At 54.1% G+C, this 53,833-nt stretch carries 66 protein-coding genes (2 of these 66 running past the window's edge); 43 read left to right on the plus strand and 23 right to left on the minus strand.

Going from position 1 to position 53,833, the window contains the following annotated elements; all coding sequences use genetic code 11:
* Positions 1-780 carry the 3' portion of an ammonium transporter gene (locus ACFQ1T_RS12275; RefSeq protein ID WP_379077169.1) on the plus strand. Its footprint begins 411 nt before the window's first position, so only the last 780 of its 1,191 coding nucleotides appear in the window; the start codon falls outside the window, past its left edge; it ends in the stop codon at positions 778-780.
* A 51-nt stretch (positions 781-831) separates the two neighbouring features.
* Here the strand turns inward: ACFQ1T_RS12275 and ACFQ1T_RS12280 are convergent, their stop codons facing one another.
* From ACFQ1T_RS12280 to ACFQ1T_RS12300, 5 genes are read right to left on the minus strand one after another with little or no spacing between them, the layout of a single operon-like run.
* Positions 832-1,233: an ArsC/Spx/MgsR family protein gene (locus ACFQ1T_RS12280; RefSeq protein ID WP_379077172.1), complete on the minus strand. Its 402-nt coding sequence runs from the start codon at positions 1,231-1,233 to the stop codon at positions 832-834.
* Positions 1,211-2,089, minus strand: coding sequence for an ADP-ribosyl-[dinitrogen reductase] hydrolase (gene draG, locus ACFQ1T_RS12285; RefSeq protein ID WP_379077175.1), 879 nt, complete (start codon positions 2,087-2,089; stop codon positions 1,211-1,213). Before draG ends, ACFQ1T_RS12280 begins: the two co-directional genes overlap by 23 nt.
* Before the next feature lie 4 nt (positions 2,090-2,093).
* Positions 2,094-2,906: an NAD(+)--dinitrogen-reductase ADP-D-ribosyltransferase gene (locus ACFQ1T_RS12290; RefSeq protein ID WP_379077178.1), complete on the minus strand. Its 813-nt coding sequence runs from the start codon at positions 2,904-2,906 to the stop codon at positions 2,094-2,096.
* Between the two features lie 17 nt (positions 2,907-2,923).
* A complete protein-coding gene (locus tag ACFQ1T_RS12295; protein WP_313983453.1) occupies positions 2,924-3,514 on the minus strand; it encodes a hypothetical protein in 591 nt (196 codons plus the stop codon).
* Between the two features lie 33 nt (positions 3,515-3,547).
* On the minus strand, positions 3,548-4,000 hold the full coding sequence (locus ACFQ1T_RS12300; protein WP_379077181.1) for a group II truncated hemoglobin: 453 nt from the start codon (positions 3,998-4,000) through the stop codon (positions 3,548-3,550).
* Positions 4,001-4,434: 434 nt separating this feature from the next.
* On the opposite strand from ACFQ1T_RS12300, the gene nifH reads away from it, so the two are divergent.
* The 21 genes from nifH to ACFQ1T_RS12405 all read left to right on the plus strand — a co-directional run bounded on the left by nifH (position 4,435) and on the right by ACFQ1T_RS12405 (position 22,056).
* Positions 4,435-5,310, plus strand: a complete 876-nt coding sequence (gene nifH / locus ACFQ1T_RS12305) for a nitrogenase iron protein (protein WP_228518672.1) — start codon at positions 4,435-4,437, stop codon at positions 5,308-5,310.
* Between the two features lie 144 nt (positions 5,311-5,454).
* Positions 5,455-6,912: a nitrogenase molybdenum-iron protein alpha chain gene (nifD, locus tag ACFQ1T_RS12310; protein ID WP_379077183.1), complete on the plus strand. Its 1,458-nt coding sequence runs from the start codon at positions 5,455-5,457 to the stop codon at positions 6,910-6,912.
* A gap of 14 nt (positions 6,913-6,926) precedes the next feature.
* Positions 6,927-8,486, plus strand: a complete 1,560-nt coding sequence (gene nifK / locus ACFQ1T_RS12315) for a nitrogenase molybdenum-iron protein subunit beta (RefSeq protein WP_379077186.1) — start codon at positions 6,927-6,929, stop codon at positions 8,484-8,486.
* Between the two features lie 352 nt (positions 8,487-8,838).
* Positions 8,839-9,987, plus strand: a complete 1,149-nt coding sequence (gene nifV / locus ACFQ1T_RS12320; protein WP_379077189.1) for a homocitrate synthase — start codon at positions 8,839-8,841, stop codon at positions 9,985-9,987.
* On the plus strand, positions 9,978-10,730 hold the full coding sequence (cysE, locus tag ACFQ1T_RS12325; RefSeq protein ID WP_313983466.1) for a serine O-acetyltransferase: 753 nt from the start codon (positions 9,978-9,980) through the stop codon (positions 10,728-10,730). Before nifV ends, cysE begins: the two co-directional genes overlap by 10 nt.
* A gap of 34 nt (positions 10,731-10,764) precedes the next feature.
* Positions 10,765-11,100 carry a nitrogenase-stabilizing/protective protein NifW gene (gene nifW / locus ACFQ1T_RS12330; protein ID WP_194747306.1) on the plus strand — a complete coding sequence of 112 codons (336 nt, stop codon included), beginning with the start codon at positions 10,765-10,767 and terminating at the stop codon, positions 11,098-11,100.
* Positions 11,101-11,272: 172 nt separating this feature from the next.
* Complete coding sequence (locus ACFQ1T_RS12335) at positions 11,273-12,118, plus strand: electron transfer flavoprotein subunit beta/FixA family protein (protein ID WP_379077192.1); 846 nt, start codon at positions 11,273-11,275, stop codon at positions 12,116-12,118.
* A gap of 34 nt (positions 12,119-12,152) precedes the next feature.
* Positions 12,153-13,244 carry an electron transfer flavoprotein subunit alpha/FixB family protein gene (locus ACFQ1T_RS12340; RefSeq protein ID WP_379077195.1) on the plus strand — a complete coding sequence of 364 codons (1,092 nt, stop codon included), beginning with the start codon at positions 12,153-12,155 and terminating at the stop codon, positions 13,242-13,244.
* 2 nt (positions 13,245-13,246) lie between these two features.
* On the plus strand, positions 13,247-14,545 hold the full coding sequence (locus ACFQ1T_RS12345; RefSeq protein ID WP_379077198.1) for an FAD-dependent oxidoreductase: 1,299 nt from the start codon (positions 13,247-13,249) through the stop codon (positions 14,543-14,545).
* Entirely contained in the window at positions 14,542-14,835 is a 294-nt protein-coding gene (locus tag ACFQ1T_RS12350; RefSeq protein WP_194747302.1) for a ferredoxin family protein, read from the plus strand. Before ACFQ1T_RS12345 ends, ACFQ1T_RS12350 begins: the two co-directional genes overlap by 4 nt.
* 36 nt (positions 14,836-14,871) lie before the next feature.
* Positions 14,872-15,195, plus strand: coding sequence for a (2Fe-2S) ferredoxin domain-containing protein (locus ACFQ1T_RS12355; RefSeq protein WP_194747301.1), 324 nt, complete (start codon positions 14,872-14,874; stop codon positions 15,193-15,195).
* 27 nt (positions 15,196-15,222) lie between these two features.
* A complete protein-coding gene (locus ACFQ1T_RS12360) occupies positions 15,223-15,735 on the plus strand; it encodes a hypothetical protein (protein ID WP_379077202.1) in 513 nt (170 codons plus the stop codon).
* The gene (locus ACFQ1T_RS12365) at positions 15,732-16,097 is read left to right on the plus strand and encodes a hypothetical protein (protein WP_379077205.1); all 366 of its coding nucleotides are present in this window, start codon (positions 15,732-15,734) and stop codon (positions 16,095-16,097) included. Before ACFQ1T_RS12360 ends, ACFQ1T_RS12365 begins: the two co-directional genes overlap by 4 nt.
* A gap of 2 nt (positions 16,098-16,099) precedes the next feature.
* The gene (locus ACFQ1T_RS12370) at positions 16,100-16,546 is read left to right on the plus strand and encodes a hypothetical protein (protein ID WP_379077208.1); all 447 of its coding nucleotides are present in this window, start codon (positions 16,100-16,102) and stop codon (positions 16,544-16,546) included.
* 123 nt (positions 16,547-16,669) lie between these two features.
* Positions 16,670-17,497, plus strand: coding sequence for a TOBE domain-containing protein (locus tag ACFQ1T_RS12375; protein ID WP_379077211.1), 828 nt, complete (start codon positions 16,670-16,672; stop codon positions 17,495-17,497).
* 195 nt (positions 17,498-17,692) lie between these two features.
* Positions 17,693-18,844, plus strand: coding sequence for a porin (locus tag ACFQ1T_RS12380; protein WP_379077214.1), 1,152 nt, complete (start codon positions 17,693-17,695; stop codon positions 18,842-18,844).
* Positions 18,813-19,094 (plus strand): porin, encoded by a 282-nt coding sequence (locus ACFQ1T_RS12385; RefSeq protein WP_379077217.1) that lies wholly within the window; start codon positions 18,813-18,815, stop codon positions 19,092-19,094. The genes ACFQ1T_RS12380 and ACFQ1T_RS12385 overlap by 32 nt, the downstream gene beginning before the upstream one ends.
* Before the next feature lie 24 nt (positions 19,095-19,118).
* Positions 19,119-19,877 (plus strand): molybdate ABC transporter substrate-binding protein, encoded by a 759-nt coding sequence (gene modA / locus ACFQ1T_RS12390; RefSeq protein WP_275357073.1) that lies wholly within the window; start codon positions 19,119-19,121, stop codon positions 19,875-19,877.
* Positions 19,878-19,897: 20 nt separating this feature from the next.
* Entirely contained in the window at positions 19,898-20,575 is a 678-nt protein-coding gene (gene modB / locus ACFQ1T_RS12395; RefSeq protein ID WP_228518670.1) for a molybdate ABC transporter permease subunit, read from the plus strand.
* Positions 20,541-21,653 (plus strand): molybdenum ABC transporter ATP-binding protein, encoded by a 1,113-nt coding sequence (modC, locus tag ACFQ1T_RS12400; protein ID WP_379077222.1) that lies wholly within the window; start codon positions 20,541-20,543, stop codon positions 21,651-21,653. Before modB ends, modC begins: the two co-directional genes overlap by 35 nt.
* A 61-nt stretch (positions 21,654-21,714) precedes the next feature.
* Positions 21,715-22,056, plus strand: a complete 342-nt coding sequence (locus tag ACFQ1T_RS12405; RefSeq protein ID WP_275357071.1) for a hypothetical protein — start codon at positions 21,715-21,717, stop codon at positions 22,054-22,056.
* Between the two features lie 10 nt (positions 22,057-22,066).
* Here ACFQ1T_RS12405 and ACFQ1T_RS12410 read toward each other — a convergent pair whose 3' ends face one another.
* From ACFQ1T_RS12410 to ACFQ1T_RS12480, 15 genes are all read right to left on the minus strand, one after another.
* Positions 22,067-22,528, minus strand: a complete 462-nt coding sequence (locus ACFQ1T_RS12410) for a TOBE domain-containing protein (protein ID WP_379077225.1) — start codon at positions 22,526-22,528, stop codon at positions 22,067-22,069.
* A gap of 68 nt (positions 22,529-22,596) precedes the next feature.
* Complete coding sequence (locus tag ACFQ1T_RS12415) at positions 22,597-22,941, minus strand: rhodanese-like domain-containing protein (protein ID WP_194747294.1); 345 nt, start codon at positions 22,939-22,941, stop codon at positions 22,597-22,599.
* A gap of 3 nt (positions 22,942-22,944) precedes the next feature.
* A complete protein-coding gene (locus tag ACFQ1T_RS12420; RefSeq protein ID WP_194747293.1) occupies positions 22,945-23,340 on the minus strand; it encodes a nitrogen fixation protein NifQ in 396 nt (131 codons plus the stop codon).
* An 11-nt stretch (positions 23,341-23,351) separates the two neighbouring features.
* Positions 23,352-23,648 (minus strand): ferredoxin III, nif-specific, encoded by a 297-nt coding sequence (gene fdxB, locus ACFQ1T_RS12425; protein WP_194747292.1) that lies wholly within the window; start codon positions 23,646-23,648, stop codon positions 23,352-23,354.
* Positions 23,649-23,657: 9 nt separating this feature from the next.
* Positions 23,658-23,870 (minus strand): CCE_0567 family metalloprotein, encoded by a 213-nt coding sequence (locus ACFQ1T_RS12430; RefSeq protein ID WP_379077229.1) that lies wholly within the window; start codon positions 23,868-23,870, stop codon positions 23,658-23,660.
* A 9-nt stretch (positions 23,871-23,879) separates the two neighbouring features.
* Positions 23,880-24,353, minus strand: coding sequence for a NifX-associated nitrogen fixation protein (locus ACFQ1T_RS12435; RefSeq protein ID WP_275357067.1), 474 nt, complete (start codon positions 24,351-24,353; stop codon positions 23,880-23,882).
* Positions 24,354-24,565: 212 nt separating this feature from the next.
* On the minus strand, positions 24,566-24,976 hold the full coding sequence (gene nifX / locus ACFQ1T_RS12440; protein WP_275357066.1) for a nitrogen fixation protein NifX: 411 nt from the start codon (positions 24,974-24,976) through the stop codon (positions 24,566-24,568).
* Between the two features lie 22 nt (positions 24,977-24,998).
* A complete protein-coding gene (gene nifN / locus ACFQ1T_RS12445; RefSeq protein ID WP_379077234.1) occupies positions 24,999-26,423 on the minus strand; it encodes a nitrogenase iron-molybdenum cofactor biosynthesis protein NifN in 1,425 nt (474 codons plus the stop codon).
* 13 nt (positions 26,424-26,436) lie between these two features.
* Positions 26,437-27,867 (minus strand): nitrogenase iron-molybdenum cofactor biosynthesis protein NifE, encoded by a 1,431-nt coding sequence (gene nifE, locus ACFQ1T_RS12450; RefSeq protein WP_379077237.1) that lies wholly within the window; start codon positions 27,865-27,867, stop codon positions 26,437-26,439.
* 884 nt (positions 27,868-28,751) lie between these two features.
* Positions 28,752-29,090 (minus strand): ISC system 2Fe-2S type ferredoxin, encoded by a 339-nt coding sequence (gene fdx / locus ACFQ1T_RS12455; RefSeq protein WP_379077240.1) that lies wholly within the window; start codon positions 29,088-29,090, stop codon positions 28,752-28,754.
* The gene (gene hscA / locus ACFQ1T_RS12460; RefSeq protein ID WP_379077243.1) at positions 29,087-30,961 is read right to left on the minus strand and encodes a Fe-S protein assembly chaperone HscA; all 1,875 of its coding nucleotides are present in this window, start codon (positions 30,959-30,961) and stop codon (positions 29,087-29,089) included. The genes fdx and hscA overlap by 4 nt, the downstream gene beginning before the upstream one ends.
* Before the next feature lie 46 nt (positions 30,962-31,007).
* Positions 31,008-31,331 (minus strand): iron-sulfur cluster assembly protein IscA, encoded by a 324-nt coding sequence (gene iscA, locus ACFQ1T_RS12465; protein ID WP_275357062.1) that lies wholly within the window; start codon positions 31,329-31,331, stop codon positions 31,008-31,010.
* A gap of 16 nt (positions 31,332-31,347) precedes the next feature.
* Complete coding sequence (erpA, locus tag ACFQ1T_RS12470; protein ID WP_194747283.1) at positions 31,348-31,710, minus strand: iron-sulfur cluster insertion protein ErpA; 363 nt, start codon at positions 31,708-31,710, stop codon at positions 31,348-31,350.
* Between the two features lie 9 nt (positions 31,711-31,719).
* Positions 31,720-32,139, minus strand: coding sequence for a Fe-S cluster assembly scaffold IscU (gene iscU, locus ACFQ1T_RS12475; protein ID WP_379077247.1), 420 nt, complete (start codon positions 32,137-32,139; stop codon positions 31,720-31,722).
* Between the two features lie 10 nt (positions 32,140-32,149).
* Positions 32,150-33,394: an IscS subfamily cysteine desulfurase gene (locus ACFQ1T_RS12480; RefSeq protein ID WP_379077250.1), complete on the minus strand. Its 1,245-nt coding sequence runs from the start codon at positions 33,392-33,394 to the stop codon at positions 32,150-32,152.
* 394 nt (positions 33,395-33,788) lie between these two features.
* On the opposite strand from ACFQ1T_RS12480, the gene nifA reads away from it, so the two are divergent.
* Complete coding sequence (nifA, locus tag ACFQ1T_RS12485) at positions 33,789-35,402, plus strand: nif-specific transcriptional activator NifA (protein WP_379077252.1); 1,614 nt, start codon at positions 33,789-33,791, stop codon at positions 35,400-35,402.
* Positions 35,403-35,427: 25 nt separating this feature from the next.
* Here the strand turns inward: nifA and ACFQ1T_RS12490 are convergent, their stop codons facing one another.
* Positions 35,428-36,375, minus strand: coding sequence for a hypothetical protein (locus ACFQ1T_RS12490; RefSeq protein WP_379077255.1), 948 nt, complete (start codon positions 36,373-36,375; stop codon positions 35,428-35,430).
* Between the two features lie 134 nt (positions 36,376-36,509).
* Positions 36,510-36,809, minus strand: a complete 300-nt coding sequence (locus ACFQ1T_RS12495; protein WP_379077258.1) for a HigA family addiction module antitoxin — start codon at positions 36,807-36,809, stop codon at positions 36,510-36,512.
* Between the two features lie 261 nt (positions 36,810-37,070).
* Here ACFQ1T_RS12495 and nifB point away from each other — a divergent pair, with 261 nt between their 5' ends.
* The 14 genes from nifB to ACFQ1T_RS12565 are packed head-to-tail and all read left to right on the plus strand — an operon-like array spanning position 37,071 to position 45,639.
* Positions 37,071-38,630, plus strand: coding sequence for a nitrogenase cofactor biosynthesis protein NifB (gene nifB / locus ACFQ1T_RS12500; protein WP_379077261.1), 1,560 nt, complete (start codon positions 37,071-37,073; stop codon positions 38,628-38,630).
* Positions 38,631-38,654: 24 nt separating this feature from the next.
* A complete protein-coding gene (locus ACFQ1T_RS12505; RefSeq protein WP_194747276.1) occupies positions 38,655-38,873 on the plus strand; it encodes a 4Fe-4S binding protein in 219 nt (72 codons plus the stop codon).
* 13 nt (positions 38,874-38,886) lie between these two features.
* Entirely contained in the window at positions 38,887-39,279 is a 393-nt protein-coding gene (locus ACFQ1T_RS12510) for a HesB/IscA family protein (RefSeq protein ID WP_379077265.1), read from the plus strand.
* Between the two features lie 26 nt (positions 39,280-39,305).
* Positions 39,306-39,827, plus strand: coding sequence for a hypothetical protein (locus tag ACFQ1T_RS12515; protein ID WP_194747274.1), 522 nt, complete (start codon positions 39,306-39,308; stop codon positions 39,825-39,827).
* Positions 39,820-40,680 carry a 4Fe4S-binding leucine-rich repeat protein gene (locus ACFQ1T_RS12520; RefSeq protein ID WP_379077268.1) on the plus strand — a complete coding sequence of 287 codons (861 nt, stop codon included), beginning with the start codon at positions 39,820-39,822 and terminating at the stop codon, positions 40,678-40,680. Before ACFQ1T_RS12515 ends, ACFQ1T_RS12520 begins: the two co-directional genes overlap by 8 nt.
* Positions 40,658-40,999 (plus strand): nitrogen fixation protein NifZ, encoded by a 342-nt coding sequence (locus ACFQ1T_RS12525; protein WP_194747273.1) that lies wholly within the window; start codon positions 40,658-40,660, stop codon positions 40,997-40,999. Before ACFQ1T_RS12520 ends, ACFQ1T_RS12525 begins: the two co-directional genes overlap by 23 nt.
* Positions 40,996-41,280: a nitrogen fixation protein NifZ gene (locus ACFQ1T_RS12530; protein ID WP_194747272.1), complete on the plus strand. Its 285-nt coding sequence runs from the start codon at positions 40,996-40,998 to the stop codon at positions 41,278-41,280. Before ACFQ1T_RS12525 ends, ACFQ1T_RS12530 begins: the two co-directional genes overlap by 4 nt.
* Before the next feature lie 17 nt (positions 41,281-41,297).
* A complete protein-coding gene (locus ACFQ1T_RS12535) occupies positions 41,298-41,639 on the plus strand; it encodes a DUF3024 domain-containing protein (RefSeq protein ID WP_194747271.1) in 342 nt (113 codons plus the stop codon).
* Entirely contained in the window at positions 41,636-42,802 is a 1,167-nt protein-coding gene (locus ACFQ1T_RS12540; RefSeq protein ID WP_379077272.1) for a cysteine desulfurase family protein, read from the plus strand. Before ACFQ1T_RS12535 ends, ACFQ1T_RS12540 begins: the two co-directional genes overlap by 4 nt.
* A gap of 21 nt (positions 42,803-42,823) precedes the next feature.
* Positions 42,824-43,030 carry a putative nitrogen fixation protein NifT gene (gene nifT, locus ACFQ1T_RS12545; protein ID WP_194747269.1) on the plus strand — a complete coding sequence of 69 codons (207 nt, stop codon included), beginning with the start codon at positions 42,824-42,826 and terminating at the stop codon, positions 43,028-43,030.
* An 11-nt stretch (positions 43,031-43,041) separates the two neighbouring features.
* Complete coding sequence (locus tag ACFQ1T_RS12550; protein ID WP_194747268.1) at positions 43,042-43,308, plus strand: hypothetical protein; 267 nt, start codon at positions 43,042-43,044, stop codon at positions 43,306-43,308.
* A gap of 1 nt (position 43,309) precedes the next feature.
* Positions 43,310-44,491, plus strand: coding sequence for a DegT/DnrJ/EryC1/StrS family aminotransferase (locus ACFQ1T_RS12555; RefSeq protein WP_379077276.1), 1,182 nt, complete (start codon positions 43,310-43,312; stop codon positions 44,489-44,491).
* Positions 44,492-44,525: 34 nt separating this feature from the next.
* Positions 44,526-45,398, plus strand: a complete 873-nt coding sequence (locus ACFQ1T_RS12560) for an SIR2 family protein (protein ID WP_379077279.1) — start codon at positions 44,526-44,528, stop codon at positions 45,396-45,398.
* A gap of 10 nt (positions 45,399-45,408) precedes the next feature.
* A complete protein-coding gene (locus ACFQ1T_RS12565) occupies positions 45,409-45,639 on the plus strand; it encodes a zinc ribbon domain-containing protein (protein WP_379077282.1) in 231 nt (76 codons plus the stop codon).
* Positions 45,640-45,746: 107 nt separating this feature from the next.
* On the opposite strand, the gene ACFQ1T_RS12570 is transcribed toward ACFQ1T_RS12565, so the two are convergent.
* The gene (locus tag ACFQ1T_RS12570; protein ID WP_379077285.1) at positions 45,747-47,810 is read right to left on the minus strand and encodes a putative bifunctional diguanylate cyclase/phosphodiesterase; all 2,064 of its coding nucleotides are present in this window, start codon (positions 47,808-47,810) and stop codon (positions 45,747-45,749) included.
* Positions 47,811-48,067: 257 nt separating this feature from the next.
* On the opposite strand from ACFQ1T_RS12570, the gene ACFQ1T_RS12575 reads away from it, so the two are divergent.
* From ACFQ1T_RS12575 to ACFQ1T_RS12600, 6 genes are all read left to right on the plus strand, one after another.
* The gene (locus ACFQ1T_RS12575; protein WP_379077288.1) at positions 48,068-49,045 is read left to right on the plus strand and encodes a methyl-accepting chemotaxis protein; all 978 of its coding nucleotides are present in this window, start codon (positions 48,068-48,070) and stop codon (positions 49,043-49,045) included.
* A 26-nt stretch (positions 49,046-49,071) separates the two neighbouring features.
* A complete protein-coding gene (locus tag ACFQ1T_RS12580; protein ID WP_194747259.1) occupies positions 49,072-49,440 on the plus strand; it encodes a response regulator in 369 nt (122 codons plus the stop codon).
* 49 nt (positions 49,441-49,489) lie between these two features.
* Positions 49,490-49,813 carry an STAS domain-containing protein gene (locus tag ACFQ1T_RS12585; RefSeq protein ID WP_379077291.1) on the plus strand — a complete coding sequence of 108 codons (324 nt, stop codon included), beginning with the start codon at positions 49,490-49,492 and terminating at the stop codon, positions 49,811-49,813.
* A 25-nt stretch (positions 49,814-49,838) separates the two neighbouring features.
* Complete coding sequence (locus ACFQ1T_RS12590; RefSeq protein WP_379077294.1) at positions 49,839-52,031, plus strand: chemotaxis protein CheA; 2,193 nt, start codon at positions 49,839-49,841, stop codon at positions 52,029-52,031.
* A 60-nt stretch (positions 52,032-52,091) separates the two neighbouring features.
* On the plus strand, positions 52,092-53,717 hold the full coding sequence (locus tag ACFQ1T_RS12595) for a methyl-accepting chemotaxis protein (protein ID WP_379077296.1): 1,626 nt from the start codon (positions 52,092-52,094) through the stop codon (positions 53,715-53,717).
* Between the two features lie 78 nt (positions 53,718-53,795).
* Positions 53,796-53,833 carry the beginning of a chemotaxis protein CheW gene (locus ACFQ1T_RS12600; RefSeq protein WP_379077299.1) on the plus strand. The gene runs 490 nt beyond the window's last position, so 38 of the gene's 528 nt are visible here — the first part of the coding sequence; the start codon lies at positions 53,796-53,798; the stop codon falls past the right edge of the window.

Genomic DNA, 53,833 nt, shown 5'->3' on the forward strand with positions numbered 1-53,833 from the left:
GCTCATTTTGGGTTTCAGGACTGGCTGAAGGTCAGTTATGGTGCAAACTTTCACGATTTTGCCGGTTCGGTGGTCGTGCATGCCATGGGCGGCTGGATTGCCTTGCCTGCGGTGATACTGCTGGGCGCACGTAATGGTCGCTATACCAAAGATGGCCGTTTGCATGCCTATCCACCTTCCAATATTCCATTCCTCGCCTTGGGTGCATGGATACTCACTGTAGGCTGGTTCGGTTTTAACGTCATGTCCGCCCAATCCATACAAGGCATTTCCGGCCTGGTAGCGGTCAATTCACTGATGGCGCTGGTGGGTGGCACGCTGGCCGCATTGCTGCTGGGTAAAAATGACCCGGGCTTTGTGCATAATGGCCCGTTGGCTGGTCTGGTGGCCGTCTGTGCCGGTTCTGATGTCATGCACCCACTGGGCGCACTGGTCACTGGCGCAGTCGCTGGCACCTTGTTTGTCTGGGCATTCACCCTCACGCAAACACGCTTCAAAATCGATGATGTGCTTGGTGTCTGGCCGTTGCACGGCTTGTGTGGTGCCTGGGGCGGTATCGCGGCAGGTATCTTCGGTGCGACCAGTCTTGGTGGCATGGGCGGCGTCAGCCTGATGAGCCAGCTGGCAGGTACTGCATTGGGTGTAGTGATCGCGCTAGTGGGCGGAACCATCGTTTACGGCGCATTAAAGAAAATCGTAGGTATCCGCCTGGATGCCGAGTCAGAGTTTGATGGCGCGGATTTGAGCATCCATAAAATCCCGTCGGTGTCTGGGGATTAAGGCCTATCACTTTAGAAATATGTTGATGCTGTTTTAGTGCAGTCATCAACGCTAAGAGGGATGGTGCCGCAGGCAACTCTGCGACGCAGTGTTGACCAAGATGGGCTGTCCCAACCAAACAGATAGGGTACTGGCGTCAAAGCCTGTCATGCGCTGACCGTCAACCTCGATGAGTGGCCGCCGGATCAGCAGTGGTTCGGCGCGCAGCATGGCCAATGCGGTGTCGGCATCCAGGGTGGCCGGATCTATCTCGCCATCCCTGATTTTGGGGGCGGCCGGATTAAACCAGGCGTGCACCGGCAATGAGCCAAAGAATTGCAGCAGGCGCTCACTTGCCCAAGGCTCGGTGAGCAGATTTTTGGCAATCACCGTGTGTCCGGCCGCAGCCAGTTGGGCTTTTTGCCGACTGTTGTTGCTGCAACCGGGTTTTTCATAAAAAAGTATGGTGCTCATCTAGACCTCCTTGCAAGAGTGCGGGGACTTGCTGTTCGATTTCCTGACGGATGGTGAGTGGCAGGGCATGCAACCAGCGTTCAGGAATGGCCTGACTGCCATAGCGGGCACCGGCCAGCATGCCAACAATAGCGCCGGTGGTGTCAGCATCTTCACCCTGGTTCACGGTGCCAATCAGGCAATCTTCAAAGTTGTCAGTGTTAAGAAAAAAATGCAGCACGGTTTGCATGGTGTCAACAATATAGCCGCTGGCCCGGCCCGGATAGGGGTCGAATTTGAATGCCGGGTACTGTTTGACCAGTGCTGCCGCCAGCAAGCGGCAGGCCGCACCACCCTGGCCATTGAACAGTGCATGCACCATGCTGCCCAGCGTCAGGCAGGCGGCATCGGACAATGGGTGGTGATGGGTGAGGTGCGCTTGTGCCAGCGTGATTTTTTCAAACTGGTCTGGTAGGTGATAGGTGGCAATGGCAATGGGTGCCATGCGCATGGCCGCACCATTGCCGCCATCAGCTTCGGAAGGCGGGCCTTGTACGCTGCCTTCCAGCAAATAGCGGCGGATGCCGCGGCGGCAGGTATTGCCCACATCAATCGGCTGGTTTTTCAACCAGTCAACAAACATGCGTGCGGCCGTTTCGGCATGCCAGCCATTGTGGCTTAGCCAGGCGCGGCCCAGACACAGTGACATTTCGGTGTCGTCGGTAATCTGACCGGGTTTGAGCTTGAGCCAGCCGCCGCCTGTCATGTCACGGTGTTCACCGCGGGCGGCGATCTCTCTGGCAGTCATAAACTCCACTGGCGCGCCCAGCGCATCGCCAACGGCCATGCCCAGATAAGCGCCCAGCGCACGTTGCATGAGGTCAGGCATAGCGGGCCATGACCTCGTATTCGCCACCCAGCGCGATGACTTCTTCCTCGCCGTCCAGTGGGCTGTGTTGCAACAAGCCGGGAAACAGTAACAGTTTGACCAGCGGCACTTCCACTTGCAATATCCAGTCACCAAACTCGTCGGCGCGCTCGCGGTTGCGGGTAAACGAGACCAGATTGTTAAGACGCAGCCTGCACAGCCCGGCACGCAGCCCCTGTTGCCCCAGGGTCGGTTCTTCGTTGAGGTTCACGCCGCGCCACAAGGTCAGGGTGGGGTGCGAGGTCGGCAAGCCAAAACGCGCAATCACAAACTGGCAATACTCGTATAACAAATCAAGCTGCATATGGATGCTGTAGTTATGAAAGCGGCTGCAAAACTTCTCTTCCAGATAGGTGACCCAGGCCGGGGAGGGGAAATGCCTCAGCGGTGCGCGGTGGAAGCTGGGCGTGAGGCCAAAACGACTTTCCACCCAGCCTTTGAGCACCGCCCCCTGCGGGCTGTTGGCATCAAAGCCCCAGCCCTCCAGCAATTTGAGGTAGCTGGGTCTGAAACGGCGCGGGCCTTGTGCTGTGGCTGGTCGCTGCAAATCAAAGGCGATGGCCATATAGTGGGCAAACCTGTCGGCGGCCTCTTCGGCGTTGTGGCTGGCGTGCAGCAAACGAAACAGCCCGCTGTGGGTCTCGCGTGTTCCGGCAATATGCAGGGGCTGCGGGTGACGGTTAAACGCGACCGAGCCCAGCAATCCGGCCGGAAGACCGACCAGGTTGGTGCTGTACCAGTCTTGCGGGCTTTCTTCCGCCTGCATGCCAGCGAGATGCAGCCTTAAACCGGACGGTTTTCATTCGGGTTGCGTACTGGCCCCATCAATTGCAGGCCTTCTTCATAGGTGATTTCCGGATAGTTGGCGCTAAAACTCATGGCCTTGGCAATCACCGCATCCAGTTTGCCCGCAGTATCCAGTTTTTTCAGATCATTCTTTTCCAGGTGCAACAGTTCCAGCAACTCGTTATAAACCGTGGCCTCATCAATTGGCAGGATGTAAAAAGTGCTGCCGTTCATCTTAACCGTGTATTTTTTCAAGAGGTCGATATTGTTGCAAAACAGGATGTATTTTCCTTCAGGCAGCAGGGCATCTTTCAATGCTTCAACCAGCATTTCCAGATAGCCGAAAGACAGCAGGTAGCCAGTAAAAAATGGCATGCCATTTTCGCCTTCCTGCGCGTAGGCCATGACCTGGTCACAGGTAATTTCAGGTGGACGCGCTTCATCAGCCACTTGCGGAGCAAATTTAATCGCCAGTTCGCCGCGAAACCCAAAGCGCCCTGGCACTTTGGTGGCATCTTTAAACACTGGGTTTTGCAAGCGGTGCTCTGAGTTGAGTTTGCCGAAAATGGTGCTTTCCATGGTGGTCATTACAATGTTCTCCTAAAGAAATGAAGCCAGGGGTTACGCTGGCTGGTTACGAATAAAGTCTGCGGTTTTTAAAAAAGCCTGATCCAGCTGTGCCCTTAACGTGGCATCTGCCACCACCTCCAGCAGGGCACGTCGCATGCATAACATCCAGGCATCTCTTTCTGCCTCGCCGATACCAAACATGGCATGTCGCTGGCGCAGGCGCGGGTGGCCGCGTTCACGGCTGTACTCCTTGGGGCCACCCAGCCATTCGATCAGAAACTGCACCAGCACCGTCTTGGTTTCAGACAGGTCTGCCGCATGCATGGCGCGGATTGCGGCAGCTTCCGGTACCGTGTTCATATGCACATAAAAGCGGTCGACCAGACGGGTAATGACCGCTTCTCCACCGATCTGAGCAAAGTGCGGATTGCCTAGAATTTGCGCGACCGGTTTGTGGCGGCTGGTATCCAGCGCCGGATTAATGGGGGGTAATGGCTGATGCATCCTGACCTCTCTGGGAACTGACAGATAGTCCTGATTCAGCAAGTGTTATACCAACAGCTATGCCAATTGATCTGCAGAAGGCAAGGATCAAGCCTGGATGCGGCTTGGCGGCCAGTTGATGCATGAAGCAACGCATTGAAAGGCGGCTGACCGTATGCAGAAAGGTTTGTTTCATACCGCACGCTGGGCACCGCTTTTGTCGTGTTTGCGACAGAAAGTATTTAAGGAAATGTCGTCTGCGTTTTTGTAAAAATATAAATATAAATCAAATACTTAACTTTTATTTTTTCTGTTGGCACGCTACTTGCCATAGACAGGCTACATGGCCGACACCCTCCATCGCCTGATAAGAAAAGTGATTAGGTTGCGATTCGGAATCGGAAGATGGCTGCGTATAGCGACGAATTTTTCATTTAAACCTAAGGAGCTTCATTATGGCTGCATTACGTCAAATTGCATTTTATGGCAAAGGTGGCATCGGCAAGTCCACCACTTCTCAAAACACGCTGGCTGCGTTGGCCGAAATGGGTCAGAAAATCCTCATCGTCGGTTGCGACCCTAAAGCCGACTCTACCCGCCTGATTCTGCACGCAAAAGCACAGGATACCGTGTTATCTCTGGCTGCCGAAGCCGGTTCTGTCGAGGATCTGGAAATCGAAGATGTGATGAAAATCGGTTACCGCGACATCCGTTGCGTGGAATCCGGTGGTCCAGAACCTGGCGTGGGTTGCGCAGGCCGTGGTGTGATTACTTCGATCAACTTCCTCGAAGAAAACGGTGCCTATGACGGCGTGGATTATGTGTCCTATGACGTATTGGGTGACGTGGTGTGTGGTGGTTTCGCCATGCCGATTCGTGAAAACAAGGCACAGGAAATCTACATCGTGATGTCCGGTGAAATGATGGCGATGTATGCCGCCAACAACATTTCCAAAGGCATCCTGAAATATGCCAACTCCGGTGGCGTGCGTCTGGGTGGCCTGGTATGTAACGAGCGCCAGACTGACAAGGAACTGGAACTGGCAGAAGCCCTGGCAGGCAAACTGGGTACCAAGCTGATCCACTTTGTGCCACGTGACAACGTGGTGCAGCACGCCGAGTTGCGTCGTATGACTGTGCTGGAGTACGCCCCGGACTCCAAGCAGGCTGAAGAATATCGTCAACTGGCGCAGAAAGTACACGCCAACGCCGGTAACGGTACCATCCCGACCCCGATCACCATGGATGAGCTGGAAGACCTGTTGATGGACTTCGGCATCATGAAGAAAGAGGATGAAACACTGATTGGTAAAGCGGCGACTGCAGCTTAATCAGTCTTTGGCAGGGGGCTTTGCCCCTTGCCAACCCCTCCAGAGACGGTTTCAAAAGTTGAGGAGGTTACTTCCGGGCAATTTCTACAATTTTTGAAAAGTTTCTTTTTATCACTGGTTTTTAGTCGAACATAGGAGACAACGATGAGTGCGACTGCTGAAGTAAAGGTCAACGGCGCAGAGCTGATTCAGGAGGTGTTAAAAGCCTATCCTGAAAAGTCCGCCAAAAAACGTGCAAAACATTTGAATGTGTATGAAGAAGGCAAATCCGAGTGTGATGTGAAATCCAACATCAAATCGCTGCCAGGGGTAATGACCATCCGTGGTTGTGCCTACGCCGGTTCCAAAGGCGTGGTATGGGGCCCGATTAAAGACATGGTGCATATCTCGCACGGCCCGGTCGGTTGCGGCCAGTATTCCTGGGCGTCACGCCGTAACTACTACATCGGTACCACCGGTATCGACACCTTCGGCACCATGCAGTTTACCTCCGACTTCCAGGAAAAAGACATCGTGTTTGGCGGTGACAAAAAACTGGAAAAAATTATTGACGAGATTCAGGTACTGTTCCCGCTCAACAAGGGCATTACCGTGCAGTCCGAGTGTCCAATTGGTCTGATCGGCGACGACATCGAAGCCGTGTCCAAGAAAAAAGCCAAAGAGTATGAAGGCAAAGTGATTGTACCTGTGCGTTGCGAAGGCTTCCGTGGCGTGTCGCAATCGCTGGGTCACCACATCGCCAACGACGCCGTGCGCGACTTTGTGTTTGACAAAACTGACCCGGAAAAAAACAAATTCGAGTCCAGCCCGTATGACGTGGCGATTATCGGCGACTACAACATTGGTGGCGATGCCTGGTCCAGTCGCATCCTGCTCGAAGAAATGGGCCTGCGCGTGATCGCCCAATGGTCCGGTGACGGCTCGATTGCCGAGCTGGAAAACACGCCCAAGGCCAAGCTCAACATCCTGCACTGCTACCGCTCGATGAACTACATCAGCCGCCACATGGAAGAGAAGTACGGGATTCCATGGGTAGAGTACAACTTTTTTGGCCCATCCAAAATCGAAGAATCCCTGCGCAAGATTGCCAGCTTCTTTGACGACAGTATCAAGGAGAAAACAGAGCAGGTCATTGCCAAATACAAGGCACTGACCGATGCCGTGATTGCCAAGTACAAACCACGCCTGCAAGGCAAAAAAGTCATGCTGTTTGTCGGTGGCCTGCGTCCCCGTCACGTGATTGGTGCCTATGAGGATTTGGGCATGGAAGTGGTGGGTACCGGCTACGAGTTTGGCCACAACGATGACTACCAGCGTACCACTCACTACGTTAAGGACGGCACGCTGATCTATGACGATGTGACCGGCTACGAGTTTGAGAAGTTTGTGGAAGCCGTGCAACCAGACCTGGTCGGTTCCGGCATCAAGGAAAAATACGTGTTCCAGAAAATGGGCGTGCCTTTCCGTCAAATGCACAGCTGGGATTATTCCGGCCCTTACCACGGCTATGACGGCTTTGCGATTTTTGCCCGTGACATGGACATGGCGATTAACAACCCGGTATGGGGCTTGACCAAAGCGCCATGGCAACAAGCGGCTTAAGAGGAGAACTGAACATGAGCCAGAATGCTGATAAGGTTTTAGACCATTTTGAACTGTTTCGCGAACCCGAATATACGGAAATGTTCGCCAACAAGAAAAAGAATTTTGAATTTGCCGTGCCTGCCGACGAGGTGAAAAAGCAGGTGGAATACGCCAAAACGCAAGAGTACAAAGAGAAAAACTTTGCCCGCGAAGCGTTGACCGTGAACCCGGCAAAAGCATGCCAGCCACTCGGGGCCGTATTTGCTGCGAATGGTTTTGAAGGGACATTGCCCTTTGTGCACGGCTCACAAGGCTGCGTGGCATACTACCGCTCGCACTTCAGCCGTCACTTTAAAGAGCCGACTTCCTGCGTGTCCTCTTCCATGACGGAAGATGCAGCCGTGTTTGGTGGCTTGAACAACATGATTGATGGTTTGGCCAACTCGTATAGTTTGTACAAACCAAAAATGATTGCGGTTTCTACCACCTGCATGGCCGAGGTGATCGGCGATGACCTTAACGCCTTTATCAAGACCTCACGCGAAAAAGGCTCCATCCCGGCCGACTATGATGTGCCGTTTGCCCACACGCCAGCGTTTGTCGGCAGCCATATCACCGGCTACGATAACGCGCTCAAAGGCATTCTCAACTACTTCTGGGATGGCAAAGCCGGCACCGTGCCAGCCTTAGAGCGCAAGCCTAATGACAGCATTAACTTTATCGGCGGCTTTGACGGCTACGTGGTCGGCAACAACCGTGAAGTGAAACGCATGTTCAACGAGTTTGGCATCACCCCAACCATGCTGTGCGATCCGTCCGACGCCTGGGATACGCCGACCGATGGCGAGTTCCGCATGTATGATGGCGGCACCACACTGGAAGACACTGCCAACGCCATTCATGCCAAAGGCACCATCGTCATGCAGTCCATCTGCGCCGAAAAAACCGCCGAGTACATCCAGGGTAAGGGCCAGGAGGTGATCAAGCTGCATCACCCGGTCGGCGTTAAAGGCACGGATGAGTTTCTGATGGCTATTTCCAAACTGTCAGGTAAGCCTATTCCTGCCAGCCTGACCAAAGAGCGTGGCCGTCTGGTGGATGCCATTGCCGACTCGAGTGCCCATATCCACGGCAAGAAATTTGCCCTGTATGGTGACCCTGACCTCATGCTTGGCCTGACCGGTTTTCTGCTGGAACTGGGTGCTGAGCCAACCACGGTACTCTCCACCAATGGTGACGATGCCTGGGCCGCCAAGGTACAGGCTCTGTTTGACGCCAGCCCGTTTGGCAAAAATTGCAAGGTCTATCCGAAGAAAGATCTGTGGCACATGCGCTCCCTGTTGTTTACCGAGCCTGTCGATTTCCTGATCGGCAACACCTACGGTAAATACCTGGACCGCGACACCGGTATCCCGCTGATCCGTTTGGGTTTCCCGATTTTTGATCGCCACCATAAACACCGCTATCCGGTGTGGGGCTATCAAGGTGCCCTCAACGTGCTGGTCACTATCCTGGACAAGATTTTTGACCAGATGGACATCAGCACCAATGGCATCGCTACCACCGATTACAGCTTCGATATTATCCGCTAGTCTGTGATTGAAAACCTACCGGGTAGGGCGGTCCGATGTCTGGCCCGGTAGCCATGTAGTCCTGTCTCTTCCCCCACTTTGCAATGATCGATTGTTGAGTGTTTAAGCCTCCCACTAGGGAGGCTTTTTTTGTGCGAAGGCACTGACCGTCGGTGTACATGCCGATTCCACATCAGTCGATGGACTGGCACCCAGACATTCACGACATAACCCATCCGTTTGTCGCAAACCTTACAATCAAAATAGTCAGTAAATATATTGTTAACTCATTGTTTTTAAATGGATATAAAAGCTATACATAGCTTGGCACAGCCTGTGCTATCTCTAGGGTAATACATGCGGAGATGTCACGATGCGACAAAGCAAGCCAGTCATCAACGATACCACCTTGCGCGATGGGGAACAGACGGCGGGGGTGGCGTTTAGCCGTGAGGAAAAATTGCGAATTGCTTTGGCGCTGGCGGAGATTGGGGTGCCAGAGCTGGAGGTGGGCATCCCGGCCATGGGCGAGGCGGAAATTGCCGATATACGCGCAATTGCGGCGTTGCAATTGCCGACCAGGCTAATGGTTTGGGGGCGTATGACCGAGGGCGATTTGCTGGCATGTTTGCGCACCGGGGTGCGTCATGTGAATTTGTCCTTGCCGGTGTCGGATTTGCATATTGAGCGCAAATTGCGGCGTGACCGGGCGTGGGTGTTGCAGCAGGTGGCGCAGGTGGTCTCGCAGGCGTGTCAAGAGGGCTTGCAGGTGTCAGTGGGCGGTGAAGATGCTTCCCGCGCCGACCCGCAGTTTTTGCAGCAGGTGGTGGCGGTGGCCGAGACGGCGGGCGCTTGCCGCTTTCGTTATGCCGATACCCTGGGCGTCCTTGATCCGTTTACCACGTATGAGCGCATTGCGGCTTTGCGTGCGGTCACTCCGCTGGACATCGAAATGCATGCGCATGACGACCTCGGCCTGGCCACTGCCAATGCATTGGCGGCAATTCGTGCCGGGGCCAGCCATGTCAACACCACGGTCAATGGCCTGGGTGAGCGGGCGGGCAATACGCCGCTGGAAGAAGTGGTGACCGCCTTGTGGCGCATCCACGGGCTGGATGTGGGGCTGGACATGCATGCCTTTCCAGAGATTTCGCAGCTGGTGGCGCAGGCGTCGGGCCGGGCCGTGGCGCTCAATAAAAGCATCGTCGGTGCGGCGGTGTTTACCCATGAGTCCGGCATGCATGTCGATGGCCTGCTCAAAGACCCGGCCACCTACGAAGGCTTTGACCCGGCTGCAGTCGGGCGAGAACGGCATCTGGTGCTGGGCAAGCATTCCGGTAGCCACAGTGTGCGCCATGTCTATGCGCAGCTGGGTATACGCGTGCAACATCACGAAACCGAATGGCTGCTGCAACGCATACGCCAGTTTGCAGTGAACACCAAGCGCAGCCCGGCCAGTGATGAGCTCAAACTGTTTTATCTCGAAGGCCAGACCACACCGGGGAGACTGTCATGCATGTAAATTCGCCAGTGCAGTCTGGCTTGCTAGCCCTGTTGCGCGAAGACCTCGCCTGCGTGTTTGAGCGTGATCCGGCTGCACGCAACCGGCTGGAAGTGTTGCTGACCTATCCCGGCTTGCACGCTACCTTGCTGCACCGTATCTCGCATGGCTTGTGGCGGCATGGCTGGCGGTTTGCTGCGCGCTGGCTGAGTTATGTCACGCGCATGCTGACACAGATTGATATCCACCCTGGTGCCAGCATCGGCCGCCGCTTTTTTATCGACCATGGCTGTGGTGTTGTTATCGGCGAAACCGCGGTGGTCGGCAACGATGTCACCCTGTATCACGGCGTGACGCTGGGCGGTGTGTCGTGGAATCCGGGCAAGCGGCATCCTACCCTGTGCGATGGTGTCATGGTCGGCGCAGGTGCCAAAATTCTTGGGCCGGTGGTGGTGGGCGCACGGGCCAGGGTAGGCGCCAACTCGGTGGTCATCCATGATATTCCGGCCAGGATGACGGTGGTCGGTATCCCCGGTCGCGTGGTGCTGCCTGACAACGCCAGACGCCAGCCACAGCAGGGCATAGACCTCGACCACCATCTGATGCCGGACCCGGTGGGCAAAGCGGTCACAGCTTTGCTAGACCGTATTGATCAACTGGAGCATACCCTGGCGGCGATGCGTGACAACCAGCAAGCCGCTTCCGAAGCCTTGATACAGCACAGCGTCGCCGAGGCGCGTGCACGCAAACGTTTCGATTCCTGAGCCTGCATTTCCTTTTTATGTTTGGAGAACCCTGATGAGTGCCTTGTTATCACAGATGCAATCTTTTTCTGCTGCCGAAGAGTTTTTCGCGTTTCTCGGTGTCGCCTATGACCCGCAGGTGGTACATGTCAATCGCCTGCATATCCTCAAACGCTTTCAGCAATATCTGGTGCGTGACCCTGTGAGCCAGACCTTGCCCGAGAACGAGCAGCGCAATGCCTATCAGCGCTTGTTGCATGCGGCTTATGACGACTTCGTGCGCTCCAACGCCGCTACTGAAAAAGTGTTCAAGGTGTTTCAGGAAGCCGATGGCAGCAAGACTTTTAATCTCAACAGTCTGAAACAAACATTGCCTTCACAACGTGCCTGATTTGTCGGGTTTGCGACAAATAATTTTAATGTGAGTTTTGCTTATAACTGACTGATTTTTATATATAAAAATAATTTTTTTAGCATGGCATGGTTGTTGCAATACTGAAATAAAGGGCCGGGTGTTTCTGGTCTGTCATCCAGGTAAAGTCAGGCAAAAGGAAGGATTCGATATGCATATTGTGGTTTGTATCAAGCAGGTGCCAGACAGTGCACAAATTCGGGTGCACCCGGTGACCAACACCATTATGCGTCAGGGGGTGCCGACCATTGTGAACCCGTATGATTTGTTCGCGCTGGAAGAAGCGTTGCGCCTGAAAGATGAATATGGTGCGCGCGTGACCGTGCTCACCATGGGGCCACCGATGGCCGAGGCGGCCTTGCGCAAGGCGATTTCTTATGGCGCAGACGATGCCGTGCTGGTGACCGACCGTATTTTTGCCGGGTCTGACACCTTGGCCACCAGCTATGCGCTGGCTGCGGCCATCCAGCAGATCAGCAAAGATATTACTGTTGATTTGGTGTTTACCGGCAAGCAGACCATTGATGGCGATACTGCGCAAGTCGGCCCCGGCGTCGCAAAACGGCTGGAGATGCAGTTGCTCACCTATGTTTCAAAAATCCGTTCGCTGGATACTGACAAGCAGGAAATCGTGGTCGAGCGCCGTTCTGAGGGCGGCGTGCAGGTGCTCAAAACCAAAATCCCCAGCCTGATTACCGTGCTCGAAGGCAATAACGAAATGCGTTTTGCCACCATGGCCAATATGTTCCGTGCTGCCCGTTATCCGGTCAAAATCTGGAACAAAGACGCCGCCGGGATTGAAGACCCGACCAAAACCGGCCTGAAAGGCTCGCCTACCGTGGTTTCCAAAGTGTTTGCACCGACACCACGCGCGACCAAGGCCGAGATCATTCAATGCGAAAGCAACGAGCCCAAAGACCTGAGCGTGACCTTGCTCGCCAAAATGTTTACCAAGTTTCCCAACATCGAGAAAGAGCTGCTGAAGCGGTCGGCTTGAACAGATCCAGGGAGCATGAAGTAAAGGAATCCATATGAGTGAAGAAACCAAAAAACCGGCACCGGCAGGCAAGAAGAAATTTGAGCTTGATGAGCGTCTGAAAGCGTATAAAGGCGTCTGGGTGTTTATTGAACATGAGCGCGGCGCCATACATCCCGTTTCGCTGGAATTATTGGGCGAAGGCCGCAAACTGGCCGATATGCTGGGTGTGGAATTGGCAGGCGTGGTGATGGGTCCTCCCGGAGAGACCACCCGCAGTTTTTGCCAGGAGGCCTTTTACCATGGCGCAGACCTGTGCTACCTGATTGAAGACCCGCTGCTGCAAGATTATCGTAACGAGCCTTATACCAAAGGGCTGACCGATCTGGTCAACAAATACCAGCCTGAAATCTTGTTCCTTGGTGCAACCACATTGGGCCGCGATTTGGCAGGCAGTGTCGCCACCACGCTCAAAACCGGCCTCACTGCTGACTGTACCGAGCTCAATATCGACCTCGACGTGCGCAGCCTGCTGGCGAGTCGCCCAACCTTTGGTGGCTCCTTGCTGTGTACCATTCAGACCCTGAATTATCGGCCGCAAATGGCCACGGTGCGGCCACGTGTGATGGCGATGCCAGAGCGCGACGCGACGCGCAATGGCCGCATCATTGAAGACACCTTGAGCATGATAGAAGACAGCATCATTACCAAAGTGCTGGAGTTTATCCCGGACGAGATGCAAGACAAACCGCAACTGCCATTTGCCGACATTATCGTCGCCGGTGGTCGCGGCATGAAAAAGCCGGAAAACTTCAAACTGATCTGGGAACTGGCGCAAGTGCTGGGTGCCGAAGTCGGGGCTACGCGCCCCGTGGTGCAGGCCGGTTGGGTGGAACTGGACCGTCAGGTCGGGCAATCTGGAAAAACCGTGCGCTCAAAACTCTATATCGCGGTGGGCATTTCCGGTGCCATCCAGCACAGGGTCGGCATGGATGCCTCGGATGTGATTATCGCCATCAACAACGACCCCAATGCGCCGATTTTTGACTTTGCTCACTATGGCATTGTCGGCAATGCCATGACCATATTACCAGCGCTGACCGAGGCATTTAAGGCACACCTGGCAACCGCAAGAAAGGCAGGCTAAGCATGAGTGAAAAATTTGATGTGATCATTGTGGGCGCGGGCCCATCTGGCAATGCCGCCGCCTTGCGTCTGGCACAGGCCGGACTCAGCGTATTGCAATTGGAACGTGGTGAAAGCTCAGGCTCGAAAAACGTACAAGGTGCGATTTTGTATTCGGATGCATTGGAAAAACTGATTCCTGACTTCAGGGACGATGCGCCACTGGAGCGGCATATCATCGAACAGCGCATGTGGGTGCTGGATGACGACTCCTACATGGGTTCGCACTACCGCTCGGACAGCTTTAACAAGCCGCCATATAACCGCTACACCATGATACGTTCGCAGTTTGACAAGTGGTTTTCCGAGCGCGTGCAAAAGGCCGGGGCGCTGGTCATATGCGAAACCACGGTGACCGAACTGCTGCTGGATGGCCAGCGTGTCATCGGTGTACGCACGGACCGTCAGGGCGGTGAGATTTATGCCGATGCGGTGATACTGGCCGATGGGGTCAACTCCTACCTGGCGAAAAAAGCCGGCTTTCACCCCGAGCTGCATCCCAAGGATGTGGCGCTGGCGGTCAAGGAAATCCACTTTATGCCAACCGAGCTTATCGAGCAGCGCTTTAACGTCAAGGGCGAAGAGGGCGTGGTCATCGAGATGGCGGGCAAAATCACCAAGGGCATGATGGGGACGGGTTTTCTCTATACCAACCGCGAGTCGGTGACCATCGGCGTCGGTTGTATGCTGTCCGACTTCAAAGCCCAGCAAATCACCCCTTATGCCTTGCTGGAGCAAATGAAAGCGCATCCGGCCATCCAGCCGCTGATTGAAGGCGGCGAGATGAAAGAATATACCGCGCACCTGATTCCAGAAGGCGGCTACAACGCCATGCCGGATTTGTTTGGCGATGGCTGGCTCATCGTTGGCGACGCTGGCATGTTTGTTAACGCCGTGCACCGCGAAGGTTCCAATCTGGCCATGACCACCGGCATGGTGGCGGCGGATACCTTGATTGCCTTGCGTGCCGAGGGCCTGCCCTTCAGCAAGGCCAACCTCAAGCGCTACCAAGCCACGCTCAACGACAGCTTTGTCATGAAAGACTTGAAAAAATACAAGGACATGCCGGCAATCTTCCACAAAAATCCGCAGTTCTTTAATGACTATCCCGAGTTGTTGTCCAAAGCCGCCCACACCATGCTGACTGTGGATGGGGTGGATAAAAAATCTAAAGAAAAGCAGATACGCCACAGCTTCCGTCAACGCCGCTCACTGATGGGCCTGATGGGAGATGCGTTCAAGTTATGGAGGGCTTTTGAATGAGTATTGTCGTCAAGGTTGAAGAGAAACTGTTCCAGAACCGCTACAAGGTGGACAGCGGCAAGCCGCATATCGAGATCAAGGATGCTGACGTCTGCCGCCATTGTGACAGCCATGCCTGTACCGTGTGTTGCCCCGCTGGCTGCTGGACCATGGAAGGTAACGGCAATGTCACCGTGATCAGTGATGGCTGCCTGGAATGTGGCACCTGCCGCATTATCTGTAACGAGCACCGCAATGTGGCCTGGGAATACCCGCGTGGTGGCTACGGCATCCTGTTCAAGTTCGGCTAATCCCCTTTTTTGTATTGCATTGTTGGAGACATCCCCATGAGTAAACCCGCCAGACAAGTCTTTGTATGTAACCAGGCCAGGCCACCGGGCCACCCGCGCGGCTCGTGCCAGGGACGGGGCAGCAATGATATTTTGCAGGCGTTCTGGCAACAGGTGCAGACGCGCAACCTGTGGGAGCAGTTTTCAGTGACGTTTAGCGGCTGCCAGGGCCCCTGTGACAGTGGCCCGCATGTGCTGGTCTACCCGGAAAGCGTGATGTACGGTGGTGTGAGCAAAGACGACGTGACCGAAATCATAGACAAGCACCTGCTGGCAGGCGAAGTGGTCGAGCGCCTGAAAGTGCCGGACAGCGTCTGGTAAGCGAGGCGATAGATGCACGTTCGGCCTATGTCAGCGCCGCAATCGTCGGGGCATATTCTGAGCGCAACACGACCGAGCGGTATTGTCGCCCACGAGGATTTGCCGTCACCGATAGCCGGATATCTGGCTGCCGCCGCGGCTACCCGTGACTGGCGCGAGTCTGAATCATTGTTGCTACGAGCCCAACAGGCCTCGCCCGACTGCCTGCATGTGTATTACACACTGTACAAGCTGTATGCCGTACACAATCGTCTCAGTGATGCCGAGCGGGCCGTGCATATGGCGCTGGACACGGCAGCCAGGCTGGCGCAGATCGACAGCCACTGGCAATCACTCACCTCGCAAAGCTGCGACTGGACACAGGTCGATTCGCCGCAACATTTTTTCCTGTTTAGTCTCAAGGCGTTTGCCTATATCCGGCTGCGTCAGCAACGCCTGTCAGAGGCACGGCAAATACTGAGCAAGTTGAGGGAGATCGATCCACAAGACACGGTTGGCGCCTCAGTTATACAAGCTTATGCCGATGGAGTCCCGCTATGAGCCTGGCTAGCGCCACCATGCTTAATATTATGCTGCAATCCTGCGAGGCAGTGCTGACCCTCACCGAGGATGTCGCTCCAGAGGGTTTTTTTAGCAGCCAGCTCACCCAGGCTGAAACCCTGCGCCACCTGCGTATTATTGCCGAAAATGTAGACCGGCTGCCCATGGAAAACAAAACCGCCATGTCCGAAATCGACTGGGCAGGCTGGAATGTCCTGCTGTCACAAGTCCGTTCGTCGGGCGGCTTCGAGCGCGATGCCATTTGGTTTGCCATCCGCGCCATGGTGCCAGCGACCCTGATGTGGCTGCGCGTGTTCAGGCAGCAACAACCGGCACTATTCAGTATGACTATAAGAGAATGATGATGCCACCTGCCACAAACTTACTGCCGCAACGTGTGATTGTCTGTCATTTTGATAATTACAGCACTGCACTGCTGTTCGTGCGCTGGCCCCATGGCGGGTTGTTGGCACCGGCTGCCTTGCCCGCCAGTGCCAGCGTATTAGCAGAGCCTGACCAGCCGTTGCGCCAGCCTCTCACGGCAGCACAAGGGGTGGAAATCGTCAAAACCCTGAATGTGCCTGCTGACACACTGCAATACCAGCATGATTTTACGGCCTGGGTCGCTACTGATGACGGTCCGTTACGCATTCATCTTTGTCGTTACATGACACCGGATGCGCCCAAGTCCGAAATCGCCTTATTTGGCGGGGAGTTCCGGCATATGAGTGCCTTGCGTAGCGCTGACAGGCAGGAGTTATTGTTATTGCGACAGGTGTTTGACTGGTTTATGCGAGGTGAGGGGCAGTAACTGGCAGTTTTTCCGGTATCTATCATGGCAGCTGGCACAAAAACTGCATAGTCTTGCCTATCGCTATATAATCTACTTTATAGCGTAGCAAATGTGACAAACATGACAAAGGCAGACAGAAAGATGACAACGCAGATGACGCAGACCATGCAGGTAAGTGGCTCACTGGTACTGGGACCGGAAGGCAGTGATGGCCAGGCTGGCTTGCTGACAGACCGTCGCCTGGCACTGCTGGAGCATATCGGTAGCTGCGGCTCTATCTCGCAGGCCGCCAAACTGGCAGGACTCAGTTACAAGGGGGCCTGGGATGCGGTGGATGCCATGAACAGTTTGTTTGGCGACGCACTGGTGCAGACTACCACAGGTGGCAAGGGTGGGGGCGGGGCGCAATTGACTGAAGCCGGCATCCGTGTCGTGGATGCCAGTCGCGTGTTAAGGCGTGAGCACCAGAAATTTTTACAGGCGGCCAGTGATGGCATCGCTGATTTTGACAACATTTATACATGGATGCGGAGGCTGACAGTGAAAACCAGTGCGAGAAACCAGTTTTTTGGCAAGGTGGTGGCAATCAAGCAGGCGCAGGTCAATGTTGAAGTGACCCTGCAATTGACTGGCGGCGACCAGATACACGCTGTCATTACCCATGATGGCTTGAATGAGCTGGGCTTGCAGGTGGGCAGCGAGGCCTGGGCACTGGTCAAGGCCAGCTGGGTGATCCTCGCCAGTCCTGAAGCCGCGACTGGCCTGAGTGCACGCAACAAACTGGGCGGCGAGGTGACTCGCATACATCAGGGTGGTGTCAATGCCGAAGTCAGCCTACGTTGCGCCGGTGGTAATGTGATCACCGCGACCGTGACCAATGACAGTGTGGCCGAACTGCAACTGGCCGCTGGTAAAACGATGGTAGCCGTCTTTAAAGCCAGCAGTGTAATTTTAGGGGTGAGCGAGTAGTTTTTTCTCTATCGCTATATATCTTGCTTTATATCGAGTCTTTGAATACATCAGGGAGCGCTTTACATGAAAAAAGTATCCATACTGGTCAGTCTGGCCTGGCTGGGGATGCCAACCAGCCAGACGTGGGCAGATGCTGAAACCGATGCCCGCATCGCGCAATTGCAGCACATGCTGTAAGTACAACAAACACAAATGCAACAGATGGCAGATGCATTGAAGTTGCTCCAGGCACGGTTAGAAAAACCGGCGGAAACCAGAGGGGTAGCGAGCGATGACAAACAGGTCTTGCGTGATCAGCAGTGGAAGATGGACGCGATGGCCGATGAAATCAAGGCGCTACAATCTGCCCGTGGCAAATCGAGTGGCCAGCCAGTGTACGCCAACTTTAAAAATGGCCTGAGTTTTGAAGATGGTAGTGGTGCCTGGAAACTGGGCCTCAATGGACGCGTGCAAGCCGACTACCGCAGTTTCTCTCCGGATATTGCAGCAGCAGATACCTTCAACATTCGTCGCGCCCGGCTGGGTGCCAATGTGGCGATGAAGGATTTTGCGGCAAGACTGGAAGCCGAATATAGCGGTACGGCCAATAATGGCAGTGTCGGCCTGACCTATGCGCACGTCGACTACCTGCATTTTAACGGATTCAAATTACGCGCAGGTCAGTTCAAGCCGTTTTATGGACTTGAGCGTGCCATGAATGCCAACTTTACAGATTTTCAGGAACGGGCAGGCACGGACTATCTGCTGGGTGCCACTTTTGACCGCGGCGTGATGGTGTTTGGCGAACCTGTGCCAGGGTTGTTCTATAACGCCTCATGGACCGATGGTAAAGGCGTTAACACAGCCACTGCCAATGGTGATGAAACCGATGCCAAATATGACAACAAGGATGCGCTGGTACGTGTGGTCGGCAATATTGCCCAGTTTGCCGACTGGAAAGACAGTGTCCTGCATGTCGGCAGCTTTTATGCCAGGGGTCAACAGGAACCTGGCAGCGTGCCAACCCTGAATGTACTGACCGAAGGCCGCGGTTACACCGTATTTTCTACCAGTGAAGGTTTTACGCGCGCAGTTGACCGTACGCGTGAGGGTTATGAACTTGGGCTGGCACACGGTCCGGTCAAGCTACAGGCAGAACATATACGTGAAAATTTTGATGGCACGGGGTTTGATCGTGACCTGACCGCATGGTATGCCAGCATCAACTGGCTGGTGAGCGGCGAAACTTTTGCCAGCACCTATAAAGATGGCATGTTTGGCCGCTTGCGGCCAAAACAGGACTTTGTCTGGGGGGGGGGAGGGCTGGGGTGCGTTGCAACTTGGGGCACGTTACAGCAAGTTTGATGGCGGTGATTTTGTCAGCACTAACGCTACTGGAACCGGCAAGCTGGCAAGCGGGCGTAGCAATGCGTTTGATGCCTGGACGATAGGCGCCAACTGGGTGCTGACGCCCTATGTGCGTGTGATTGCCAACTATGTGCACACCCATTTTGATACCCCGGTGACCACCACAGCCACCGTCTCAGGTAGCAGCAAAACGTATACGCTGGATCATGAAGACGCCGTCACCATGCGTGCCCAATTCGATTTCTAACTTTTATTCAGACAAGGAGATCCCATGCGATCACTCAAACAACTGCTGATAGCCAGTGTGCTGGCAGTTTCCATGCAGGTCCAGGCTGCCGAGCCCTTTACTGTGGCCATTGCGGCCAACCTCAAATACGTGTTCGATGACCTGGCCGCCGAGTTTAAACAGGAAACCGGCATCGAGGCACAAAGCGTGCTCAACGCTTCTGGCAAAATTGCCACCCAGGTACGCCAGGGCGCGCCCTTTGATGTATTCATGTCTGCCGATATGGAGTTTCCCGAGGGCTTGTATAAAGAAGGCTTTGCCGTGACCGCGCCCAAACCCTACGCCTACGGGTTGCTGGTGCTATGGTCACAAACCGGGGCCGATTTAAGCAAGGGCGTGGCCGGGCTGACGGATGCGGCTATTGGCAAAGTGGCCATTGCCAATCCAAAGTTGGCACCGTTTGGCAAACAGGCACTCAAGGCCATGGAGTTCTACAAGGTGAAAGTGGCGCTGGAACCCAAACTGGTCTATGGCGAGAGCATTACCCAGGTAAGCCAGTACGTGGATAGCAAAGCGGTAGATGTTGGCTTCAGTGCCAAGTCGATTGTCGTTGCACCGGAGACTACAGGCAAGGGTAAATGGGTGGCTGTGCCAGAAGAGAGTTATGAGCCGATTGCGCAGGGCGTGGTCATCCTCAAGCATGGCATAGATAACAATGCGGATGCCGCCCGCAAGTTTTATGGGTTCGTGCAGTCGGAAAAGGCGCGTGCCATCTTTGCAAAAAACGGTTATAAATTGCCCTGAGGCATCACACAGGAAACATCATGTTAAGCATCGAGGATATACAGACCATTTGGCTGACCATCAAGCTGGCCAGTCTGGTCACCCTGCTATTGCTCATCATAGGCACGCCCGTCGCCTGGTGGCTGGTACGCAGCCGCGTCTGGTGGAAAGGGCTGGTGGCCTCGGTCGTGGCCTTGCCGCTGGTGCTGCCACCTTCAGTGTTAGGGTTCTACCTGTTGCTGGCGATGGGACCACAAGGCCCGCTGGGTAAGCTGACACAGGCCACTGGTCTGGGCAGTTTACCGTTTACTTTCTGGGGGCTGGTACTGGCCTCGGTGTTATATTCCCTGCCGTTTATGGTGCAGCCCTTGCACACCGCGTTTGAGGCTATCGGTGAGCGGCCGCTGGAGGTAGCAGCAACCTTGCGTGCTTCGCCACTGGATACGTTTTTCAGTGTGGTGGTGCCGATGTCCTGGCCGGGATTTCTGACGGCAGCTATGCTCACCTTTGCCCACACGGTAGGCGAGTTTGGGGTGGTACTCATGATAGGGGGCAATGTGCCGGGACAAACCCGCGTCGCTTCGGTACAGATTTATGATCATGTGGAAGCCCTGGAATATAGTCAGGCGCATACACTGGCCGCGGTCATGCTGCTGTTTTCGTTTTTGGTGTTGCTGGCGCTGCATGTGTGGCGCACGCAACCAAACAGGGGTTACTGACATGGGCATGGGCGAGATACAGGCACGTTTTCATCTGGCCAGGCCAAGCTTTACTCTGGATGTAGACCTCACCCTGCCCGGGCGCGGCATCACCGTCCTGTTTGGCCCTTCCGGTTCAGGCAAAACCACGCTGTTGCGCTGTATTGCCGGTCTGGAGCAACCCAGGGAGGGCTATCTGCGCTTTCAGGGCGAGCGCTGGCAGGAGGATGCGTATTGCCTACCTACACATCGCCGTCCCATCGGCTATGTGTTTCAAGAGGCAAGTCTGTTTCCGCATCTGACGGTGCTGGAAAACCTGCGTTTTGGCCTCAGGCGCAATACGCAGGCGCGGCCAGCAGATCTGGAGGCGGCCATCGCCTTGCTGGAATTGACGCCGCTACTGGGTAGAAACCCGGCAAATTTGTCCGGGGGGGAGCGACAACGGGTGGCCATGGCGCGGGCCTTAGCAGTAAGGCCGCGGCTCCTATTGATGGATGAGCCGCTGGCTGCCCTGGATTATGCGCGCAAACAGGAAATCTTGCCCTATCTGGAGCGCCTGCATGACAATCTGGACATTCCATTGCTGTATGTCAGCCATGCCCATGACGAAGTAGCACGCCTGGCTGACCATATCGTTATGCTGCAAGCCGGCAGAGTGTTGGCTCAAGGACCATTGCTGGAGACGCTGGCGCAACTTGATACTCCGATCCGCCTGGGGGAAGACAGCGGCGTGGTCCTGCAGGCGCAGGTCAGTGAACTTGACCAGGAATGGCATCTGATGCGGCTGGCATTTGACGGTGGCAGCGTCTGGACCAGGCAGCGAGACCTGCCGCTGGGGCGTCAGCTGCGGGTACATATTCAGGCCCGTGATGTCAGTGTGGCCATCCGGCCACAAACCGATAGCAGTATCCAGAACCAGTTGCAGGGTGTGGTCGATGCCATGGCCATAGACACGCATCCCGGTGTCATGCTGATCCGTGTCAAGGTGGGAGCTTCGGTGCTGATTGCCAGACTCACTAAACGCTCGGCGTCGACCCTGGGCATCACTGTCGGTCAGTCAGTCTGGCTACAGGTCAAATCGGTGGCACTGATGGAGTAGGCGCGTTTCGCGCCATGCACGACGCATCCGCATCTTGAATGCGCAAGAAAGGAGTCCACTCATGATAGAACAACTCTATGCCAATTTGTCTGTGGCTGAACAACAGCGAGTGATTCGCGCCGAGCGTTTTGAAAGGCACGATGAACCCTCACTGCAAGCTACCAAGATCCATGGCTACGCCGCCGACGGGGGTAAGTGTTTTTATTACCACAGTTTTGTCTTGTCGGAAGAGGGCTTTGATATCGATGAGTTTCCGCTACGCATCGATGTCTATTACGAACGGGTGATGGCCTGGCGTCTGAAAGACGGTGGCTGGTTAAAAACTACCACCATCTCTGATCAACTGGATGCTTGCCAGCCACGCTTTCATACCCGGCCAGCGGAATGGGTGGCCAGCCTCTGAGGGTAAACGCCTAGCTGGCAACTGCCAGTATCACCGCAGAGGCTTTGAATACCACGCTGGCACTGGCGCCCTGACTGAGTCCAAGTTCACGTGCGGCTTCATGGGTAATGCTGGCAAACACGGTATTGCCGCCTGGTAAATCGAGTTTGACTTCGGCACTGACCGGCCCGCTGATCACCTGTGCCACCACGCCGCGCAGCACATTACGTGCGCTCAGGGCATAGCCCTCGCTTTCTGTCATCACCATCATGGAAGAGGCTTTGACCAGGGCCAGCACCGATTTGCCACTGGTCAGGCCCAGACTGTGTGCACTGCTGTGGGTGACCATGGCCACTAGCGTGTCGCCATTGCCCAGGGCAATTTCGATTTCGGTATGTACGCTGCCAGGGTGTACGGCAGTGATGTTGCCCTGGAACTGGTTACGTGCGCTGATTTTCATGACGATATTTTCCTGATCGGGTTGAGATACCATTAGTGTATGCAAGCGCGCTGTAAAACATCAACCGCAGCGTCGAGCCTGCGGCTGTCAACGCTGCTATATTACGCAGCGTGAGCCAGCTTTTCCGGCAGCGCCTGCACCAGTGGTGCCAATGCTTCATAGCCGCCATCCACGCTGTAGACTTCCTTGTAGCGGAAGTCGTCAAACATCTGCGCAAACACCTTGCTTGCATTGCCGTGATAGCAATAAATCATCACCGGGATATTGCGCGGCAGGCTGCGCAAGACCTGTTCCAGTTTGTACTCGGACAGCTGGTCGGCCCCTGGCAGATGGCCACTCTGGTAACTGTGCATATCTCGGGTATCAAACAGCGCGATTTCCGCAAAGCGTTCCGGGTTACTCAACATTTCAGCGGCTTGTGCCGCAGCAATGGTTTGCCAAGTCATAGCTTACTCCTCTGGTCCAAAACATAATTCATAATCCACACAGACACCGCAACTGGGCGATTTGCATATCAATACGTTTTCCTGCTCGCACAGCTGCCGGTAAAAAAACTTTTTCCACTTCATGTCGCTGCTGTTTTTGGCCACCAGCGCCGGGAAATAGTCGCGCATCAGTTGCGACAGTTCGGCGCGGCTCGACAGTTTGAGGTCTTGCCACAAATGGTTGGCGCCGCTGCAGCAGGTGCCTGCAATCAATCTTGCCAGTGCATAGGTGTTCACGTGTTGATCCAGCGCATGTGCCATCAATAATGCAATCAAATCCTCAAACTCGTCCCAGCCATGGCCAGATGAGGCTAGGGAACTTGCTACAACAGCACTGGGCGGGGAGAGGCTCTGTTGCATACGGGTTCCCCTCAGGCCGGGGCGTGGGTATAGCACTTTTTCGGACAAATTTTGGCGCAGGCCTCGCAGCCCACGCAGTTTTCCGGATGGGCGATGGTCATGACTTTCTTTTCATACTCATCATCCTCATCGTCGCCCAGCGTCATGGCGATGCGGTCACCGTCTTCAGTAATGCCAACCAGCTCCAGCACATCACGGCCACAGACACGAAAGCAGCGGCCACAGCCTATGCATTTTTCCTCGGCAATGTGGTCGGCAAATTGCGGCGTCCACTCCACGCCGCTGGGTAAAGTCACACTGAAAGCCATGGTTTGCTCCTAGCCACCCGCTGCGGTCAGCCTTTTACGGGCGTCAGTCAATTGTTGATAAGCCTTGAAGGTTTTCTCGGCCACTTCCGGAATTTTTTCCCAGCCGGTCGGCAAGTCTTCGGACAAGTCATGCAAGTCCATTTTGAGCTGGGTGGCCTGGGCATTGAGTTTTTTTACCTCGGCCTTGATGGTGTCTACGTCACTTGTTTCTATGTCACTCATGGCGCACTCCTAACCGTAATTCACCACTTCGGGAAACTTTTGTATCATGTCCACTGCGGCCTGTACCAGTTTCTGGCCTTCGGCGGCCAGCTTGTCCATGGTTTCAAAACCAAAGCGGTGCACATCACGCAGATGCTTGTTCACCACCACCAGGCGGCCTGCAGTCAGCAGCATTTTGCCAAAGCCCTCGTGATGCATTTTCATCATGGGCGAGACCATGACGCCGGTTTCCCGCTCCACCGCCAGGCCCACCGCGTTATAAAACAATTCTAGCCGCCACAAGGTTTCCGGGTCGGGGTCGCCGATAATTGGCATCTCGCGGCGCTGCTCCTTACTAATGATATAAGGCGCCAGCAAGGTCGCATTATCCTTGCCTTCCCATGCGCCATGGGTGTCTTGCGCCCGCCATTGCTTAATCAGTTCGATCACAAATGGCGAGGTCCAGGGATCACTCGCTACTGGCGCTTCAGCGACTGCTGTCATGTTTTTCTCCTATAAATAAATATTGCTTACCGCATTAACACTCAAACGCCTTCGGTTTTCTCTGAGCACTCCGTGTCCTTGGTGGCTCAAAATGAATTTAAAAGCTTTAATTAGCCACAGAGCGCACAGAGGTCACAGAGAAATTCTTAGTTTGCTGAATGCACTTGCTGCTCTGTGTTCTCGGCGTCTCTGTGGTAAATAGCCTTTAAAACCTATACCGTTTCTTCTTCCTCATCAAAATCGACCGTTGTGGCCTGGTCTTTAAGCAGGGCTTTGCGTAACCAGGGGGGTGGGGTGCCTTTGAGCACATCCTGCAATTTGCCTAAAATTTCGTCTATCGGTTCATCAGCGGTGACCTTGACCGGGTGTATCTTGTGCGCCACCACACGGGCAGCGGCGGAGCCACCGATGGCCGCCACATACAGCAGCGCACAGTCCTTGATGACTTCCAGCTTGGGTGCCAGCTTGTCTTCGTTGCCGTCTTCTTTTAAGTCGCCATCAAACGGCACCGAGTGTAAAAACGTCCAGTTTTCCGGCGTCAGCTCATAAATGGCCAGGTGCTTGGCCCAGCCAAAGTGGGCGTCGACCCGTTTTAAATCCTGTGTGGCAAATGCGACTTTCATGTGGGGGTTCCTTTACGCGGGGTTAACTGAAATGCACAGTGCTTTCTAAATGCATGTCGCTTGCGCTGTGGCAACTGCCAGCAGGCGTACAACTGTTGCAGCCAGTGGCGGCACCAGCCTCGCTTGCTGGTGCGGGATACCAGTGATCAGGGGCTGGTTCATGGCTCTGTGCCAGAAAGGTGTTGGCCAGTTCAAATGCCAGATCACGCGTGCCCCGGTAGCCCACGCTAATTTTGTGTGCGGCGCCGATACGGTCAAAAGTCGGAATGCCGATACGGATAAAAGGCAGATGCAGGCGCTCGGCCAGTTGCCTGCCGTGCGAGTGGGTGAGCAGCAGGTCACAGTCTTGTGCCAGCACTTCCAGATCTTCCAGATCACCGATTTGCACCTGTTCTATAGGCAGTTGCGCCAATAACGGCGAGTGAGTGGTGGTCACCGCGCGCAAGTCACAGCCCATCTCTAGCAAAAACTGGCCGTAGCTCCACAACATGTCGGGTTCGGCACCGATAGCGACGGTTTTGCCGCCAGTATAAAAATGCGCATCCAGCATGGCGTCCTGACACTGGCTGCGCTGGCGGCGCAGTTTCATCGGCACGGGGGTGCCGGTGAGTTCGGACAGGCATTGCACAAAGTCATCACTGGCGGCCAGTCCGGTCAGCCGCTCAAACAGACGGTAGGGGACGCCACATTGGGCTTCCAGCGCCTGCGCTGCCGGGCGCATCTGCTCGCCGATAGCGAGCGTATAGCGTGCCGTGCCCAAGGTCTGTAACTGCTCCAGCGTGGTGCCGCCCAAGGTAGTCGGTGTAAAGTCGTCCGGGATATGGCCATCCAGCGAGCCAGAAATATCGGGCACTATCACCGCCTCCAGCCCGAACAGTTCGACAATGTCGCGAATTTCCTGCAAGTCGCCCGGTGTTAAATGGCTGCCAGCCAGCACATTGACGCGGCGCGCATGGCGCACGCTCACAGGTTGGGCAAAGTGCTGCACTATTTTCAGCACCGCCTTGCTCCAGCCATCCTGAAACGCGCCCACGTAGTCAGGCGTCGATACATACAGGATATGCATGTCAGCCAGCTCGGGGTGTTTTTGCGCAATCAGCTTGAGATAGGCATCCACATCATCGCCCTTGGTTTCGGTCAGCCCCGTAGAGGCGATGCCGAGGATGGAGGGCTGGTTGCGTTTCCAGATATTGACGATGGTCTGCTCGATATTGTCCATGCCACCAAGGATGGTGGTGACCTCGCTCATGGCCGTGGTTTGCATGGGGATCATTTCGCGGAAATGCCGCACAAACAATACCAGCCCGAATGAAGTACAGCCCTGCGAACCATGCAGGGTAGGCAGGCAGTGCTGCAAGCCCATAAAGGCCAGCGCCGCGCCTATCGGTGCGCTCATCTTGAGCGGGTTGACGCTACAGGCTTTACCGGGGTTGAGTACTTGTGCCATGGTCTTGTTCCCTTCAGGCCGCGATGTCGCCGCTGGTCAGTGGCGGCTCATCGCTGCTGACCGCCGTTTCCCACGGCGCTGGTTGCCGCACCTGTTGCCACACCGGGTGATACAGCGATTGCGTGATGTTTTTGACCAGTTCCACCATGCCCACATAGCCCGCATACGCATGGTGACGTTCCTGGTTAATATCCAGCCACGGCATTTTGGCCTTGAGCGCCACAAACTGGCTGCGCCCACCCGAGAGCATGATGTCGGCCTTTGCTTCCTTGAGCATGGCATACATATCGCGTGGCCGCATGTCGTCTATCATGTGGGCATCCTCGCCCATGATTTCCTTGATCTTTTCCTTGTCTTCCTCGGTGGATTTTTTGACGCTGGTGCCCACCACCTCCATGCCTGCTTCCTGTAAGGCTGACACCACAGACCAGGATTTGACCCCGCCGGTAATCAGCAACACACGCTTGCCACTCAGGCGTAATTTGTAATCTGCAATCGCCGCCCAGGCGCGGGCTTCCTCGCGTGCAATAAGCGCTTCGGTACGCGTCATCAACTCGGCATCCGCCCCTTGCTGTATCAGCAGGCGGGCAATCTGGCGCAAGCTGTCGCTCATGTCGCCAATGCCGTAAAACGAACCTTCAAAAAACGGAATGCCATAACGCTCTTCCATCTTGCGCGCCACATTAATCATGGCCTTGGAACACACCATCATTGCCGCCTTGGCGCGGTGTGATTGCGCAACCTCGTGATATTTTGCATCGCCAGAGATACAAGCCAGCACGCGGATACCCAACTCATCCAGCAGTGGTTTGACCTGCCATAACTCCCCGGCCAGGTTATATTCGCCAATAATATTAATGTCGTACGGCGTGGTGTAATCAGGCTCCTGCGTGCCGATCACATGCGCTAGCAAGGCCTCACCCGCCAGCTTGTTGCCCAGGTTTTTTGGTCCGGCAAAGCCAGGTGAATTGACTGGGATCACCGGCTTGCCAAACTTTTCGCTGGCTTTCTTGCACACAGCCTCAATGTCATCGCCGGTCAGTGCAGGCACGCAGGTCTGGTAAACAAACACCGCAGGCGGGTCATATTTGGTGATGATTTCTTTAATCGCCTTGAACAACCGTTTTTCACCACCATAAATCACATCCAGTTCGTTCATGTCGGTGGTAAAGCCAGTTCTATAGAGACTGGAATCAGAGGACTTGGCGCCACGGTTATCCCAGGAATTCCCCTCACAGGCAATCGGCCCATGTACCAGATGCGCGACATCGGTAATCGGCTGCAAGGCGATCTTGGCACCATCAAACGCGCAGCCACCGGCGGCAGCACCAGGCGTCAATTGCTTGGTACAACCTTTCTTGCGTGCTTTTTCATCCTTGGCCTGATTTTTATCGCAGCCGGGTTCATTAAACACGTCCTGAATTTTTTCGTTCAAACTTGCCATGACAAGACACCTTTGGAGTTCTTGTTGTGGTTATTGCAAGGAATGTGCCACGCTGTTTATGTGTTTTAACTGTATGAATTTAAAGAACATTATTTTAAGTTATTGAATGTCGGAAAGCAGACAAATGCGACAATCGGTGTGGTGATAGATGGCATGTTGTAGGGTGGGCATGGATGCCCACGCGGAGGATTGTTTGTTGTTTGTGATGTTCTTTTTCGCCTCTCAGCGAGTTACTTTTCTTTGCTTGCACAAAGATAAAGTAACCAAAAGAAAGTGCACCCCAGCTTCCGCTTGTTTCCTGCGTTGCTCGTCAAAATAAGCGCTCGCAGAACTCATCCTAGCGGCCTGCACAAATCGCAGTCCACCGCGGGATTCGGACAGCCGCTCGCTTGATCTTATTTTGCCTGCGCTACTCGGCGCGGCAGATGGGGACCCCGAAAACCAGATTGGCGCAACGGTCCGTGGATTGAATAAAGGAATTGCTGTTTTTCAACGGTTCAAACTTCAACGATGCGAGTTTGGTGAGATAAATCCCATTCCATCGCGCTGAGTAGCGGAAACAAAGTAAGGAAGAAGGGAGCGACTGTCTGAGTCCCGCAGCAGCTCACGTTTTATGTGAGCTGCCAGGTCGAGTTTCGTGACCGCTTACTTTGTTGAGCAACGCAAGGGAGCCGAAGGCCGTGATGGCTGGGTGTCGTCCTCTTTGGTTACTTTCTGGGGGACAAGCACCAGAAAGTGACTCGCCTAGAGGCGAAAAAGAACATTGCAAACAAAAATCAATCATCCGCGTGGGCATCCATGCCTCCCTAAAGCTACGATAATCAATTAAACAGTCAGCAGAATAACGTTTTTACACCGTCATCCAGCTTAAACAGCAAAAGTCCTCAATCCATCTCTCTGGCATGATTCAAACTGTATTTCGGCAAAGCAATCGTCAACGCTTCACTGCCTATTTTCACCTGGCAAGCCAGTCTGGATTGCGGCGTTAATCCCCAGGCTTTATCCAACTGGTCTTCTTCCTCATCACTGGCAGCTGCCAGGCTGGCATTACCCTGCTGGATGATCACATGGCAGGTGCTACAGGCACACACGCCGTCGCAGGCATGTTCAAGTGCGATGCCTGCATTGAGCAGGGTGTCGCACAACACTTTGCCTGGTTTGGCTTCAATCTGCATACCTTGCGGGCAGAGTTCGGGGTGGGGGAGGATGGTGAGTTGGGTCATACGGTCAGGCTTTCCAGATGCTGGCCTGTGAGTGCCTGCTGTATGCTTTGGTCCATGCGGCGTGCGGCAAAGCTGGCGGAGGCATTGTTGAGGGCTTCGGTGGCATGGCGTAGGTCTTCGACTTTGTTGCTGTCACCCATGATCAGGGTTTCCGCCAGCGCGTAAATATGTTGCCAGATATGGTCCCATTCTGCTTTGCTGAGCAGGTTGTGGCCGTCTTCGGCCATGGCGGTTTCGGTGGCGTCCAGCAAGCGTCTGGCTTCCACCTGGGCTTCGCGCAAGGCGCGCATGCGCTTGTCGTGTTCGGCGTGATCGACACCCGCACGCAGCAGGCGGGTGATCTCGTCTTCGCTCAGGCCGTAGGAGGGCTTGATGCTGATTTGCGCAGCGACGCCGCTGGTTTGCTCTATGGCAGAGACCGAGAGCAGGCCGTCGGCATCGACCTGGAAGGTGACGCGGATACGGGCGGCGCCGGCTACCATGGGCGGGATGCCGCGCAGTTCGAAGCGGGCCAGCGAGCGGCATTCGGCCACCAGTTCGCGTTCGCCCTGAACCACATGAAAGCTCATGGCGGTCTGGCCGTCTTTAAAGGTGGTGAAATCCTGCGCGCGTGCCGTGGGCAGGGTGGCGTTGCGCGGGATGATTTTTTCGCTGAGGCCGCCCATGGTTTCCATGCCCAGCGACAGCGGGATGACATCCAGCAGCAGCCATTCCTGGTCTGAGCGGTTGCCTGCCAGCGCATTGGCTTGCATGGCGGCACCTAGCGCCACCACCTGGTCGGGGTCGAGGTTGGTGAGCGGTGGCTGTTTGAAAAAATCGGCCACGGCTTGCCGCAGTTGCGGCATGCGGGTGGCGCCACCGACCAGCACCACACCCTGAATGTCGTTTGTTTGCAAGCCTGCATCACGCAGTGCACGGCGCACCGGACTAAAGGTTTTGGCCAGCAGAGGCTGGCTCAGCTCAAAAAACAGTTCGCGGCTGAGGATGGCGTGGATGTCGCCGTGGCTGGACAGGCTGCAACGGAGTTCGGTGCTGCCCTGGCTGGTCAGGCGCTCTTTGGCCTGACGGCATTCATTGAGCAGGCTGCGCATGTCAGCAGCGTCTAACGTGTGCAATTGCAATGTGCTACACAGCCACTGGTAGATGGCGAGGTCAAAATCATCGCCGCCCAGGGCTGAATCACCACTGGTGGCCAGTACCTCAAATACGCCACGGTTCAAGCGCAGGATAGAAAAATCAAAGGTGCCGCCACCGAGGTCGTAGACGCAATACACGCCTTCAGCGGCGTTATCCAGCCCGTAAGCAATGGCGGCGGCAGTCGGCTCGTTAAGCAGGCGCAAGACATTGATACCGGCCAGTGTGGCGGCGTCCTTGGTGGCCTGACGCTGGGCATCGTCAAAATAGGCAGGGACAGTAATCACGGCGCCGGTGAGTTCACCGCCCAGGCTGTGTTCGGCGCGTGCACGCAACACTTTGAGGATGTCGGCAGAAATTTCGACCGGGCTGCGCACCCCGGCCACGGTCTCCAGTTTGACCATGCCCGGGCTGTCTACCAGGCGATAAGGCAACTGCCCCAGGTGTTGTATGTCTTGCAGGCCGCGTCCCATCAGACGCTTGACCGAGACGATGGTGTTGCGCGGGTCACTGGCGGCGGCAAACTTGGCCTCCCAGCCCACGGTGGTCTCAGCCACCTGATAGCGCACCACCGAAGGCAGCAGGTGGCGACCATGGTCATCGGCCAGTGCCACACATTCGCCACTGCGCACGGTGGCCACCAGCGAGTTGGTGGTGCCGAGATCTATGCCGACGGCCAGTCTGTGCTGGTGGGGCGCTGCACTTTGCCCCGGTTCTGCAATTTGCAACAGTGCCATAGTCACTCCTCAGAATACGCTGCGCGGGCATGCCCCGCTGTGAAACTTAAACGCTGAAACTCTCGCCGCAGCCACAGTTGGCCTTGGCATTGGGGTTGCTAAACTTAAAGCCTTCGTTGAGGCCTTCTTTGGTGTAGTCCAGTTCGGTGCCATCGAGATAGACCAGGCTGGTTGGGTCTACCAGCACCTTGATGCCATGGCTTTCAAAAATCTGGTCTTCTTCACGCGCTTCATCCACAAATTCCAGCGTGTAGGCCATGCCGGAGCAGCCCGAAGTTTTAACACCGACGCGCAAGCCGAGGCCCTTGCCGCGGCTTTCCAGGAATTTTTGTACACGCCCGGCGGCGCTGGGGGTAAGGGTAACAGTCATGTTCGACTCCAGTGGTTTATACCGAGAACGAGCTGCCACACCCACAGGTGGAGGTGGCGTTAGGGTTGGTAATGACAAAGCGCGCGCCTTCCAGGCCTTCCTGGTAGTCTATGGTGGCGCCCATCATGTATTGAAAGCTCATGGCATCTACCAGCAGCGACACCCCGGCTTTTTCTACCACCATGTCGTCTTCGGCGACCTGGTCATCAAAGGCAAAGCTGTACTGAAAACCGGAACAGCCGCCACCGGTCACGTACACACGCAGCTTGAGGCTGGGGTCACCTTCTTCGGCCAGCATTTCGCTCACCTTGCCGGCGGCATTGTCGGTAAAAATAATCGGGGTCGATAAAATGTCGTCACTCAAAACGGCTTCAGTCATGTCAGGCTCCTAGGCGTGGGGCTGGCAGGCGTCGTACTCGCCCTGTTCCAGCCCGTTTTTGTTGCGATAATCGGAAATGGCGGCGCGGATGGCATCTTCGGCCAATACCGAACAGTGGATTTTTACCGGTGGCAAGGCCAGCTCATCGGCAATATGGCTGTTCTTGATGTCCATGGCCTGATCCAGGGTTTTTCCCTTGAGCATCTCGGTCACCAGCGACGACGAGGCAATCGCCGAGCCACAGCCATAGGTTTTGAATTTGGCATCCTCAATTACCCCCTCGGCATTGACCTTGATTTGCAGCTTCATGACGTCGCCGCAGGCCGGTGCGCCGACCATGCCTGTGCCCACATCCTCGGCATTCTGGTCAAAACTGCCAACATTGCGCGGGTTTTCATAATGGTCGATGACCTTGTTGCTATAAGCCATATGTGTCTCCTTAAATAGCCGCCGCGCTGGGTTCGCGGTGCGATTCGGTGCCGTGCACCCAGCTCACGGAAGATAAATCAATGCCGGACTTCACCATCTCCCACAGCGGCGAGAGTTCGCGCAGTTTGCCGATCTTGGCGCCGATGAGCGCAATGGCAAAGTCCACGTCCTGCTCGGTGGTATACCGGCCAATCGAAAAGCGGATAGAGCTATGCGCCAGTTCGTCTTCGCGGCCAATGGCGCGCAACACATACGAAGGCTCCAGGCTGGCCGAGGTACAGGCGGAGCCGCTAGACACAGCCAGTTCCTTGATCGCCATCATCAGCGACTCACCCTCAACGTAGTTAAAGCTGACATTGAGGTTATGCGGCACACGCTGCTGTAAATCGCCATTGAGGTAAGACTCCTCAATCTGTGACAGGCCTGCCCAAAGGCGGTCACGCAGCAAGCGGACGCGGGCGTTTTCTTCTGCCATTTCAGCCCTGGCAATGCGGAAGGCTTCGCCCATGCCGACAATTTGGTGTACCGGCAAGGTGCCGGAACGGAAACCGCGCTCATGCCCACCGCCATGCATTTGGGCCTCAAGGCGTATCCTTGGCTTGCGGCTGACAAAGAGCGCGCCTATGCCTTTGGGACCATAGGTTTTATGCGCGGAAAAACTCATCAAATCGACAGGCAGCGCTTTGAGGTCTATCACCACCTTGCCGGTGGCCTGGGCTGCATCCACATGAAAAATCACATTGTTTTCACGGCAAATTGCGCCCAGCGTGGCGATGTCCTGGATCACGCCGATTTCGTTGTTGACCAGCATGACAGAGGCCAGCACGGTATCTGGCCGGATCGCTGCCTTGAAGGCTTCCAGATCGACCAGGCCGTTTTCCAGTGGTGATAAGTAGGTGGCGCTAAAGCCCTGGCGTTCCAGTTCGCGCACGGTATCCAGCACCGCCTTGTGTTCGGTGGTCATGGTAATGATGTGCTTGCCCTTGCCGCTGGCATAAAACTGCGCTGCGCCCTTGATGGCGAGGTTGTTGGATTCGGTGGCGCCAGAAGTCCAGACGATCTCTCGCGGGTCGGCATTGACCAGGGCGGCGACCTGTTCACGTGCTTCTTCCACAGCGGCTTCAGCTTCCCAGCCATAAGGATGGCTGCGCGACGCCGGATTACCAAACAGCTCGGTGAGGTAGGGAATCATTTTTTCCGCCACGCGTGGATCGACGGGCGTCGTAGCAGAGTAATCAAGGTATATCGGTTTCATACAATCAACCTGACAAAAGGTGGGTTCAGGCTAGCTTGAGCAAGCTCTGTGCCATGCCGGGCTGGATTGATTTAACCTTTTGATTTATATGTTAATTTATTGAATTCATGACCAAGCTAACAATGGAGGCTTGTCGTGTTTGTCGTGAATGCGACAAACAAAGCAGAGATATTGTTGTAAGGGTTGTTGCATTGTGCAGGTAGGCAGTTCACCTGCAACAGGTTGTAACAGTGGCTGAGACTATTTAATTATGTAAAACCTCTTGGTCAAATAGCCGTGAACCCCGTTTTTATCCGGGTTTTGCACCATTCGTATATATCAGCTTCAATGATCATGTACCCCGGCATGAAAATTGCTGAATTCAGCTTAACTCTTCATTTTTCAGGTGGGTATGATGGCGAACTTGTCGGATTCCAGCCACGTGGCACTGGTCACAATTTATGAGATAGGCAAGATACTCAGCTCCTCGCTAGACCTGCAGAAAACGCTGCGACAGGTGGTGAACCTGGTCGCCAACCACTTGGGCATGCAGCGTGGCATGGTCTATGTGCGCGACGATGGCGACAGTTTGCAGGTACTCGCCTCAGTAGGCTTTAGTAAAGAGGAGGTGGCGCGGGCGCGTTTCAGGGTTGGAGAGGGCGTGACCGGCAGAATCTGCCAGATGGGGATGCCTGCGGTGATTCCTGACCTGGTGCAAGAGCCATTATTTTTGAATCGAACTGGTGCGCACCGCTCGGTGGAAGGCATGACCGTCGCCTATCTCGGTGTGCCGATTAAAACCGGGCGTGAAACCATAGGCGTGCTCAGTTTTGAGCGCTTTGCAGAAGACAAGCATGGCCTGTTTGAAGAAGATTTGCAGTTGTTGACCATGGTCGCCAATCTGATCGGACAGACGATTCTGTTAAACCAGCAGGTGACCAGTGATCGCGAACAACTGATGCAGGAGCGTCAGCGCTTGCAGAAAGAGCTGGCAGGCAAATACAGCATAGGCAATGTCATCGGCCAATCCAAACGCATGCGCGAGGTATTTGCCGATGTGCATATGGCAGCGCCTGGTAACAGCACCGTCTTGCTGCGCGGTGAGTCTGGCACAGGCAAGGAGGTGATTGCGCGTGCCATACACTTTTTGTCTTCACGCAAGGACAAACCATTTATCAAGGTCAACTGTGCAGCCTTGACTGAGAGCCTGCTCGAATCCGAACTGTTTGGCCACGAAAAAGGCGCCTTTACCGGCGCCATGCAGGAGCGCAAAGGGCGCTTTGAACAGGCGCATGGCGGCACACTGTTTCTGGATGAAATTGGCGACACCTCGGCGGCTTTTCAGGTCAAATTGTTACGCGTATTACAGGAGCGTGAGCTGGAACGCGTTGGCGGCAACAAAACCATCAAGGTCGATGTGCGCCTGATTTGTGCCACCAACCGCAATCTGGAAGAAGCCGTCAACAAAGGCGAGTTTCGATCCGACCTTTATTTCCGCATCAACGTGATTTCCATCTCGCTGCCAGCCCTGCGCGAGCGACGCGATGATATCCCCTTGCTAGTCGAGAACTTCCTCGGCAAATTCAACAAAGAAAACAGTGCCCGTGTCAGCATCACCCCAGAAGCCATGAACGTACTCAGCAACTGTCACTGGCCGGGCAATGTGCGCGAGCTGGAAAACTGCGTTGAACGCTTTGCCACCATGGCGCGCAGCAATTTGATACGCGAGGTGGATATCCCTTGCCAGACCAACCACTGCCTGTCCTCCACACTGTGGAAATACCAGGCCCAAGGCACCGTGATTCCCATTGCGCCAGTCAATGTCAGCCCGGCCAGCCCACCGCCCCCAGTCGAGTTACCACCACAAGAGGCGGCTGAAGAAATGCCTCTGACCGAGCGTGAACAACTGGTGCAAGCCATGGAAAAAAGTGGCTGGGTACAAGCCAAAGCCGCACGTTTGCTTAATCTGACACCAAGGCAGATGGGGTATGCGCTGAAGAAATACAATATTGAGGTGAAGCGGTTTTAGGCGGTTTGCCATTGAGTAAATAAATTTAAAGCCAGACAGGTGCAGGTTTCCCTAGTGTTTTAGAAAGCTCAAACCCATCTTCTTGCTTATGCGCAACAAACTCCTCGTCTGCAGGCAATAATCCTAATGGGATTGGATTCCGTGCTAAAGGATTGTGTATCAGTGCCGTTGGCTCAGCATTGCCAATGGACTCACCTCCATTGAGATCAAGTGCCCAGATAGCACTAATGTACTGGAATTTTGGATCGGTAAACATTGTGGTGGATATAGGAGAATTATTGTGATTTGGAAACTCGGGGCGATGCTGATGTTGGCCCCCTAAAACTTCTCCGGATATTTTATCTAGTCTAATTTCATAGGGGCCAATTGGGAATACAGCTTCTACTGCAAATGGAGATTGGCTGATTCCAAACAAAGCTGGAAACGGGCCTGAGCGAAGTTGACAACCATTCACGGCAATAATATATGCATCGTTGGCTCCTACTAAACCAGACTCCAGATATCCCTTTTTTGTCATCCCATTTCCCATTAATGCCTCAGCTTTTTTTTGAATGGCGCCTGTCCAGCGAAGAAGGATTTCGCGATGAGGGAAAGCAACGACTCCACTTTCTGCTGATGAGGAAAGCCATTTTTCGGGAACGTTTATTGGTTCAGGGCATATGGCCTCAATCCAAACTTTTCTATTGTCATGCATTAGCAAAAAGTCTGGTCCTTCTCCTACATTCGTTCTCTGATTAAATATAAGTCCTTTTAGACGACGGGCAATTAATGCTTCAGATAAACGAGCCCAGAAATTTTGCTTTATGCTCGAAGTTAACTCCCGCACAAATTGTGAATCCGCCAAACCGGAATCAATAAACTGCTTACATACTGAGATTAAATGAGTTCGCCATGCGATAGCGCGAGGATGCGCGCCAGGAAAGTACAATTCAATTTGTTGTTCAATCAACTGTTTTTCAAGATCTGAACTCATTGTTATGAATCTATATTTACGACGGTAAGATTAGTAAAGGTTACTACGGTCTATATGAGGTTTTTCGACATTACACTAAATACCAATACAGCGTTTTCCACAATAACTTGGGGGCACTGTGAGATTGAAGTTTTCTAAGCAGCTCTTTGGTCCAAAGGTTTTATTTTAGTAAGAATCTCTGCCATCCGCTCCTTTTGGGTTGCGGTTTCATAATCCATTTGTAAGCCAGTCCAAAAGGCATCGTTTAATCCAAAGTATTTGGATAAACGTAAGCCTGTATCAACGGTAATTGCGCGTTTGGCAGCAATAATTTCGGCAATGCGCGCTTGCGAAACACCAATGTCTTTTGCCAGGCGATATGGGGTAATGCTATAAGGTTTTAGAAACTCTTCAAGCAATATTTCACCTGCGGTTGCGTATGAAGCTTTACACATAGGTTTGCTCCCAGCTTGGAACGTTACAAGTGAATGATGCCATAGCCGCGAAAAGACGCAATAGCGGTCAACTAGAATCATTTTCTATCTCAACCGCTGTTAGCAATCCGACAATCCTCTTTCCTCTTTGTCATATAGCTGACAATCCGAAATTCATGTAATCACCCATTTAATCCATTGATTTTTAATGGATTATTTTTTATCTGTCAGATGGCATGCGAATTGCAATACTCCTTGTAAATTCATATTGAGGAGCATGCAATGGCAATTTCGGCAGAAAGCCCAGCGAGCACAAGTCGCTTGCGTCCCTTACCCGGTATTAAGGTGGAAGTGGCTGGTCAGGCGGCTTCCGGTTGTAGTACGACTGGTGGCGAAGGTAAAGCCAGTTGCGGTTCCTCCGATGGTCAGGGGGATATGCCTGCGGAAATCTGGGACAAGGTTAAAAATCACCCGTGCTATTCCGAGGAGGCGCATCACCATTATGCGCGCATGCACGTGGCGGTGGCACCGGCTTGCAATATCCAGTGTAACTATTGCAACCGCAAGTATGACTGTTCTAACGAATCCCGCCCCGGTGTGGTGTCGCAAAAGCTGACGCCGGACCAGGCAGTGAAAAAAGTGCTGGCGGTGGCGAGCGAAATTCCGCAAATGACGGTGCTGGGCATTGCCGGGCCTGGGGATGCATTGGCGAACCCGGCCAAGACCTTTGAGACCTTCCGCCAGTTGCAGGAGCAGGCGCCTGATATCAAGTTGTGCCTTTCAACCAACGGGCTGGCGTTGCCGGACTATGTGGACGAAATTGCCAAATACAACGTGGACCACGTCACCATCACCATCAATATGGTAGACCCGGATGTGGGTGCCCAGATTTATCCCTGGATTTTTTACAACCACAAACGCATTTACGGCCGCGAAGCCGCCGAGATTCTGACCGAGCGGCAAATGCTGGGGCTGGAGATGCTGACTGCGCGTGGCATTCTCACCAAAATCAACTCGGTGCTGATTCCCGGCATCAACGATGAGCACCTGTATGAGGTGAACCGTGCGGTGAAAGCGCGTGGTGCTTTCTTGCATAACATCATGCCGCTGATCTCAGAGGCTGAGCATGGCACTTACTTTGGCCTCAATGGTCAGCGTGGGCCCACTGCGCAGGAGCTCAAGGATGTGCAGGATGCCTGCATGGGCGGCGCCAACCTGATGCGGCATTGCCGTCAGTGCCGTGCCGATGCGGTGGGCCTGCTGGGTGAGGATCGCAGCGATGAGTTTACCTTGGACCAGATCGAGCAGATGGACGTGGTGTATGACATCGAGAAACGCCGCGCTTACCAGGAACAAGTCGAAGCCGAGCGTCAGGCCCAGCACGCCGCCAAGCAAACAGCGCTGTCCGAGCAGGGCGCTGATGATGGCATGAAAGTGCTGGTGGCAGTGGCTACGACCGGTGGCGGCAAGGTCAACCAGCATTTTGGTCATGCCGATGAATTCCAGATTTATGAACTGACTGCCAGCTCGACCACCTTTGTTGGTCACCGCCGGGTGGATTTGTATTGCCAGGGCGGCTATGGCGAGGATGAGCAATTGCCCTCCATCGTCAATGCCATCAACGATTGCCATGCCGTGCTGGTTTCCAAAATCGGTGCTTGCCCACGCGATGAGTTGCTGGCGGCAGGCATAGAGCCGGTGGAGGAGTACGCCCATGAGTTTATCGAAAAAGCCGCTTTGGGCTGGTTTGCCGGGTACAGAGCCCGCGTCGCCAGCGGCGAAATTACCCATATCCCGCGCGGCGATGCCGCGATTCGACAGGGCGCCTTCAAGGCAGCCTGAGCCATCACCTAAAGGAGACCTCACATGGCATACAAAATTGTTACTTCGCAATGTACAGGCTGTTCTGCCTGTGAGCCGGAATGCCCTAACCAGGCCATTTATGAAAAAAATGGCGTGTTCATGATCAAGCCGGAAAAATGTACCGAGTGTATCGGCCATTTTGACGAAGCACAGTGTGTGGCTGCGTGCCCGGTAGACAACACCTGCATTATTGATAATGCCTATCCGCGTTATCAGGCATAAACGGAGAACCGATATGGAACTGACGATCACCCCCAAGGCAGAAAAGTTTATCAGCCGCATGATTCGTTTTAACGGCGGCACAGACCAGCACGGTTTTCGGCTGGTAGTTAGCCCTGGTGGCTGTTCTGGCCTGAGCTCTGAGTTTAGTGTGGAGGCCGCGCCTTTTGTCGGGGATGCCATTGTTGAGGCCAGCGGCGTACGCCTGTTTTTACCCGCTGAATCGCGCATGTTACTGGATGGTGCCGTGGTGGACTTTATGGATAGCCCGATGGAGTCTGGCCTGACCTTTCTCACCCCCAACAGCGGCAGTTGCGGTTGCGGCAGCAGTGGCGGTGGTCATGGCGACCATGCCAGCCATGGTGGCTCGGCGACGGTCAGTATCTCCAGTATCCAGCGGAAATCCTGAGGATTGTCAGCGGGTAGGGTGCGGCTATGGATGCTGACTTTAAACCGGAAGTGCTGGAAAACAGCTGGTTTGCCGAGCGCTACCGCGCCTTGCCTGCTGTGGCTAGCGAGCAACTCCGATTGGCCAGCATTCACTATGCCGACAGCAGCCGGGCCGAAACGCATCTGGTCATGGCGCGCATGATGGCGCCCCACAATCCTGCCGTCAAGGTAGCGGAATACCGTTTTTATTTCTATCAGGCCCGGTTGCAGGAGGCGTTGCGGGTGGCCGAGCAATGTATGGCAATGACGGCGTTGGAGCTCGGTTTTCCGCTCAGTTGGCGGCTTGTCAGTCCGCAACATGGTCAGTTTGAAAGTGATGAACCCGCCCACCGCTTTTATCTATTTTGTCTCAAGGCTTATGCCTATTTGCTGATGCGGCTACAGCGGTTGCAGGCTGGACGGGAGGCGGCAGAAAAACTGATGCAGCTGGATCCGGCCAACAAAGTGGGCGGTCAGTTGCTACTGGATGTGCTGGATCGGGCAGACCGGGAGGCTGAGGATGATTGAGCCCGGATCTATGGATCGCTTGCAGGCAGAAAGACACTGGATGGACAGTGATTTGCCTGCGGTTGACTGGCAGGGTAACGCCTTGTCATGTTCCTCCTGTGAGCATGCGGAATTAAATGCGCAGGGGCTATGCCAGTTGATGCGCAGTTGTGTGCATGACCGTTATGCCAAGCGCATAGACCGTTTTTTTAGCCAGCATCCGGCATTGGCCGTGCGCTATATTGACCACCCCTATTTTGAAGTGCGGGCAGTGGCGGCCAAGTTTCTGGATGTTTTTCACCTGAACCGCCTGGTCAGTGATATGGATGAAACCGTACGTGCCAGCGTTGCTTTGCGCTTGCCGTCACATTTGTTGCACAAACTCATCTATGACCCTGACCGTGAAGTTCGCATCCGGGTGGCTTTGCGCTTACCCGAATCTGAACTGGGCAGTCTGTTGTATGACAGCGATTATTACGTGCGTGTGATCGTGGCACGCCGCATTGCCCCCACACAGCTGTTTTATCTGATGCACGATGCCGATGCCTCGGTACGCCGCGAAGTGGCGGAACGTATCGGCATGGACTGGCTGCCTTTACTGGCAAATGATAGTGCGCAGGAAGTCCGTTTGACGGCCATTCGCCGCTTGCCGGTCGCGATGTTGCCTGCATTCCGCCTGGATGCTGACTGGCGCATCCGTTTTGAAGTGGTGTTGCGCATTGCGCCCGAGTTTTTAGCAGACATGAGCCGCGATAGCGACGAAGCGGTGGCGATGGCAGCTGTCGCCAGGTTACATCCGCATCTGCAAGCCCCTGTCCCGTCCCACCCGAATGAACCTAAGGAGAGTGTCCATGGCGACCAATATCGTACGTGACAGTGATGTGGTCGAACTGGTGAATCCGCCCCGGTTTGACTATGGGCAAAAGGTGCGCTCAAAAAAATATGTGCGCAACGATGGCACTTTCCCTGGCAAGGAAGTGGGCGAGATTCTGGTGAAAAAAGGCGATGTCGGCTATGTCACCAGCATAGGCACGTTTTTGCAGCAGTTTTATATCTATGGTGTGGATTTTTACGAGCTGGGTTACCGCGTCGGCATGCGTGGCAAGGAGCTGGAAGCGGATGCGCCAGAAGATGACGATGAAGACCTGCTGGCCGATGAGGCCGCGCAACAGACAGAGGAGGCATCAACATGACTGAAGTCGTAAACGCAGGCGCCAGTCTCGCCGGGTTTAATCTCAGGGAGCCGCGTACACCGCGCTTTCAGTGGGGGCAGCCAGTGGTGACTCTGGTGGACTTGCTCAATGATGGCAGTTATCCCGACCTCGCCGAAGCCGCCTTGCTGGCCGAGGCCGGGGCGCGTGGCGAGGTGGTCAATGTTGGCATGGTCGAAGACAGTGGCATCCCGGTCTACTTGGTGGAGTTTGCCGATGGCAAGGTCATCGGCGTGCTCGAAGAGGAGCTGGCCCCGGTGTAAGGGGCCTGCACACAGTGATGGCAATGCCGGTCACCTCTCTGTGTCCACACCCCAACGCGGTGGACCGTCTGCGTATCGAAAAACTGCTCGCTGGGCGCAGCCGCTACAAATACGTGGCGGCCACGGTCACGCCCTGTACCGACGGTTATCTGGTGCGCAGTCCGTGCTGTTCGCGCACAGTAGACCCGCAGGGCGGCGAGATTGATATTGCCCGCATTGAATACCAGTCCGGTGATTTCTGGCGCCTGTATCGCAAGGATGATGTCAGGCAATGCTGGCGCGCGCATGCGGAGTTTCACAGTTTGTCCAGCTTGCTGGATGTGCTGATTGCAGATGTGAATCGGGAGTTCTGGCGATGAAATGGCTATATCTGGACCATAACGCAACCACGCAGCCGCTACCGCAAGTGGTGGAGGCCATGCTGCCCTGGCTGAGTACGCACTATGGCAACCCGTCCAGCAGTCATCCGCTGGGGCGCCAAGCGCGCGAGGCACTGGTGAATGCGCGTGCCAGTGTGGCGGCTTTTTTGCAGTCCAACCCGGCCGAGGTGGTGTTTACCAGTGGCGCCACCGAATCCAACCATCTGGCCATCCTGGCGGCTTTGGCCGCCCGGCCCGAGCGGCGGCAGATTGTCACCAGTGCAGTGGAGCATACCTCCACCCGATTACTTCTGGCACAGCTGGCAAAACAGGGCGTGGAAGTGGTGGAAATTGGCGTTGATGCACAGGGACAATTGTCCATGCCGGAGTTGCTGGCAGCGGTGGGGCCGCACACTGCTCTGGTCAGCCTCATGCATGCCAACCATGAAACCGGGGTGATTTTCCCAGTGGCTGAAGCGGCCGAGATCGCCCACCGCCATGGCGCGCTCATGCATGTGGATGCGGCACAAAGTGCGGGCAAACTGCCACTCAATATGGCGGCGCTGGGCTGTGATTTGCTCGGGTTTTCTGCGCACAAACTGTATGCCGCCAAAGGCACAGGTGTGCTCTATGTGAAAAAAGGCCTGAGTCTGCAACCCATGCTGTGGGGCAATCAGGAACGTCACCGCCGCGGTGGCACCGAAAACCTGCCCGGTATTGTCGGGCTGGCCACCGCCTGCGATGTGCTGGGCGGAGACCTTGCCACCCATGCCAGCCGCATGGCGGCCTTGCGTGACCAGTTTGAACAGGCCGTGCTGCAGGCACTGCCCGCCGTCGAGGTCAATGGCGGCGGCCCCAGGGTGGCCAATACCAGCCATCTGTGTTTTGCAGGGTTAAGTGCGGACTCGAGTACAGACCTCAATGGCGAGGCCTTGCTGTTGCGACTGGAAAAACAGGGTGTGCTTGCCTCGCGTGGCAGTGCCTGTAGCGCAGGCGGCAATCAGCCTTCGCATGTGCTGCTGGCCATGGGCCGCAGCGAGCAACAAGCCTTGTGCTCATTGCGTTTTTCGCTGGGCATACACCATACCGCCGCAGACATGCAGCAGTTACTGGCGGCTGTGGTCACCAGCGTCAGACAGTTGCAACTGCAACAGGCCGCCTAACCTCATTTGAAAGGAAACTCGATGAAAGTGATGATACGCCGTACCGAACAGGGCTTGTCGCTCTATGTCCCGAAAAAAGATCTGGAAGAGCCGATTGTCGAACAGGAAAAGCCTGAGTTGTGGGGCGGCAGCGTCAAGCTGGCCAATGGCTGGCTGCTGAGTTTGCCGGAAATGGCCGCCGATACCCGCCTGCCGGTGACGGTAGAAGCGAAACGCATCGGTGAGTAAAGGAGAACAGGATGTGTATTGCTGAACAAACCCTGAACGAGATTGTGACGGCGCTGGGCGATTTTCGTACCGTGACCAGCAACCCGTTGACCATGTTGCGCGAATGCTATCCGGACATCAGCTTTCTGCGCATGGCCGAGCGCGATATGGATGAAGCGCCATACTGTCGCCTGAGTGATTTCAACCTGTATTTGCTGGATACCCGCGAGCACTGTGTCAAACTGACCCGTCAGCTCGAGCATGCCACCGGCATCGTACTCACCCAGCGGGATGCCTGACATGGCCGACCAGGATTATGCGGGCAGTGCCATCACCTTGAGCAGCGCCGATTATGGTGAAGCCGAAGCTGCTGCGATGGCCATGGTCTTGCAGCGCAATGCACAAAGTACAGGTCCGCTTGTCCCGGCGTTTGAACAGGCTTTTGCCAGCTGGCTGGGACGCAAGCATGCCATTGCCGTCAGCAGCAGTACCATTGCCTGCCTGCTGGTGCTGCGGGCCGCTGGCATAGGCAGTGGCGACAGCGTCATTGCGCCCTCGTATAGCTGGCGTCATCTGGCGCATGCCATCCACTGGAGCGGGGCGCAACCGGTGTTGAGCGAGATCGATTACTGGTCGCAAACCCTGGCAGCAGACAAGATTGAAGCTGCCTTGCAGCGGGCACCACAGGCCAGGGTCAAGGCCCTGCTGGTGAATAATACCAATGGTCATCCGGCAGACTGGCAGGCTTTGCGCACCCTGGCACGTGCCCAGCAATGGTTGCTGATAGAAGATGCCAGCGAATCTATCGGCTCGCGTTACCAGGGCCAGCTCACCGGCAGCTTTGGCGATGCGGCGGTGTTTGATTTCAGCCAGCCGTCTGCCCTGTGTTGCGGCAAGGCCGCTATGATCGTCACCGATGATGACACGCTGGCGCTCAAGCTCAGGCATTATCGCCAGCATGGCCATGACGACCAGGCCTCGCTCAGTGCCAGCCTGCGGCCACCGCTGGATGCCGGTATCAGCGAGCTCACGGCTGCATTGGGGCTGATTCAGCTGCAACGCCTGCCGGAGATACTGGCCAAACGCAAACTGGTCGAAGCCTGGTATCAGGCACAGATCTCCAGTTTTGAAGGCATCAAGCCGCCTTATATCGCCCCCGGCGTCGATGAGGTGCACTGGATGCTGTACTGCGTGCATCTGGGCACCCGTTTTTCAGCCAGTAGCCGTGATGCCATGGTCGAAGACATGTCCACCGAACTGGTGGAGGCCGCAGCCTACTGCAGACCCCTGCATTTGCAACGTGCCTATGTCGAGCACTACGGCATGCGCAAGGGGCATTTGCTGGTCACCGAAAAAGTGGCAGACCGCGCCATTGCACTGCCTTTTCATGGCGGGCTCACTGAAGACCAGATTGCCTTTATCGTCAAAACCGCCAAGGACGCCTCCATCAATGTCGGCGCCGGTGCGGCCATTTATCTCTAATCCTGCAAGACTTCGTCATCACAAGGAATACAACATGCCTACGCAACCACTGCCAGAAAGCGAACTGCAAGCCATCCGTCAAAGCCTGAGCGAAGGCAGTGTGATTCCCTATCTTGGGCCTGCCGTGCTGGAACTTGCGCCGACCACCTGCCAGGTGCCCGCCACGCCGGAAGCGCTGGTGGCCATGCTGACCACCAAGGTCAGCGTGCCACACAAAATCCGCAACAATCTGACCGCCGCTGCCCAGTTTATCGAGAACTTCAAGCACCGAAAAACACTGGTCAACCTGATGACGGAGGCCTATGCCGCCGGGGCCAGCCCCAATGCCTTGCACCGCTTTCTGGCCGCTTTGCCCAAGAAGCCTCTGCTGGTGGTGGATAGCTGGTATAGCAATGCCATGGCACAGGCGCTGGCCGGGCAGCACAACTGGGGCATGATACAGGGCGTGTCACAATCCGAGCACCTCGGGCAATGGGTGCACTATGTCGAGCCCGATGGCAACAGCATAGAAGCCAGCGAAGCCGATGCCTGGACCACCGTGCTTTATCAGCCGCTGGGCAGCAACCAGCCCGCACAAAACTATATTATTTCCGATTCTGATTATGTCGAGGTCCTGACCGAAATCGACATCCAGACCCCGATTCCGCCTCGCGTACAGGAGTTGCGCCATGGCGCGCACTTTCTGTTTATGGGATGCCGCTTTAACCACCAACTCACCCGCACCTATGCCAGACAGATTATGAAACGCTCTTCGGCGCAGCACTGGGCGGTAATTGACGGGCCGCTGACTCGCATGGAAGAAAAATTTCTGGCCGAACAGCAGATACGCCGTATCGACCTGCCGCTGGCTGATTTTGTGCACTGGCTGCAAACCGCCGAGCTGGCGCAACCGCTGGTCGCTGCCTGAGGAGCCCGCCATGCCCTTGTACGATTTTCAGTGTAGCCAATGTGGCAAAACTCAAGAGCTGTTGCTCAAACTCAATACCAGTGCGCCCGCCTGCCCGCATTGCGGTGGTACGCTGCAAAAACAAGTGTCCAGACTGGCTGAACCCGGCAAAACCGCTGGCATCATCGCCAGCGCCAGGGCGCAAGCCAAGCGCGAAGGGCACTTCAGCAACTACGCTGCTGCCGAAAGAAAAAAGCTGTGATGCGCCATGCCTAGGGTAAACCTGACCGACGCTCTATATAAGCTTCGCAAAGGGCGCGCGCGTTAACAGTTTTTCTTAGTATCCAGAGTACCTTCACGGAATGAGTTTTACTTGAGCAATACTGACTCAGTGGGGCTGCTGGGGACAGTCACCAGTGTCTTGAAGTTACTGTAAGGCATGGGTTTATAAAAGTAATAGCCTTGCACGAACTTGCACGAAGTGGTGTTCAAAAAGTTTAACTGCTCCAGAGACTCTATGCCTTCTGCCACTACTTCAAAGTGCAGAATTTCGGCCAGTTTGACGATGGCCTTCACCAGCTCGGTATTGTCCAGATGTAAGGGAATGTCGTTCATAAAGGCACGATCTATCTTGATCTGGCTGATTGGGTATTTGGTTAGATAGCTCAGTGAGGAGTAGCCTGTCCCAAAGTCATCCAGCGAAACTGTAATGCCCAGTGATGCGATCTGTAACAGGGTTTTTAGTACTTCTTCATTCTTCTCCAACAGCACAGACTCTGTGATCTCCAGTTTGATCCAGGCCGGATCGCACTGCCAATGGCTTAATTTTTGTTGCAAGCTGTCAAAAAACTGCGGCGCCTGAATCTGGTGCGAAGACAAATTGATTGCAATCGGGATCATGTCAAGTCGGTTCTGATTGATTTCGACGGCATAAGCGATGCCTTGATTCAAAATCCAGTCACCTATCTCCAGAATCTGCCCGTTGCGTTCAGCCACAGGAATAAATTTATCTGGCGGGATAAAGCCTTTGAGCGGATGTTTCCAGCGGATCAAGGCCTCGGCACCGGCAATCCGGTTGTCGCGAATATCCACTTGCGGTTGCAGGTAGATTTCAAATTCCTTGTTTTCAAGCGCATGTGACAGTGCGGCTTCCATTTCAATATAATCAAGAGACTCTTGTAAAAACCCCGGGGCAAAAAACAGGTACTGCTGGAGTGTTTTTTCCGCCTTGGTTGCTGTCAGCGTCGTGTAGGGAATCAATAGCTTGAAGTTCTCAGTATCTTGCGGCAGCTTCATGATGCCGGCAAAGGTCTTGATCTTGATGGTGCGTATGCCCAGTGAATAAGGGGCTTGCAGGCGTGCAATCAGTGTTTCAATTTCGGACACCAGCTTTTTATCATCCCCGCATTCTTCTCTGACCCATAGAAAACTCGAATAGGCGACGCGTGCAATCATGCTGTTTGACACGACTCTTTCTTGTAGTCGTGCCAAAAACTGGTTCAATAGTTCAGTGGTGCTGGCAGGTCCAATAAACTCTGACAGCTCTTCGAGTGACTGTACCCTGATCAGGGTCGCAACGACGGGTTGGTCTGCGGAGAATCGCTGCGGGTAATGGTGCAAAAAGCCCAGTTTATTCAGCACTCCGGTTTCCCTGTCAAACAGCAAGGACTGCTGCAGACGGAACATTAGGCTGTTTTCTTGCACTTGTTGTGGCGGCGTTTGCTTGCCTTCCAGCAAACCATTAATCACACCTATAAACTCATTTGGCTCTGACCCCAACACCACCAGAATCTTTGCATAGGTTTTTTTGCTCGCAAAATACAACACGGCCAGCAGAAGCAGCATGCTGGCCAGATAAATACCGATATTGGTAAATTCAATATATTCCAGTGACTTGAACTCTTGCCAGGTTTGCGAAAGATTCCCGGCCAGTGCGGTGTCCACGCTGTCTATGGTCGCTTTCCCGGCATGAAACAGAGGTGTAAATCGTGTTGTCACTGAGGCTTCTGACTTATCAGTCGGTTGCTGGATGAGTAACTGGTTGAGTTCGTCTTTAAACAGATGGAAGTTGCTCTCTATTTCGTCAATCAAACTGGCATTTTGCGAGTTGATTGCAGGGAGTTGTTTCAACTGCTCCACCTTGTTAGTCAGCACATGGAGTTTGTTCAAGATTTCTGGCAGGACGTGATTGCGCTCATATAAATCCTGCGTTCTGAGCGACTCTCGTACATCGGCAATCAGCATCAGGGTTTCTGTTCTGACCTCGTTCAGCGCCTCCATATTCGGGATCAAGGTATTCATGATCACGCCGCGTGAGAAGTAGGTTTTATGCGTCATCCAGATCAGACAGCCAACGGTCAAGGTAATGCTGATAATCATCATGAAGACGAATTTCAACAAGGTCCGTTTGATGTTGAGTTCCTGCATTTTCATAGCTAATTCCTTGTTTTAACGTGAAAAATTCACGTTGGCGGTTATGCGCCGCTCGTCTCTCTATAACGCCATAAATACCGTAGGCTTTAGGGTTAGTCTCAAGCATTCGATTAGGATAAATAAACCCACGCTTATTAGAGGATTAACGCATCCGTCAGTCTCTTAAAATTGAGCTAAACAAATGTAATTTCATTGGCACTACTGTAAGGATCCCATGAATGCAAAATTATTACGATCACACCTCAAGCAGCAATGATATGCCTGAATTTCACAATGAGGAATTACAGCAGTTGTGCCAATCGGTGCTGCCACTATGGGCAGATCAGATCCATGCTGCAAAAACACTGACCAGTAGCTCGATTGATGAGTTAAGTGCCAAGTTTGCAGGATTGTCGCAAAGCGTACGTGCGGTCACCAGCCATGGACAATCGCAGAGTAATGCGCAATTGCTTGAATTACTCAATTTAAGCCAGGATCAGTTAGCCATGGTGATTGCCTTGCTCAAAAACAGCATCGAAGAAAAGCAGACGCTGCTAGAGGCCGTTTCAACTTTATCCAGTTATACCAAAGAACTGTTGGATATGGCAGATATTGTCACTCGCATCGCCAAGGAAACCGGGATGGTCGCTGTCAACGCTGCGATTGAAGCAGCGCGTGTCGGTGAGCGCGGCCGCGGGTTTGCTGTGGTGGCCGATGCAGTGAAAAGACTGTCCTCAGATGCCGGCCGTACCGGCTCGCATATTTCTGAAACCGTGAATCGTGTGTCGCAAGCGATTAAAAATGTATCGCAAGTTTCAAAAGAGTTTGAAAAGAAAGATGCGCAAACCCTGGTGGAGGCCGAACAGATTGTGAATACGGTACTGGATAAATTTGGCCATACCGCGAATGAAGTGGTCGCAGAGAGCCAGCAGATGGTTAAAGAAAGCCAGCATGTGGCACAAGAGATTGATCACGTGTTGTTTTCATTGCAGTTTCAGGATCGTGTCAGTCAAATGCTAAGCCACGTTCAGCAGGATATCGAAAAACTGAATCAGCGCGTGGACGATGTGAATGGACTGGGCAGTGTTGATGAATGGTTAAAACAATTGAAGTCCACTTACACCATGCGTGAGCAAACTCAGATCCACGACAAGCGATCCAGACCAACTGTTGCTGCCAGCAAAAAATCTTTCACTGCGAGTGCCGCGCCACCGGCCAGCACCAGCAACGATGCAGATGACATCACTTTCTTTTAAACGCTTTAGATAATAAGGAATTAGCCATGGCAAAAACCATACTTATTGTAGATGACTCTTCTTCTTTGCGATCCGTAGTTGGCACCGCTCTCAAAGGCGCCGGTTACGATGTGATTGAAGCCGAAGACGGCAAGGACGCACTGACCAAGTTAAACGGGCAAAAAATCCACCTCATCATTAGTGATGTGAACATGCCCAATATGAACGGCCTTGAGTTCCTCAAAGCCAGCAAGCAAATCCCCGCCTACAAATTCACACCAGTGATCATGCTCACCACCGAGAGCGCCGAAGAGAAAAAAATGCAGGGTCAGGCTGGGGGCGCCAAGGCATGGATGGTGAAACCTTTCCAACCGCCACAATTGTTGAACGCCGTGTCCAAGCTGGTGTTGCCATAGCGCATCACCCTTAGCCATCCGTCGATTTTCTATCTCAGGGAGTTCCAGTATGCCAGTCATGATTGATACCAATGAAGCGCGTTGTGCGCTGACCTTTAGTGGTGAACTAAATATTTATAACGCGGCAGAGACCATGGCCCAGGTGAAGACGGAGCTCAGCAAGACCTTGCCTTTGCATCTTGAGTTGGCCGAGGTGGACGAAGTCGATGCGGCTGGTCTACAAATTTTGATGGCAATCCGCTTGCATGCACTTTCACATGGCGTGGATTTCCAACTTGCAAACCCCAGTGATGCAGTCATGGATTTGATTGAGCTCTCTGACACCGCTGGCTTTTTTGGCATCACCCAGGTGCTGACAGAAGTTGCCGCTTGAGACCACTATTTAAGGAGGAAACAAGATGCAACTAGATGAATCCCTACAGATTTACATCATTGAAAGCCGTGATTTGCTCCAGCAGATGGAAGAAGCGCTGCTGACGCTGGAACAGAATCCCGGAGACGAAGAAAAGATTAATGCCATCTTCCGTGCGGCCCACACCATTAAAGGCTCGGCCGGCTTGTTTGGCTTGGACTTTATCATCAGCTTCACCCATGTGGCTGAAAGCGTGCTGGATAAAGTGCGGAATGGTGAAATTGAAGTCACTGAAGAGATCGTGGCCCTGTTTCTTGAAGTGGGCGACTTTATCAGCAAGCTGATTGATCATGTGGCCGAAGGCACTACCCCAGATGCCGACACCCTGGTGGTCAACGACAGTTTGATTCACCGGCTCAATGTTTACCTGGAAGCCAAGCAGACGGCCAAAGCCGTGGCTGAGTTGCCAGTTGCGACTGTCACCGCCGCCGAGCCAGGCGCGGTAGAAAGTATGGACACCGCAGAAACCGGTTGCTGGCATCTCTCCTTGCGCTTCGGCCCGGATACCTTCCGCAGTGGCATGGATCCGTTTAGCTTCTTGCGTTACATGAATACCATGGGCCGCATTGTGCACATGGTCACCCTCACGCAAGCCCTGCCTGCACTCGAAGAGATGGATGCCGAGAGCTGTTTTCTGGGTTTTGAAATCAGTTACGAAAGTCAGGCCAGCAAAGTCGAGATCGAAGGTATTTTTGATTTTGTGCGTGATGATTGCGAGATTCATATCCTGCCGCCGCATGGGCAGATTCAGCACTATATCGACTTGATCGACCGCCTCTCCAATGAAGACATGAAACTGGGTGAGATTTTACTCAAGTGCGGCACACTGACGCCCAATGAGCTAGAGGCGGCGCTGGCCAAACAGGCCAACCCTGCAACTGGCGACAAGCAGCCCATCGGCCAGACACTGGTCAATGAGCAACTGGTGCAACCCGCGGTGGTCAATGCGGCGCTGGAAAAACAGCGTCAGGTCAAAGAAACCAAAAATGCCGAATCCAACTATATCCGCATTGATGCCAACAAGCTGGATGAGCTGATCAATCTGGTGGGCGAACTGATTATTGCAGGAGCTGGCGCCACACTGATTTCCAATAAGATCGGTGATAGTGCCATGAATGAAGCCACTTCCAATATTTCTACGCTGGTGGAGCAAGTACGTGACTCAGCACTGGCCTTGCGCATGGTGCAAATCGGCGCCACCTTTAGCCGCTTTAACCGTGTGGTACGTGATGTCAGCAAAGAGCTGGGTAAAGATATCCGCCTGGAGATCAGTGGCGAAGAAACCGAGCTGGATAAAACCGTGGTGGAGAAAATCAGTGATCCACTCACGCATCTGGTACGCAACTCCATGGACCACGGTATTGAATCAGCCGAGGTGCGTGTTGCCAAAGGCAAACCCGCTTATGGCACGCTCAAACTCAATGCTTTCCACGACTCCGGCAGCATCGTGATTGAAGTCAGTGATGATGGCGCAGGCCTTAACCGCGACAAGATTCTGGCCAAAGCCATAGACAAAGGCTTGGTCAGTCCTGAGCAGTCACTCAGTGACAAAGACATTTATAACCTGATTTTTGAAGCAGGCTTTTCTACCGCAGACGCCGTCAGCAACCTGTCTGGCCGCGGAGTGGGCATGGATGTGGTCAAACGTAATATTCAGGCCCTGCGCGGCACCATTGATATCCAGTCGCGGCCTGGCTTGGGTTGCACCATGAGCATCCGCCTGCCACTGACACTCGCCATTATTGATGGCTTTCTCGTGGGCGTGGCCGACTCCTCTTATGTGGTCCCACTGGATATGGTGGTGGAGTGTATCGAATTGTCGACGGCTGATTACGAGTCTTCAATCAGCGATAAACGGAACTTTATTAACCTGCGGGGCGAGGTATTGCCTTACCTCAAACTCAGGAATGAGTTCGAATGTAAAGGTGAGCCTCCAGCACGACAAAACATCGTTGTGATGCAGTATGCAAATCAAAAAATAGGATTAGTGGTGGATAAGTTGATTGGTGAATTCCAGACCGTGATTAAACCCCTGGGCAAGGTGTTTGAGAACGTCAAAGGTATTGGTGGCTTCACCATTCTTGGCTCAGGCAGCGTGGCACTGGTATTGGATGTCCCACGCATGATGCAACTGGCCAATATGGAAAGCATAAAAGAGCAGGCGCTTCTGGACAGTTAAGTGATCACTCTCCCAGTGGCGTAACCAAACAATTTATTGATTAAAGAAAGCGGGTTTGTAATGAAAGTTTCTCACAAGATCTCCCTCATGATTGCCATCGCAATCCTTGGATTATTCAGTTTGATCGGTCTCAGCTACAACAGTATCGACAAAGTATTTGATGCCACCAATATGTCAAATGTGAACTCTATTCCGAGTATTAATAGCTTAAATGAAGTGATGAAACGGTTTAGTCAATTACGTGTGCGCGTCTATCGGCATGTTTTGAATACCGATGCAAGTGCGATGACCGGGATTGAGCAAGCGATCAATGATGCCAAGCAAGGTGTAGAAAGCGGACTAACCAAGTATGGCAATGAATATGTGGCTGATGCAAAAGATAAGGAGTTATTGGATAGGGTTCGTAAAGGTTATGAGGCTTATTTGCCTGGGGTGAATGAGGTCATTAAATTTTCAAGAGACGGTAAGCAGAAAGAAGCCTTGGCTGTGCTGACCTCAAACGCAAAAGTGGCTGAAGACTTAAACAATGCAATCGACGAACATATGGCTTATAACCAGGCACTAGCTAAATCTTCTGCCGAAAATGCGTTGGAAATCAAGGCGACTGCGATTAAAACGGGCTTAATTATAGGTGGCTTGATTTCACTGTCTGTCTTGGCACTGGCATTTTTCATCATTCGGTCCATCACACGCCCCCTTAACAATGCAGTGATTTCTGCCAATGCCATTGCCAATGGTGATTTAACGCAAACCGTTGAAGTCACTTCCAATGATGAAATCGGCCAGATGATGGCCTCCATGAAAACCATGTCTCAAAAAATCAGCACGGTGATTAACGAGATCAAGGCCTCTGCAGACAACATAGCCAGTGCTTCTGAGCAAGTGAGTGCGACCGCACAAAGCATTAGCCAGGCGACCAATGAGCAAGCCGCTTCTGTCGAAGAAACCTCTGCCTCAGTGGAGCAGATGAGTGCTTCCATCAACCAAAACGCTGAAAACTCTAAAGTGACCGACGGCATTGCCGGTCAAGCCGCTAAAGACGCCAACGAAGGTGGGGCCGCGGTGAAAGATACCGTGATTGCGATGAAGAGCATTGCTGACAAGATCAGCATTATTGATGACATTGCTTACCAGACTAACCTGTTGGCCTTGAACGCTGCGATTGAAGCTGCGCGAGCCGGTGAGCATGGCAAAGGCTTTGCGGTGGTGGCAGCCGAAGTGCGCAAGCTGGCTGAACGTAGCCAGGTGGCGGCGCAAGAGATTGGTGAAGTGGCGAAAAACTCCGTGGGTCTGGCTGAGCGTGCCGGTGACTTGCTGGATGAGATCGTGCCTAGCATCAACAAAACCAGTGATCTGGTACAAGAGATTTATGCAGCAAGTGAAGAGCAAAGCAGTGGAGCCTTGCAGATTACGGCTGCGATGAATCAACTTAGCCAGGTGACCCAGCAAAACGCCAGTTCAAGCGAAGAGCTAGCAGCGACCGCTGAAGAGATGAGCGGTCAGGCCGAGCAACTGCAACAACTGATTGGATTCTTCAAGGTGGGGGTAGATGATCATCTGGTCTCGGCAGCCACTAAAAAGGTGATCAAAAAAGTCTCTAAACCAACGATTGGTCATGTGACTGGTGCCAAGTCAACTAACGACTATGCAACTCAAGTCGATGAAGCACAGTTCGTAAAATTCTAAGGAATATTGATTGTCGACATTCGCAGCAGCCTACAGGCGAGATTGCGAGAACTGCCGACAACTGTGAAAGGAAAAGTCATGAGTGAACTGAGTGTTGCAGAGCCACCAAAAACGCA

This window comes from Methylophilus glucosoxydans (assembly GCF_042676145.1).
GTDB lineage: Bacteria > Pseudomonadota > Gammaproteobacteria > Burkholderiales > Methylophilaceae > Methylophilus > Methylophilus glucosoxydans.

Excerpts from the sequence above, each read along its gene's own strand:
- ACFQ1T_RS12525 (WP_194747273.1), top strand. The coding sequence starts at position 40,658 with ATGGCGACCAATATCGTACGTGACAGTGATGTGGTCGAACTGGTGAAT.
- ACFQ1T_RS12370 (WP_379077208.1), top strand. The coding sequence starts at position 16,100 with ATGCCACCTGCCACAAACTTACTGCCGCAACGTGTGATTGTCTGTCAT.
- ACFQ1T_RS12575 (WP_379077288.1), top strand. The coding sequence starts at position 48,068 with ATGCCTGAATTTCACAATGAGGAATTACAGCAGTTGTGCCAATCGGTG.
- erpA (WP_194747283.1), bottom strand. The coding sequence starts at position 31,710 with ATGACTGAAGCCGTTTTGAGTGACGACATTTTATCGACCCCGATTATT.
- fdxB (WP_194747292.1), bottom strand. The coding sequence starts at position 23,648 with ATGGCTTTCAGTGTGACTTTACCCAGCGGCGTGGAGTGGACGCCGCAA.
- nifA (WP_379077252.1), top strand. The coding sequence starts at position 33,789 with ATGGCGAACTTGTCGGATTCCAGCCACGTGGCACTGGTCACAATTTAT.
- hscA (WP_379077243.1), bottom strand. The coding sequence starts at position 30,961 with ATGGCACTGTTGCAAATTGCAGAACCGGGGCAAAGTGCAGCGCCCCAC.
- ACFQ1T_RS12555 (WP_379077276.1), top strand. The coding sequence starts at position 43,310 with ATGGCCGACCAGGATTATGCGGGCAGTGCCATCACCTTGAGCAGCGCC.
- ACFQ1T_RS12300 (WP_379077181.1), bottom strand. The coding sequence starts at position 4,000 with ATGCATCAGCCATTACCCCCCATTAATCCGGCGCTGGATACCAGCCGC.
- nifH (WP_228518672.1), top strand. The coding sequence starts at position 4,435 with ATGGCTGCATTACGTCAAATTGCATTTTATGGCAAAGGTGGCATCGGC.
- ACFQ1T_RS12495 (WP_379077258.1), bottom strand. The coding sequence starts at position 36,809 with ATGTGTAAAGCTTCATACGCAACCGCAGGTGAAATATTGCTTGAAGAG.
- nifB (WP_379077261.1), top strand. The coding sequence starts at position 37,071 with ATGGCAATTTCGGCAGAAAGCCCAGCGAGCACAAGTCGCTTGCGTCCC.
- modA (WP_275357073.1), top strand. The coding sequence starts at position 19,119 with ATGCGATCACTCAAACAACTGCTGATAGCCAGTGTGCTGGCAGTTTCC.
- ACFQ1T_RS12295 (WP_313983453.1), bottom strand. The coding sequence starts at position 3,514 with ATGACCACCATGGAAAGCACCATTTTCGGCAAACTCAACTCAGAGCAC.
- ACFQ1T_RS12410 (WP_379077225.1), bottom strand. The coding sequence starts at position 22,528 with ATGGTATCTCAACCCGATCAGGAAAATATCGTCATGAAAATCAGCGCA.
- ACFQ1T_RS12375 (WP_379077211.1), top strand. The coding sequence starts at position 16,670 with ATGACAACGCAGATGACGCAGACCATGCAGGTAAGTGGCTCACTGGTA.
- nifN (WP_379077234.1), bottom strand. The coding sequence starts at position 26,423 with ATGGCACAAGTACTCAACCCCGGTAAAGCCTGTAGCGTCAACCCGCTC.
- ACFQ1T_RS12335 (WP_379077192.1), top strand. The coding sequence starts at position 11,273 with ATGCATATTGTGGTTTGTATCAAGCAGGTGCCAGACAGTGCACAAATT.
- nifX (WP_275357066.1), bottom strand. The coding sequence starts at position 24,976 with ATGAAAGTCGCATTTGCCACACAGGATTTAAAACGGGTCGACGCCCAC.
- ACFQ1T_RS12515 (WP_194747274.1), top strand. The coding sequence starts at position 39,306 with ATGGATGCTGACTTTAAACCGGAAGTGCTGGAAAACAGCTGGTTTGCC.
- ACFQ1T_RS12405 (WP_275357071.1), top strand. The coding sequence starts at position 21,715 with ATGATAGAACAACTCTATGCCAATTTGTCTGTGGCTGAACAACAGCGA.
- ACFQ1T_RS12550 (WP_194747268.1), top strand. The coding sequence starts at position 43,042 with ATGTGTATTGCTGAACAAACCCTGAACGAGATTGTGACGGCGCTGGGC.
- fdx (WP_379077240.1), bottom strand. The coding sequence starts at position 29,090 with ATGACCCAACTCACCATCCTCCCCCACCCCGAACTCTGCCCGCAAGGT.
- ACFQ1T_RS12430 (WP_379077229.1), bottom strand. The coding sequence starts at position 23,870 with ATGAGTGACATAGAAACAAGTGACGTAGACACCATCAAGGCCGAGGTA.
- iscU (WP_379077247.1), bottom strand. The coding sequence starts at position 32,139 with ATGGCTTATAGCAACAAGGTCATCGACCATTATGAAAACCCGCGCAAT.
- ACFQ1T_RS12510 (WP_379077265.1), top strand. The coding sequence starts at position 38,887 with ATGGAACTGACGATCACCCCCAAGGCAGAAAAGTTTATCAGCCGCATG.
- modC (WP_379077222.1), top strand. The coding sequence starts at position 20,541 with ATGTGTGGCGCACGCAACCAAACAGGGGTTACTGACATGGGCATGGGC.
- ACFQ1T_RS12340 (WP_379077195.1), top strand. The coding sequence starts at position 12,153 with ATGAGTGAAGAAACCAAAAAACCGGCACCGGCAGGCAAGAAGAAATTT.
- ACFQ1T_RS12480 (WP_379077250.1), bottom strand. The coding sequence starts at position 33,394 with ATGAAACCGATATACCTTGATTACTCTGCTACGACGCCCGTCGATCCA.
- ACFQ1T_RS12280 (WP_379077172.1), bottom strand. The coding sequence starts at position 1,233 with ATGAGCACCATACTTTTTTATGAAAAACCCGGTTGCAGCAACAACAGT.
- ACFQ1T_RS12420 (WP_194747293.1), bottom strand. The coding sequence starts at position 23,340 with ATGCAACAGAGCCTCTCCCCGCCCAGTGCTGTTGTAGCAAGTTCCCTA.
- ACFQ1T_RS12360 (WP_379077202.1), top strand. The coding sequence starts at position 15,223 with ATGTCAGCGCCGCAATCGTCGGGGCATATTCTGAGCGCAACACGACCG.
- ACFQ1T_RS12520 (WP_379077268.1), top strand. The coding sequence starts at position 39,820 with ATGATTGAGCCCGGATCTATGGATCGCTTGCAGGCAGAAAGACACTGG.
- ACFQ1T_RS12355 (WP_194747301.1), top strand. The coding sequence starts at position 14,872 with ATGAGTAAACCCGCCAGACAAGTCTTTGTATGTAACCAGGCCAGGCCA.
- nifD (WP_379077183.1), top strand. The coding sequence starts at position 5,455 with ATGAGTGCGACTGCTGAAGTAAAGGTCAACGGCGCAGAGCTGATTCAG.
- ACFQ1T_RS12590 (WP_379077294.1), top strand. The coding sequence starts at position 49,839 with ATGCAACTAGATGAATCCCTACAGATTTACATCATTGAAAGCCGTGAT.
- ACFQ1T_RS12540 (WP_379077272.1), top strand. The coding sequence starts at position 41,636 with ATGAAATGGCTATATCTGGACCATAACGCAACCACGCAGCCGCTACCG.
- ACFQ1T_RS12560 (WP_379077279.1), top strand. The coding sequence starts at position 44,526 with ATGCCTACGCAACCACTGCCAGAAAGCGAACTGCAAGCCATCCGTCAA.
- ACFQ1T_RS12350 (WP_194747302.1), top strand. The coding sequence starts at position 14,542 with ATGAGTATTGTCGTCAAGGTTGAAGAGAAACTGTTCCAGAACCGCTAC.
- nifK (WP_379077186.1), top strand. The coding sequence starts at position 6,927 with ATGAGCCAGAATGCTGATAAGGTTTTAGACCATTTTGAACTGTTTCGC.
- ACFQ1T_RS12505 (WP_194747276.1), top strand. The coding sequence starts at position 38,655 with ATGGCATACAAAATTGTTACTTCGCAATGTACAGGCTGTTCTGCCTGT.
- nifW (WP_194747306.1), top strand. The coding sequence starts at position 10,765 with ATGAGTGCCTTGTTATCACAGATGCAATCTTTTTCTGCTGCCGAAGAG.
- ACFQ1T_RS12570 (WP_379077285.1), bottom strand. The coding sequence starts at position 47,810 with ATGAAAATGCAGGAACTCAACATCAAACGGACCTTGTTGAAATTCGTC.
- iscA (WP_275357062.1), bottom strand. The coding sequence starts at position 31,331 with ATGACTGTTACCCTTACCCCCAGCGCCGCCGGGCGTGTACAAAAATTC.
- draG (WP_379077175.1), bottom strand. The coding sequence starts at position 2,089 with ATGCAACGTGCGCTGGGCGCTTATCTGGGCATGGCCGTTGGCGATGCG.
- ACFQ1T_RS12580 (WP_194747259.1), top strand. The coding sequence starts at position 49,072 with ATGGCAAAAACCATACTTATTGTAGATGACTCTTCTTCTTTGCGATCC.
- ACFQ1T_RS12380 (WP_379077214.1), top strand. The coding sequence starts at position 17,693 with ATGCAACAGATGGCAGATGCATTGAAGTTGCTCCAGGCACGGTTAGAA.
- ACFQ1T_RS12290 (WP_379077178.1), bottom strand. The coding sequence starts at position 2,906 with ATGCAGGCGGAAGAAAGCCCGCAAGACTGGTACAGCACCAACCTGGTC.
- ACFQ1T_RS12490 (WP_379077255.1), bottom strand. The coding sequence starts at position 36,375 with ATGAGTTCAGATCTTGAAAAACAGTTGATTGAACAACAAATTGAATTG.
- nifV (WP_379077189.1), top strand. The coding sequence starts at position 8,839 with ATGCGACAAAGCAAGCCAGTCATCAACGATACCACCTTGCGCGATGGG.
- ACFQ1T_RS12565 (WP_379077282.1), top strand. The coding sequence starts at position 45,409 with ATGCCCTTGTACGATTTTCAGTGTAGCCAATGTGGCAAAACTCAAGAG.
- ACFQ1T_RS12435 (WP_275357067.1), bottom strand. The coding sequence starts at position 24,353 with ATGACAGCAGTCGCTGAAGCGCCAGTAGCGAGTGATCCCTGGACCTCG.
- modB (WP_228518670.1), top strand. The coding sequence starts at position 19,898 with ATGTTAAGCATCGAGGATATACAGACCATTTGGCTGACCATCAAGCTG.
- ACFQ1T_RS12535 (WP_194747271.1), top strand. The coding sequence starts at position 41,298 with ATGGCAATGCCGGTCACCTCTCTGTGTCCACACCCCAACGCGGTGGAC.
- cysE (WP_313983466.1), top strand. The coding sequence starts at position 9,978 with ATGCATGTAAATTCGCCAGTGCAGTCTGGCTTGCTAGCCCTGTTGCGC.
- ACFQ1T_RS12530 (WP_194747272.1), top strand. The coding sequence starts at position 40,996 with ATGACTGAAGTCGTAAACGCAGGCGCCAGTCTCGCCGGGTTTAATCTC.
- ACFQ1T_RS12415 (WP_194747294.1), bottom strand. The coding sequence starts at position 22,941 with ATGACTTGGCAAACCATTGCTGCGGCACAAGCCGCTGAAATGTTGAGT.
- ACFQ1T_RS12365 (WP_379077205.1), top strand. The coding sequence starts at position 15,732 with ATGAGCCTGGCTAGCGCCACCATGCTTAATATTATGCTGCAATCCTGC.
- nifT (WP_194747269.1), top strand. The coding sequence starts at position 42,824 with ATGAAAGTGATGATACGCCGTACCGAACAGGGCTTGTCGCTCTATGTC.
- nifE (WP_379077237.1), bottom strand. The coding sequence starts at position 27,867 with ATGGCAAGTTTGAACGAAAAAATTCAGGACGTGTTTAATGAACCCGGC.
- ACFQ1T_RS12585 (WP_379077291.1), top strand. The coding sequence starts at position 49,490 with ATGCCAGTCATGATTGATACCAATGAAGCGCGTTGTGCGCTGACCTTT.
- ACFQ1T_RS12345 (WP_379077198.1), top strand. The coding sequence starts at position 13,247 with ATGAGTGAAAAATTTGATGTGATCATTGTGGGCGCGGGCCCATCTGGC.
- ACFQ1T_RS12595 (WP_379077296.1), top strand. The coding sequence starts at position 52,092 with ATGAAAGTTTCTCACAAGATCTCCCTCATGATTGCCATCGCAATCCTT.